General features: G+C 72.1%; 44 protein-coding genes and 1 pseudogene (1 of these 45 only partly in view). 18 read left to right on the top strand and 27 right to left on the bottom strand.

All coding sequences use genetic code 11. The features are described 5' to 3' along the window. A protein-coding gene (locus ACIGYR_RS28840; protein WP_399607109.1) for a GNAT family N-acetyltransferase crosses the window boundary here: on the top strand, positions 1–387 show its 3' portion. It extends 171 nt beyond the left edge of the window; only the last 387 of its 558 coding nucleotides appear in the window; the start codon falls outside the window, past its left edge; the stop codon is at positions 385–387. A gap of 12 nt (positions 388–399) precedes the next feature. Here ACIGYR_RS28840 and ACIGYR_RS28835 read toward each other — a convergent pair whose 3' ends face one another. Next, positions 400–1,713 carry a cytochrome P450 gene (locus ACIGYR_RS28835; RefSeq protein ID WP_399607106.1) on the bottom strand — a complete coding sequence of 438 codons (1,314 nt, stop codon included), beginning with the start codon at positions 1,711–1,713 and terminating at the stop codon, positions 400–402. Positions 1,714–2,298: 585 nt separating this feature from the next. Between ACIGYR_RS28835 and ACIGYR_RS28830 the strand changes: the two genes are divergently transcribed. Both ACIGYR_RS28830 and ACIGYR_RS28825 read left to right on the top strand, forming a co-directional pair. Next, positions 2,299–3,573, top strand: coding sequence for a M20 family metallopeptidase (locus ACIGYR_RS28830; RefSeq protein ID WP_399607103.1), 1,275 nt, complete (start codon positions 2,299–2,301; stop codon positions 3,571–3,573). Between the two features lie 8 nt (positions 3,574–3,581). Further along, positions 3,582–3,776, top strand: coding sequence for a hypothetical protein (locus ACIGYR_RS28825; protein ID WP_399607101.1), 195 nt, complete (start codon positions 3,582–3,584; stop codon positions 3,774–3,776). A 128-nt stretch (positions 3,777–3,904) separates the two neighbouring features. Here the strand turns inward: ACIGYR_RS28825 and ACIGYR_RS28820 are convergent, their stop codons facing one another. From ACIGYR_RS28820 to ACIGYR_RS28810, 3 genes are all read right to left on the bottom strand, one after another. After that, positions 3,905–4,237: a putative quinol monooxygenase gene (locus ACIGYR_RS28820; RefSeq protein ID WP_399607098.1), complete on the bottom strand. Its 333-nt coding sequence runs from the start codon at positions 4,235–4,237 to the stop codon at positions 3,905–3,907. A 1,422-nt stretch (positions 4,238–5,659) separates the two neighbouring features. Beyond that, positions 5,660–6,325, bottom strand: a complete 666-nt coding sequence (locus ACIGYR_RS28815; RefSeq protein WP_399607095.1) for a TetR/AcrR family transcriptional regulator — start codon at positions 6,323–6,325, stop codon at positions 5,660–5,662. After that, complete coding sequence (locus ACIGYR_RS28810; protein ID WP_399607093.1) at positions 6,322–7,617, bottom strand: PucR family transcriptional regulator; 1,296 nt, start codon at positions 7,615–7,617, stop codon at positions 6,322–6,324. Before ACIGYR_RS28810 ends, ACIGYR_RS28815 begins: the two co-directional genes overlap by 4 nt. Positions 7,618–7,805: 188 nt before the next feature. On the opposite strand from ACIGYR_RS28810, the gene ACIGYR_RS28805 reads away from it, so the two are divergent. The 6 genes from ACIGYR_RS28805 (at position 7,806) to ACIGYR_RS28780 (ending at position 15,676) form a co-directional block, all read left to right on the top strand. Continuing rightward, a complete protein-coding gene (locus ACIGYR_RS28805; protein ID WP_399607090.1) occupies positions 7,806–8,564 on the top strand; it encodes an ABC transporter ATP-binding protein in 759 nt (252 codons plus the stop codon). Continuing rightward, positions 8,561–9,367: an ABC transporter ATP-binding protein gene (locus ACIGYR_RS28800; RefSeq protein WP_391843816.1), complete on the top strand. Its 807-nt coding sequence runs from the start codon at positions 8,561–8,563 to the stop codon at positions 9,365–9,367. The genes ACIGYR_RS28805 and ACIGYR_RS28800 overlap by 4 nt, the downstream gene beginning before the upstream one ends. 5 nt (positions 9,368–9,372) lie before the next feature. After that, positions 9,373–10,254: a branched-chain amino acid ABC transporter permease gene (locus tag ACIGYR_RS28795; protein ID WP_399607086.1), complete on the top strand. Its 882-nt coding sequence runs from the start codon at positions 9,373–9,375 to the stop codon at positions 10,252–10,254. Next, positions 10,251–11,498, top strand: a complete 1,248-nt coding sequence (locus ACIGYR_RS28790) for a branched-chain amino acid ABC transporter permease (RefSeq protein WP_399607083.1) — start codon at positions 10,251–10,253, stop codon at positions 11,496–11,498. Before ACIGYR_RS28795 ends, ACIGYR_RS28790 begins: the two co-directional genes overlap by 4 nt. A gap of 5 nt (positions 11,499–11,503) precedes the next feature. Then, a complete protein-coding gene (locus ACIGYR_RS28785) occupies positions 11,504–12,781 on the top strand; it encodes an ABC transporter substrate-binding protein (protein WP_399607081.1) in 1,278 nt (425 codons plus the stop codon). Between the two features lie 474 nt (positions 12,782–13,255). After that, positions 13,256–15,676: a SpoIIE family protein phosphatase gene (locus ACIGYR_RS28780; RefSeq protein WP_399607079.1), complete on the top strand. Its 2,421-nt coding sequence runs from the start codon at positions 13,256–13,258 to the stop codon at positions 15,674–15,676. 88 nt (positions 15,677–15,764) lie between these two features. Here ACIGYR_RS28780 and ACIGYR_RS28775 read toward each other — a convergent pair whose 3' ends face one another. Beyond that, on the bottom strand, positions 15,765–17,381 hold the full coding sequence (locus tag ACIGYR_RS28775; protein ID WP_399607076.1) for a cation acetate symporter: 1,617 nt from the start codon (positions 17,379–17,381) through the stop codon (positions 15,765–15,767). After that, positions 17,378–17,923, bottom strand: a complete 546-nt coding sequence (locus ACIGYR_RS28770; protein ID WP_399607073.1) for a DUF485 domain-containing protein — start codon at positions 17,921–17,923, stop codon at positions 17,378–17,380. The genes ACIGYR_RS28775 and ACIGYR_RS28770 overlap by 4 nt, the downstream gene beginning before the upstream one ends. Positions 17,924–18,198: 275 nt before the next feature. Between ACIGYR_RS28770 and ACIGYR_RS28765 the strand changes: the two genes are divergently transcribed. Beyond that, on the top strand, positions 18,199–19,206 hold the full coding sequence (locus ACIGYR_RS28765; protein WP_399607070.1) for an NADP-dependent oxidoreductase: 1,008 nt from the start codon (positions 18,199–18,201) through the stop codon (positions 19,204–19,206). After that, positions 19,203–20,009 carry an SDR family oxidoreductase gene (locus ACIGYR_RS28760; protein WP_399607067.1) on the top strand — a complete coding sequence of 269 codons (807 nt, stop codon included), beginning with the start codon at positions 19,203–19,205 and terminating at the stop codon, positions 20,007–20,009. The genes ACIGYR_RS28765 and ACIGYR_RS28760 overlap by 4 nt, the downstream gene beginning before the upstream one ends. A 289-nt stretch (positions 20,010–20,298) precedes the next feature. On the opposite strand, the gene ACIGYR_RS28755 is transcribed toward ACIGYR_RS28760, so the two are convergent. Further along, entirely contained in the window at positions 20,299–21,870 is a 1,572-nt protein-coding gene (locus ACIGYR_RS28755) for an alpha-L-arabinofuranosidase B (protein ID WP_399607065.1), read from the bottom strand. Positions 21,871–22,451: 581 nt separating this feature from the next. Between ACIGYR_RS28755 and ACIGYR_RS28750 the strand changes: the two genes are divergently transcribed. Continuing rightward, positions 22,452–23,636: a type III polyketide synthase gene (locus ACIGYR_RS28750; RefSeq protein ID WP_399607062.1), complete on the top strand. Its 1,185-nt coding sequence runs from the start codon at positions 22,452–22,454 to the stop codon at positions 23,634–23,636. A gap of 200 nt (positions 23,637–23,836) precedes the next feature. Here ACIGYR_RS28750 and ACIGYR_RS28745 read toward each other — a convergent pair whose 3' ends face one another. The 3 genes from ACIGYR_RS28745 to ACIGYR_RS28735 form a co-directional block, all read right to left on the bottom strand. Beyond that, positions 23,837–25,999: a SpoIIE family protein phosphatase gene (locus ACIGYR_RS28745; RefSeq protein ID WP_399607059.1), complete on the bottom strand. Its 2,163-nt coding sequence runs from the start codon at positions 25,997–25,999 to the stop codon at positions 23,837–23,839. 360 nt (positions 26,000–26,359) lie between these two features. Further along, complete coding sequence (locus ACIGYR_RS28740; protein WP_399607057.1) at positions 26,360–28,381, bottom strand: non-reducing end alpha-L-arabinofuranosidase family hydrolase; 2,022 nt, start codon at positions 28,379–28,381, stop codon at positions 26,360–26,362. A 297-nt stretch (positions 28,382–28,678) separates the two neighbouring features. After that, positions 28,679–29,644 (bottom strand): alpha/beta hydrolase family protein, encoded by a 966-nt coding sequence (locus ACIGYR_RS28735; protein WP_399607055.1) that lies wholly within the window; start codon positions 29,642–29,644, stop codon positions 28,679–28,681. A 159-nt stretch (positions 29,645–29,803) separates the two neighbouring features. Between ACIGYR_RS28735 and ACIGYR_RS28730 the strand changes: the two genes are divergently transcribed. Further along, positions 29,804–30,400: a TetR/AcrR family transcriptional regulator gene (locus tag ACIGYR_RS28730; RefSeq protein ID WP_399607052.1), complete on the top strand. Its 597-nt coding sequence runs from the start codon at positions 29,804–29,806 to the stop codon at positions 30,398–30,400. A gap of 160 nt (positions 30,401–30,560) precedes the next feature. Further along, positions 30,561–30,889, top strand: a pseudogene (locus ACIGYR_RS28725) (hypothetical protein); the annotation flags it as partial. A gap of 172 nt (positions 30,890–31,061) precedes the next feature. Here the strand turns inward: ACIGYR_RS28725 and ACIGYR_RS28720 are convergent. Genes ACIGYR_RS28720 through ACIGYR_RS28685 form a run of 8 tightly spaced genes read right to left on the bottom strand, consistent with a single transcriptional unit; the run spans position 31,062 to position 40,017 of the window. Continuing rightward, the gene (locus ACIGYR_RS28720; protein WP_399607050.1) at positions 31,062–32,540 is read right to left on the bottom strand and encodes a hypothetical protein; all 1,479 of its coding nucleotides are present in this window, start codon (positions 32,538–32,540) and stop codon (positions 31,062–31,064) included. Between the two features lie 47 nt (positions 32,541–32,587). Further along, the gene (locus ACIGYR_RS28715) at positions 32,588–34,369 is read right to left on the bottom strand and encodes a carbamoyltransferase (protein ID WP_399607048.1); all 1,782 of its coding nucleotides are present in this window, start codon (positions 34,367–34,369) and stop codon (positions 32,588–32,590) included. Next, a complete protein-coding gene (locus tag ACIGYR_RS28710; protein ID WP_400014334.1) occupies positions 34,366–34,641 on the bottom strand; it encodes a hypothetical protein in 276 nt (91 codons plus the stop codon). Before ACIGYR_RS28710 ends, ACIGYR_RS28715 begins: the two co-directional genes overlap by 4 nt. Continuing rightward, positions 34,638–34,820 (bottom strand): hypothetical protein, encoded by a 183-nt coding sequence (locus ACIGYR_RS28705; RefSeq protein ID WP_391843844.1) that lies wholly within the window; start codon positions 34,818–34,820, stop codon positions 34,638–34,640. The genes ACIGYR_RS28710 and ACIGYR_RS28705 overlap by 4 nt, the downstream gene beginning before the upstream one ends. Beyond that, a complete protein-coding gene (locus tag ACIGYR_RS28700; RefSeq protein ID WP_399607042.1) occupies positions 34,817–35,632 on the bottom strand; it encodes a hypothetical protein in 816 nt (271 codons plus the stop codon). Before ACIGYR_RS28700 ends, ACIGYR_RS28705 begins: the two co-directional genes overlap by 4 nt. Next, positions 35,629–37,089 carry a histidine phosphatase family protein gene (locus ACIGYR_RS28695; RefSeq protein WP_399607040.1) on the bottom strand — a complete coding sequence of 487 codons (1,461 nt, stop codon included), beginning with the start codon at positions 37,087–37,089 and terminating at the stop codon, positions 35,629–35,631. The genes ACIGYR_RS28700 and ACIGYR_RS28695 overlap by 4 nt, the downstream gene beginning before the upstream one ends. A gap of 10 nt (positions 37,090–37,099) precedes the next feature. After that, on the bottom strand, positions 37,100–38,572 hold the full coding sequence (locus ACIGYR_RS28690; protein ID WP_399607038.1) for a B12-binding domain-containing radical SAM protein: 1,473 nt from the start codon (positions 38,570–38,572) through the stop codon (positions 37,100–37,102). A gap of 26 nt (positions 38,573–38,598) precedes the next feature. Then, complete coding sequence (locus ACIGYR_RS28685) at positions 38,599–40,017, bottom strand: radical SAM protein (RefSeq protein WP_391843852.1); 1,419 nt, start codon at positions 40,015–40,017, stop codon at positions 38,599–38,601. Between the two features lie 170 nt (positions 40,018–40,187). Between ACIGYR_RS28685 and ACIGYR_RS28680 the strand changes: the two genes are divergently transcribed. Together ACIGYR_RS28680 and ACIGYR_RS28675 are read left to right on the top strand one after the other, a co-directional pair. Then, the gene (locus ACIGYR_RS28680) at positions 40,188–41,267 is read left to right on the top strand and encodes a TauD/TfdA family dioxygenase (RefSeq protein WP_399607035.1); all 1,080 of its coding nucleotides are present in this window, start codon (positions 40,188–40,190) and stop codon (positions 41,265–41,267) included. Next, a complete protein-coding gene (locus ACIGYR_RS28675) occupies positions 41,260–41,919 on the top strand; it encodes a hypothetical protein (protein WP_399607033.1) in 660 nt (219 codons plus the stop codon). Before ACIGYR_RS28680 ends, ACIGYR_RS28675 begins: the two co-directional genes overlap by 8 nt. Here ACIGYR_RS28675 and ACIGYR_RS28670 read toward each other — a convergent pair. The 8 genes from ACIGYR_RS28670 to ACIGYR_RS28635 form a co-directional block, all read right to left on the bottom strand. Further along, positions 41,894–43,036 carry a hypothetical protein gene (locus ACIGYR_RS28670; protein ID WP_399607030.1) on the bottom strand — a complete coding sequence of 381 codons (1,143 nt, stop codon included), beginning with the start codon at positions 43,034–43,036 and terminating at the stop codon, positions 41,894–41,896. The genes ACIGYR_RS28675 and ACIGYR_RS28670 overlap by 26 nt on opposite strands. After that, positions 43,011–43,889 (bottom strand): hypothetical protein, encoded by an 879-nt coding sequence (locus tag ACIGYR_RS28665; RefSeq protein WP_399607027.1) that lies wholly within the window; start codon positions 43,887–43,889, stop codon positions 43,011–43,013. The genes ACIGYR_RS28670 and ACIGYR_RS28665 overlap by 26 nt, the downstream gene beginning before the upstream one ends. Then, complete coding sequence (locus ACIGYR_RS28660; protein ID WP_399607024.1) at positions 43,886–45,115, bottom strand: M16 family metallopeptidase; 1,230 nt, start codon at positions 45,113–45,115, stop codon at positions 43,886–43,888. The genes ACIGYR_RS28665 and ACIGYR_RS28660 overlap by 4 nt, the downstream gene beginning before the upstream one ends. 402 nt (positions 45,116–45,517) lie before the next feature. Continuing rightward, positions 45,518–46,327, bottom strand: coding sequence for an ABC transporter permease (locus ACIGYR_RS28655; RefSeq protein ID WP_399607022.1), 810 nt, complete (start codon positions 46,325–46,327; stop codon positions 45,518–45,520). After that, on the bottom strand, positions 46,324–47,088 hold the full coding sequence (locus tag ACIGYR_RS28650; RefSeq protein WP_399607019.1) for an ABC transporter permease: 765 nt from the start codon (positions 47,086–47,088) through the stop codon (positions 46,324–46,326). Before ACIGYR_RS28650 ends, ACIGYR_RS28655 begins: the two co-directional genes overlap by 4 nt. Further along, positions 47,085–48,041, bottom strand: a complete 957-nt coding sequence (locus tag ACIGYR_RS28645; protein WP_391843867.1) for an ABC transporter ATP-binding protein — start codon at positions 48,039–48,041, stop codon at positions 47,085–47,087. The genes ACIGYR_RS28650 and ACIGYR_RS28645 overlap by 4 nt, the downstream gene beginning before the upstream one ends. Further along, complete coding sequence (locus ACIGYR_RS28640) at positions 48,038–48,919, bottom strand: hypothetical protein (RefSeq protein ID WP_399607016.1); 882 nt, start codon at positions 48,917–48,919, stop codon at positions 48,038–48,040. The genes ACIGYR_RS28645 and ACIGYR_RS28640 overlap by 4 nt, the downstream gene beginning before the upstream one ends. Before the next feature lie 228 nt (positions 48,920–49,147). Beyond that, positions 49,148–50,494: a helix-turn-helix domain-containing protein gene (locus tag ACIGYR_RS28635; RefSeq protein WP_399607014.1), complete on the bottom strand. Its 1,347-nt coding sequence runs from the start codon at positions 50,492–50,494 to the stop codon at positions 49,148–49,150. Between the two features lie 477 nt (positions 50,495–50,971). On the opposite strand from ACIGYR_RS28635, the gene ACIGYR_RS28630 reads away from it, so the two are divergent. Together ACIGYR_RS28630 and ACIGYR_RS28625 are read left to right on the top strand one after the other, a co-directional pair. Then, positions 50,972–52,990: a hypothetical protein gene (locus ACIGYR_RS28630; protein WP_399607012.1), complete on the top strand. Its 2,019-nt coding sequence runs from the start codon at positions 50,972–50,974 to the stop codon at positions 52,988–52,990. A 120-nt stretch (positions 52,991–53,110) separates the two neighbouring features. Beyond that, complete coding sequence (locus ACIGYR_RS28625; RefSeq protein ID WP_399607010.1) at positions 53,111–53,350, top strand: hypothetical protein; 240 nt, start codon at positions 53,111–53,113, stop codon at positions 53,348–53,350. A gap of 185 nt (positions 53,351–53,535) precedes the next feature. Here the strand turns inward: ACIGYR_RS28625 and ACIGYR_RS28620 are convergent, their stop codons facing one another. Further along, positions 53,536–56,853: an AfsR/SARP family transcriptional regulator gene (locus ACIGYR_RS28620; protein ID WP_399607007.1), complete on the bottom strand. Its 3,318-nt coding sequence runs from the start codon at positions 56,851–56,853 to the stop codon at positions 53,536–53,538. Between the last annotated feature and the right edge of the window lie 618 nt (positions 56,854–57,471).

Below are 57,471 nucleotides of genomic sequence, written 5' to 3'. Positions count from 1 at the left end.
TGCGATGCCGACCGCTTCCGGTTGGCAGTCGAAACGGCGGCCGGGAAAGAGCTGGTCGGCACGATCGGCTCGCATCGCACCGGCCCTCGTTCGGGCTGGTTCGAATTCGATGTCACGATCGCTCCCGAGCACCGGGGCAGGGGCTACGCGACAGACGCCTTGGCACTGCTGCTGCGCTTCATGTTCGCCGAACGGCGCTATCACAAGTGCCTGGCAGTGATCTTCGCCCACAACGAGGCGTCGCTGGCACTCACACGTCGGCTCGGCTTCACCGAGGAGGGGCGCTTGCGGGAACACGTCTTCTTCGCCGGCCGGCACCACGACCTCATCATGATGGGCCTGCTCGCCGACGAGTTCGCCCGGCAGCACACGATCAGCGGACCATGATGAGCGAGCCAGTCACGGGAGACGGGACTGTCCCGGGCCGCGCGAGGTGGCACGCAGGCGCAGGCCGGCGGTCGCGAGACCTTCGAAGGTGGTGACCTGGTAGCCGGGTTCCGGTCCGGGTGGCTCGCTCAAGCGGTGGCAGCGGGCCGTGTGCGCGGTCAGGAGCGTCAGCATCGCCATGGCCAGAGCGGCTCCCTCGCAGCCGTGCGGCCCGGTGCCGAAGGAGAGGAAGGCTCCGGGGCTCGCCGGCGAGCCCGAACCGTTGAGCCAGCGTTCGGGCCGGAACTGGTCCGGCTCGGAGTATTCGCGTGCGTCTCGGTGTGCGGTGTAGGGGCAGACGAGAACGGTGGACCCGGCGTCGACGGTGTAGTCGGCGAGCTGAGTCTGCCGTAGGGCCCGCCGGGTCAGTAGCCAGCTCGGGGGGTACAGCCGGAGCACCTCGTGTACCAGTGCCTGGGTGTATCGCAGGTTGTCGACGTGGGTGCTGGTCGTCGCGGCCGGGTCCGCGGGCAGCGAAACGGCTTCGGCCGCGACCCGGTCCGCTGCCTGGGGGTGCCGGGCCAGATGGAGCAGGATCCATCCGGCCGCCCGGGTAGGTGCCTCGAAGGTGGCGACGGTGATTCCGGGGAGGGTGTCGAGAACGGCCTCTTCCGGCAGGGGGCCGTAGCGGGCGGATGGCGAGAGCATCTGCCCGAGGACGTCGTCGCCGAGCCGGCCCGATGAACGGCGCCGGCGGACGATGGGCCGCAAAGCGTCGGTGAAGGCGGCCTGCTGCCGGGTGCGGAACCTCCGTGCCGGTGTGGGGATCCACCGCGGCCATTCCCAGCGCGAGGGGCGTACGAGCACTTCCCGGGCGAGGAAGAGCTGCGCGGCGAAGGGCAGCAGCGTCCCGGCGTCCTCGGAGAAGAGGTAGCTGACGCCGATCTCTGCCAGGGCGTGCCGCACCGCGGGCAGGACGTCGACGTCCCGGTCCGTGGGCCACTGCTCGGCGAAGAGAGCGGCTCCGGGCGCGATCTCACCGACCCGGGCTGCGACCGACTGCGCGCGCAGTCCGCGCATCCGGGCGGCGTGAGCGTGCGTACGCTCCTGAGCCGTCGGCGCTCCGTTCGACCCCTTCAACGGCGGGAAGAGGGGCGACGGTGCCTTGGGGAAGTCCTGCGCGCGCTGCAGCACTGCCTCGCAGGGTCCGGCCGTGGCGGCTACGTAGACACCCGCCTCCAGCTGCCAGACGTCCCCGCACTCGTCAGCGCCCCGGCGTGCCACCGCCAGCCGGTCACGGCTCCAGGCTGCGAAGCTGCCTCCGGGCAACCGCGGCGGCTCATTCATCCGGCCCATGAGATCGTCCCCGACCTTCGTCCCTGTCCAGGCCGATGCCGGTCGGCAGCGCGGCTGGGATCTGCGGGCGCCCGGGGGCGCCCGCAGGGAGTTGCCGTCCAGCTCAGTCCTTGCCGGCGTACGCGTCCCACTCGTGGGCCCCGTACGCGCCGTAGCGGCGGGCGAAGGACAGCTTGCCGAGCAGCTTGGCGATCATGATGCGCTCCTCTCGCCTGTGGAAGCCCCTCCCGTCGCGGGTTGCGGTGGACCCACCCGCGCCTGATGCCACATACACCATTTTCTCACACATACCGCGTATGGCATATCTGGGGCACATAGCCGCAACCGCATGATCGAGCTCTCCGACCGCGGGCTACCGGAACGGTCCGCCCGGCGCACACCCCACCGCGGCCCCAGGTCAGCGGGCGGAATCCGCCCTCCTGTCAGTGGCCGGCCCTGTCCGAAACGGGTGCACCGCAGCCGCCGGGGTCTGTCCGGCCGGCACCGCGGGCCCTACGGTGGGAGGTACCGCCTCCTCGTGTGCCGCATCTGCGGGCCGCGCCGCCAAGGACCGGGCCCGGGAAGGAGAACGGCCGCATGACATCTTCGCCCGGGACCGACCACGGTGCGCCCGAAGGCGCCCCGTCACGTCCGGCGGCCGCCGCCTCCGCCGACCGGGCCCTGCTGGACGAGGCGCGCCGGCTGGCTCCCGAGGCGGTCGCGCTGCGTCGCGCCCTGCACCGCGTCCCGGAGCCGGGCCTGGACCTGCCGGCCACCCAGCGGCTGGTCCTGGACGCGCTCGACGGCCTCGGCCTGGAGATCGGCACCGGTCACGCGCTGTCCTCCGTGACCGCCACCCTCACCGGCGCTGCCGACGGCCCGACGATCCTGTTGCGCTCCGACATGGACGCGCTGCCGGTCACCGAGGACACCGGGCTGCCGTTCGCCTCAGGGACCCCCGGGCTGATGCACGCCTGCGGGCACGACGCCCACATGGCGATGCTGGTGGGCGCCGCGCGGCTGCTCGCCGGGCAACGCGACGCGCTCGCCGGACGCGTGGTGTTCATGTTCCAGCCGGGCGAGGAGGGCGACCACGGGGCCCGCCACATGATCGAGGAGGGGGTGCTGGAGGCGTCCGGCAACCGCGCCGACGCCGCCTTCGCCCTGCATGTGCACCCGAACCTGCCCGCCGGCACCGTATGGCTGCGCCCCGGCCCGCAGATGGCGGCCTCCGACCGGTTCCGCGTCGTCGTCCGGGGGCGCGGCGGGCACGCCTCGGCGCCGCACACCGCCTGCGACCCGGTGCCGGTGGCCTGCGAGATCGTGCTGGCCCTGCAGACGATGGTCACGCGCAGTCTGGCCGCCGACGACAGCGCCGTCCTCAGTGTGACCCGCCTGACCGCGGGCACCGCCACCGGCGTCATCCCGGACACCGCGGAACTGGGCGGCACCCTGCGGACGTTGACCGAGCCGACCCGGCGGCGGCTGCACGAGGCGATCGCCCGGGTCGCCATGGGGGTGGCCGCGGCGCACGGCGCGACGGCGGAGGCGACCGTCGAACCCGGCTACCCGGTCACCGTCAACGACACCGCCTTCACCGACTTCGTCCTGCGCACGGTCCGCGACGCGCTCGGCACCGACGCGGTGGACGTCCTGGCAGCCCCGCAGATGACGGCGGAGGACTTCTCCTACGTCCTGCGGGCCGTCCCCGGTGCCCTGGCCTTCCTCGGCGCCTGCCCGCCGGGGCGGGCACCGCACGAGGCCCCGTCGCTGCACTCCTCCCGCATGGCCATCGACGAGGACGTGATCGCCACGGGCATCGCCTGCGAAGCCGCCGTGGCTCTGGCCTTCCTCGCCGGCCAGGGACCGTAGCCGGTCCGGTGACCGCCCCCGGCATACGGCCCGCCCGACCCGGCGAACTGGAGCAGGTCGAGGCCCTCTGGCTGGAGGCGAGCCGCCGGCTGGCCGGCCGCGGCCTCGACCAATGGCTGAACTCGCCGCCCAACGCGGTCTGCCGCGCCCAAGCGATGCCGAGGTGCAGGAAGCGGTCGCACGAGCGGTCGCCGCACACCTGACCCGGCGCTGAGTCGCTACACACCTGACCCCGCGCTGAGGTGCCGCACACCTGACTCCGCGCTGAGAAGGGGGAGCAGGATGCGCACGCTGATCGCTGACGCCCCGTGAGGATGCTTTTGGACGGCCGCTACTCCTGTCCGGGGACCGCCATCTCCCCCAGGAGCGACCAGTCGTCCTGCGGAACGGTCGCGTTCACGATGCGCGGGGTCTCGACCAGATGGGGCGGCAGCGTCTGCTGCGCAGCCTTGAAGTGCGCGGACTGCACATGCGCGACCCCGGCCTCGTCGTCGCGGAAAGCCTCGATCAGGACGTACTCCGTCGGCTCCGCCACACTGCGCGACCAGTCGAACCACAGGCAACCGGGCTCGGCGCGCGTGGCCCGGGTGAAGTCGGCGGTGATCTCGGGCCAGCGGTCGGCGTCCTCGGGCCGGACCCGGAACTTGGCGGTGATGAAGATCATGGGATTCCTTCGGTGATGTCTGTGCCTCCTGCCTCAAGCAGGTGTTGCCTACGGCGCGGGCAGGGACGACGGGCCGGTCCACGGGCGGGCGGGGCTTCGCCCGGTTTCCGGCCGCGGCACCAGAACTCATGGCGGCACGATCGTACGATCTCGGCCTGCCGTCACCGGCATACGGCCTCCCCGGCACCGGACGCGTCGCGGTTCCGCCGCACGGCCCGCGCCCCCACCCGCCGGACGACGGGTTACCTACCCCACATGTCAGCCGGTGATTGAGCACTCGTGCGACACGCCCCGTTGACCCCGGTAACCGGTGACCCGCCGCAGACCGGGGAGTGAGGTGCGCGCACATCGAAGACACGTCCGAAAACACCAGGTGGTGTCTCCCCGCCACTGACTGCTGCCCCGCGCGGGTCAGTCTTTCCCTCCGTCAACTCAAGGACTGAGAACGGTCGCTTCATGGACTACTGCATTCCGTGCAACCGCACGCTCAACGGCGCCGTGACCTGCCCCGAATGCGGGGCGTACGACTCCGGCATGGCACAGCTGAGCGAGCGGAGAGACGGTGCTCCGGCCGTCGGCGCGGCGATGCCGGAGGTCCGCTTCAACGAGGGGCCGGGCTCCTCCGAGTCCCCCCTTCCCGGACCACCGACTCCCTCGCAGGACATGCCGGCGGACCGGCACGACCGTCCGTCGCGGCTGAAGAAGTATGCCGTCCAGTCTCTCGCCGCAGCCGCCTTCACCCTCCTCGGAGGCATGGCCACCGCATCGGTGCTTCTCCAGCCGGCAGACCCACCAGCAGCTTCGGCCCCGGAGCCGTCCCCCGCGGAGCCCGAGGTGCGCGTCACCGATTCACCGGCTTCACCGGCTTCACCGAAGCGCGTGCCCACGCACCCGGCGCGGCAAGGCGTTCGGGACCGAGACAGTGCCGGGAACCGGCGTCCTCCGCCGACGCCATCTCGCAGCGTGTCACCGGTCTCCCGGCCTTCCGCCACCACCAGTGCGTCTCCACCGGCGCAGGAGAAGCCGACCCCCCGACCCTCCAGCAGCCGCCGCCCCAGCCCGCCCTCGCGGACGGCGACCCCTTCCACGCGGCCCTCCGCCAGTCCTTCCGGCAGCATCAGCGCCTCCCCTACCAGTAGTGGCTCCCCGACCGGCACAGGGGAAACCGGTGGCTGAGTGACCCGGCAGGTGCGGCAGTAGGTGTGCCGGCGCTCCTCCCTCGAACGGCACCGGGGCAACGGACCGGAGCGGCGTGAACCGCCGGGCAGCGCCGAGCTGCTGGTCTCAGCCTTTCCCCGGCGGCCGCCGCGGTTTCGCGCCGGCGGCATCGCCCCCGGCACCGACCCGACGGTCTGCCGAGCCCCGCGCCGGTGGTTTCAGCCGGGCGGCGCCGACAGACGGATCGGCCCCGCGCCGGTGGTTTCAGCCGGGCGGCGCCGACAGATGGATCAGGATGCCGCACACCTCGTCCACGATCTCCCGGGCCTCCGCTTCGTCCCCGCAATCGGCCAGCTCGCGCGCCGCGCCTCCGATCACGGTGGTCAGCACGCTCACCCGGACCCGGCCGGCACGTCGCCGCTCGTCCACCTCCAGGAGCCGGGCGTTGCGCCGTACCCATGCGCGGTCCCACTGGCGGCGCAGCGCGTCGAAGCCCGTGGGGCCGTCGTCCTGCGCGAGGAGTCTGCCGAGCCGGCGGTTTTGCCAGGCACCCTCCAAGTACGCCCGGGCGCCCGCCACGAAGAGGGCAATGGGGTCGTCCACACCACGGCTGCGCTCGCCCGCCAGCGTGGCCGCGGTCCGGCGCTCCTGCTCCTCCCGGAACTCCTCCCACAGGGCGAGGTAGAGCCCTCCCTTTCCGCCGTAGTGCTGGAAGAGGCTGCCCACCGGGACACCGGAGCGCGCCGCGATCTCGGTGAGACCGGCGTCGGTGTAACCGCGCTCGGTGAACACCTCCAGCGCGGCGTCCAGCAGCGTGCGCCGGACCGTTCGGTCCTGCCCGCCGTGCTCCTCCGGCAGCCCGAAACCCCCCTGCCCGTCGGGCCGCTGACGTGCCGCCTCGGTCCCGGCGGACCCCACGATGCCGCTCACTGGCAATCCCCACCTTCCCCGGCCCCGTCGCGGATGGCGAGGGCGACCAGCAGTTCCAGGAGGTCGGCGATCCGTCGCGGATTGCGGCCGGTGCGTTCCTCGATCCGGCGCAACCGGTAGTGCGCCGTGTTGTGGTGCACCCGCAGCCGGACGGCGGCCAGCCGCAGATTGAGGTCCGCCTCCGCGAAGGCCCGAATGGTGGCGGCCAGTGTGTCGCCGCGTCCGCGGTCCTCCTCCAGCAGCCGACGCACCCGGGGATCGACCAACTGGCGGGCGAGGTCGTCGGCGCGCAGCGCCAGGTAGTCGAACGGGGACAGCCGTGGCAGCGCCGCCACCCCGCCCCCGCCCTGCACCAGATCGAGGGCGGCCCGCGCCTCCTCGTACGCACGCGGCAGTTCGGACGCGCCCCGGGCGACCGTGCTGATGCCCATGGAGAGCATGGTCCCCTCCCGCGCGAGCCGCCCCTGCACCGCCTCGAAATGAGCGCATATGTCCTCTGCGTCCATGCCGGCCCGGACCACGGGGACGGCCACCACCTCGCCGTGGCGCACGACGACCAGGGTCCTGCCGGCCCAGGGCCCGGCGACGCTGATCGACGCGCTGGTGGCGTATCCGTGCTCGGCCGTGGTGAGGTCCGCGGCGTGCGTGTCGCCGACGCACATCGCCACGACCGCCATCATCGGTGAGCGCGGTCCGATGCCGTACGCCTGGGCCGCGGCGAACAGCGGGCCGCTCGTCGGGGCCACGCCGGCCAGGAGCTGGTCCAGGAGATCCCGGCGCTCGCGGTCCGCGTCCGCCACCACGTGCTGCTGGAACTCGACGTATGCCTGCGCGGCGTGGGTGCTGGCGTAGTCGACGTACCGCATCAGCGGGGTGACGAGGGACAGCGCGGCCTGCTGGGCCTCGGCGGACGTGCCCGCGCAGTCCAGCAGCGCGTCCCACAGCACCTGCCGCCCGACCCGGAAGGCACTGATCCAGTCCTCCAGGGCGAATCCCGCGCGTGCCCTGCGCATGGCTGCCGCGCGGCTGAAGACCAGGTCCTCGGGGGCGATGTCCCGGTCGCCGGCCAGCGCCGCCAGCTGCATCCGGTAGTGCTCCAGCACCTGGTCCCGTACGTCCTCGAAGAACCGTTCGCCCTGCAGCGCGTACGACGGGATCTCCGCACGCATCACCTCGACCGCGGTCTGCGCCACTTCCTCGACCCGGTCGTGGACGGCGTGCAGGAGCCGCCGCCGCTCCCGGCGGAGCGGTTCGGGGAGCTGGGGGGTGCCCAGGGCGGGACCGCGAGGCATGGCGCCGATCGTCGCCGTCCGGCTCGTGCTCCGTCAACAGGCTCGGCGTGAGACATCTGCCGACACCTGTGCGCGGCGCACAGTTCGGCGACCGGGAAGTTGGGTGCTCACACCCAATGTGCGCCTGGAACGCCCCCACCTACTGTGACGCTCGCCCACCCCCCAGCACGTCGGAAGGGGCGTCACTCATGCTCGCGGTTGACGGTATCACCGTGCGCTTCGGCGGGATCACGGCACTGGACGGTGTCGCGTTCACCGTCGAGCCGGGCACCGCCGTGGGGCTCATCGGGCCGAACGGAGCCGGCAAGACCACCTTGTTCAACTGTCTCACCAGGCGCTGCACCCCCGACGGGGGAGAGGTGCGGTTCGAGGACGAGGACCTCCTCGCCCTCCCTCCGCACGCCGTGGCCGGGCGCGGCATCGCCCGCACCTTCCAGAACCTCGGCCTGTTCCCGCGGCTGACGGTCCGGGAGAACGTCATGGTCGGCGCCCACCGCCGGGGGCGCGCCGGCCACCTCGCCGCGGCGCTGAGGCTGCCCCGCGTCCGGCGGGAGGAGAGGGAACTACGTGAGCAGGCGGACCACTTGCTACGGCGGCTCGGCCTGACGGAGGTCGCCGGCCACCCCGCCTCCGGGCTGCCGTTCGGCACGCTCAAACGCGTCGAACTCGCCCGGGCGCTCGCGGTACGGCCCCGGCTGCTGTTGCTCGACGAACCCGTCAACGGGCTCAGCCACGGCGAGGTCGGCCAGTTCGGGGATCTGGTCCGCTCGTTGCGCGGGGAATTCGACCTCACGCTCGTGGTGGTCGAACACCACATGGGGTTCGTGATGGGCCTGTGCGACAAGATCGTGTGTCTCGACTTCGGGCGCAAGATCGCCGAGGGCTCGCCGGAGGAGATCCAGCGCGACCCGGCCGTCGTCGAGGCGTACCTGGGGGTGGCGGCATGAGCGAGGCCACCACCGACCGCACCGATGCCGTGGCGCGTGCGGAGCCGGACTTCCTGAAGGTGTCCGGCCTGCACGCCGGATACGGCCAGGCCCGCGTGCTCCAGGGCCTCGACCTCTCCGTCGCCCGCGGTGAGGTGTGCGCGATCCTCGGACCCAACGGGGCGGGCAAGACCACGGCGCTGCGGGCGCTGTGCGGCATGGTCCGCGGTCGCGGCTCGATCACCTTGAACGGTACGGACCTGCTGGGCCGCTCGCCCGAGCAGGCCGCGAGGCTCGGCGTGGCGCATGTCCCCGAAGGCCGGGGCACCTTCAACGACCTGACCGTCGAGGAGAACCTGCGCATCGGCGCCCACCTGCGCACCGGTCGCCGGCGCCGGGGCCGCGCCGAGCGCGCGGCCGTGGCGGCCGACCTGGAACGGATCCACGGCTACTTCCCCAAGCTGCGCCGGCGGCTCCGTCAGACCGCCGGCAGCCTCAGCGGCGGGGAGCAGCAGATGCTCGCCATCGGCAGGGCGCTGATGCTGCGGCCCGCGCTGCTGCTCCTGGACGAGCCGTCCCTCGGGCTCGCGCCGCTGGTCACCCGCGAGCTCTTCGAGATCGTCCGTGCCGTCAACGAGGAGGAACGCACCACCGTGGTCGTCGTCGAGCAGAACGCCCAGCTGGCGCTGGACATCGCGCACCGGGCGCACGTACTGGAGGCCGGCCGCCTGGTGCTGTCCGGACCGGCCGCACGGATCCGCGAGGACGGGCAGGTCGCCGAGGTGTACCTCGGTGTCTCCGTCCGCTCCCGGAAGGCCGGGTGAACACCGTGACCGATCTTCTCCAGCAACTGGTGGAGGGCATGGGCTCCGGCGCGGTGTACGCCAGCCTGGCGCTGGCCCTGGTGCTGATCCACCGGTTCACCGGGATCGTCAACTTCGCCCAGGGCGAGCTGGCCATGCTGTCCACGTACGTCGCGTGGCAGCTGGTGGCGTCCGGGATGCCGTTCTGGCTCGCGCTGCCCGTCACCCTCGCGGTGTCCTTCGCCGGCGGCATGCTGGTCGAGCGGGTCGTCATCCGCCCCGTGCAGGACGCACCCGAGCTGACGGTGGTCATCGTCACCGTCGGCCTGTTCATCTTCGTCAACGCGCTGGCCGGCCTGATCTGGTCGTTCACCGTCAAGGACTTCCCGCAGCCGTTCCCCGACGGCGGACTCGACCTGGCCGGGGTGCGCATGGACTGGTCGACGCTCGGGATCCTCGGCGTGGTGGCCGTCGTGATGGGCCTGCTGTATCTGCTGTTCCAGCACACCTCCGTCGGCCTGGTGATGCGGGCGGTCGCCTGCAACCGCTCCTCCGCCCGGCTGTCGGGCATCCGGGTGAGCCGGGTGCTGATGCTCGGCTGGGGGCTGGCCGCGACGGTCGGCGCGGTGTCGGGCGTGCTCGTCGCCCCGGTGCTGTTCCTGGAGCCCAACATGATGGGCGGAGTGCTGATCTACGCGTTCGCCGCGGCCACCCTCGGTGGCTTCGACAGCCCGGTCGGTGCGGTCGTCGGCGGCCTGTTCGTGGGCGTCGCCGAGACGCTGACCGGGGCGTACGTCGACGTCGTCGGTGCCGATCTGAAGGTGGGCGTACCCCTAGTGATCATTCTGGCGGTGCTGCTGGTACGGCCCCAGGGCCTGTTCGGACGAGCGGCGGTGGAACGCGCATGAGCACGATCACGACCGTACTCGGTGCGGCCCGCGCCCGGCGCCCACGGGCCGCGCTCACCGTGCTGCTCGTGACGGCGGTCGCCGTCGGCGCACCGTTCTACTTCGCCCCCTTCCAGGTCTTCCAGCTGACCATGGTGCTGCTGTACGCCGTGGCGCTGGCCGGGCTGAACCTGCTGGTCGGCTTCGGCGGGCAGATCTCGCTCGGGCACGGCGCGTTCTTCGCGGCGGGGGCCTACACGGCGGCAGTCATGCTCGACCGGTACGACACCGGCCACCTGGCCACTCTGCCGGCCGCGGCCGCCGGATGCTTCCTGCTGGGCCTCGGGTTCGGAGTGCCCGCGCTGCGGCTGCGTGGGCTGTACCTGGCCCTCGTCACCCTCTCGTCCGCGGTGTTCCTGCCGCCCTTGCTCAAGCGGCTCGAACCGGTGACGGGCGGCTCCATGGGCCTGACCGTGGACAAGCCGCAGCCGCCCGCGTGGAGCGGGCTGGCCGAGGACCAGTGGATGTACTTCGTGGTTCTCACCATTGCCGCGGTGGCCCTGCTGCTCGCCCGCAATCTGCTGCGGTCCCGGGTGGGCCGGGCACTGCTCGCCGTGCGGGACAACGAGAGCGCCGCCGAGGTCATGGGCGTGCGGCTGTCGCTGCACAAGACCCTCGCCTTCGCGTGGAGCGCGACGTTCGCGGGTGTCGCCGGATGCCTGTACACCTGGGTGATCGGCTTCGTCTCGCCCGACTCCTTCAGCTTCGTTCTGTCCATCACCCTGCTGGCCGGCCTGGTGGTCGGGGGGCTCGGCTCGCTGTACGGACCCCTGCTGGGCGGGGCGTTCATGATGTACGTGCCGAGCGTGTCCCAGGACGTCAGCGAGGCGGCACCGGGAGTGGTGTTCGGCCTGCTGATCATCGCGGTGATGTTCGTGGCCCCGACGGGACTGGCCGGTCTGCCGGGTCGGGTCCTGGGCGCGGTCGCCCGTCGCCTGCCCCCCGCCACAGCCGTGCCCGGCCGGACGCCCGAGGCCGAGTCCGCGCCCGATGCGGAGCCGAAGTCCCAGGCCGAGTCCGCGCCCGATGCGGAGCCGAAGTCCCAGGCCGTGTCCGCGCCGGATGCGGAGCCGAAGTCCCAGGCGTCCTCCGAACCCTCCGCGGCCGTGGCGTCCTGCGAACCCTCCGCGACCCTCGCCCCCGCGGACCAGGCACTTGCCGATGCCGAACCCGTGGGCGCACCGCCCCGCACGGAAAAGGAATGAATGACATGCGCAACACCACCGCTCTGCGGGCGGCCGCCGCCGTCACCGCCGCTCTGCTCACCGCGACCGCCTGCAGCAGCCGGCGAGGGCAGGACGCCCAGGACACCGCCGCCGGTGGCGCCTGCAAGGGCCAGCAGACCACCGGCATCACCGACAAGACCGTCAAGCTGGGCGGGATCTACCCACTGTCGGGACCTGCCTCCGCGTACGGCACGATCAGCAAGGGCGTGGCCGCCTACTTCAAGTACGTCAACGACAAGGGCGGCATAGACGGCCGCAAGGTCGAGTTCGTCGTCCGCGACGACGGCTACCAGCCGCCCAAGGCGGTCGAGGAGGCCCGCAGACTGGTCGAACAGGAGAAGGTCTTCGCCGTGTTCCAGACTCTGGGCACCCCGTCCACGGCGGCCGTGTGGGACTACCTCGACCAGCGGAAGGTGCCGCAGCCCTTCGTCGCCACGGGAGCCTCCCTCTGGGGCACGGACGACCAGCACCCCTGGACCATCGGGTGGCAGCCCAACTACGTGGCCGAGGCCCGGGTGTACGCCAAGTACCTCAAGGACGAGAAGCCGGACGCCGAGGTCGCGGTCCTCTACCAGAACGACGACTTCGGCAAGGACCTGCTCGGCGGGTTCAAGAAGGCCGTCGCCGGCAGCGGCGTCAAGGTGGTCGCCGCGGAGAGCTACGAGGTCACCGACCCCTCCGTGTCGGCACAGATGGCGAGCCTCGCCCGCTCCAGGGCGGACGTGCTGCTCGACATCACCACGCCCAAGTTCGGCAGCCAGGCCCTCGCCGCCGACGCCAGGAACACCAGGTGGAACCCGCTGCACATCGTGAACAACGTGGCCTCGTCCGCCGCCGTGCTCCGGCCCGTCGGCTTCAAGAACGTCCAGGGGGTGGTGTCGGCGACCTACTTCAAGGACCCTGCCGACCCGCAGTGGGCGGACGACCCCGAGGTGAGGACGTACACGAACGCTCTGCACAGGTACGCCCCCGGCGCCGACCCGGCCGACCAGTTCAACGCCTACGGCTGGGCCGTCGCCTCCAGTCTGCACCAGGCCCTGGACGCGATGAAGTGCCCGACCAGGGAAGGGCTGCGGGACGCGGTGCGCAATCTGAACGATGTGAAGGTGGGCATGCTGCTGCCCGGGGTCACCCTGTCCACGGGCCACGGCGACGACTTCCCGATCGAGACGATGCAGCTGATGCGGTTCAAGGGCGAGCGGTGGCAGTTGTTCGGCAAGCCGGTGGACACCCGCAAGGAGTTCGGCCCGCTCACGAAGTGAGCCGGCGGGGGGCGGTCCCCGCCGATGCCCTGACCCGGGACCGCCCTCGCACCGTCAACCGGCCTGGGACCCCAGTGATCGGACGGCGGTCAACCGTCCGTCCACTTCCCGGGCGGTGCCCTGGCGGCCGAGCGGTGTGCGGGTGGACGAGGTCGAACCCCACGCCCGCCCGGCCCGCCCGTACGCACGGTCTGCGCGGCGTGTACGACCTGAGCGACCTGTCCTGGCGGGTGGCGGTCGTCGCCGAAGGGGAACTCGCCGAGTTGCTGCTCGACCGCTATCCGCGCCCACTGGAGGCGGAAGCGCCGGCAGGACCTGCTCATGGCGCGATCTTGTGGTGGCGCCGTGCCTGCCGTCATCCCTCAGTTACGCCACGCCGTGCCGTGCGGCGGGCGAGGCCACGGCTCCCACCGGGGTTTCAATAGGCGATCGGTGGCCTTGTGCAAGGGCCGGTGTCCAGCGGTGGAGAAGCGGATGACGGAACTCAGCGAAGGCCACGACGATCCGTTCGCCCCGCACCTTGTCGCTTCGGCGGTGCTCGACGACGAGGGAGTCGTGGTCGGATGGAGCCGGCGGGCGCAGGAACTGCTCGGCCATCCGGACGCGGCCGTGGTCGGTCGCCGGGCATTCGAGGTCCTTGTCGATCCTCGCGATCTGCCGGCTGCCAGGGAGGCCGCGGCGACATGCCGGAGAGCCGGCGGCTGGTTCGGGGTGCTGAAGGTGCGGCACCGCGACGGGCGGCCGGTGGAGATGGGCGTCAGGGCCCATGCGCTCGCACGCGACGACCGGGTCCGTGAGTGGATCCTCACCGGCGCACCGGCGGCTGACGTCCTGGAGTGGCAAAGAGACCGCGCGATTCTCGACGGGTTGTGCCGCCGCAGCCCGGTCGGCCTGGTCGTCCACAGCCCCGACCTGCGCCTTCTCCGGGTCAACCGGGCCATCGAACGCGTCACCGGCGTCCCGGCAGCAGACTTCCGCGGGCTGCCCACCGGCTGTTTCCTCGTCCCCGATGACGCACGCAAGGCCGTGGAACGTGTGCGCCAGGTGCTGGAGACCGGAAGACCGCTGGTCTACTCGGAGCAGTTCGTTCGCCTGGAGCGGGATCCGAGACGGGAGCGGGTCGCGATGGTCTCGTCCTTCCGGATGGAGGACCCCTCCGGCCGCGTCCTGGGTGTGGCGGAGTTGATCGAGGACATCACCGAACGCCATCGGGCCCAGCGTCGGCTCGCGCTGCTCGACCAGGCCGGCAGTCATGTCGGCACCACCCTCGACGTGGCGGAGACCGCCCGGGAACTCGCAGAGGTGATGGTGCCTCACCTCGCCGACCATGCGTCGGTGGACCTGCTTCAGCCGGTGACGCGCGGTGAGGAACTGACGCGGGCCCTGGCAGGACCTTTGGGACGAGTGGGGGCCTGCAGCGTCGGTGCCCGGCAACTCAGCCCGCCCCACCCCCAGGGCGAGCCGGTGGAGTTCGGGTCCGACACACCCCAGGCCACATGCCTGGCCGAAGGGCGGCCCGTCCTGGAACCGGTTCTCCCGCCCGACTGGTTCTCCACGGAAGGCCGCCAGGGGACCCACGCTCCGGACCTGGGCGCCCACTCGCTGATCGTGGTACCTCTTGCCGCACGTGGCCTGGTGCTGGGCGTGATGACGCTGTGGCGTTCGCGCCGCCCCGATCCCTTCGAGGCGGACGATCTCACCCTCGCCCAGGAGCTCGCCTCGCGCGCTGCCGTGGCCATCGACAACGCCCGGCGCTTCACCCAGCAGCAGCAGACCGCGTTCACCTTGCAGAGCAGCCTTCTGCCCCGGGCGGTTCCGGACCAGTCGGCCGTCGAGGTGGCCCTGCGGTACCTGCCGGCCAGCGCCGCTCCGGGCCTGGGCGGCGACTGGTTCGACGTCATTCCCCTGTCCGGCGCCCGGGTCGCCCTCGTCGTCGGGGACGTGGTGGGACGCGGCATCCATGCTGCCGCCACCATGGGCCGGCTGCGTACCGCCGTACACACGCTCGCCAGTCTCGACCTGGAACCGGACGAGGTTCTCTCCCGTCTCGACGACCTGGTCAGCCTCCTGGCGGCCGAACAGGAAGCAGCCGGCGAACGGCCCGTGGGCGAGCAGGTCGTGGGCGCCACCTGCCTGTACGCCGTGTACGACCCGGTCTGCGGGCGCTGCTCCGTGGCCCGCGCCGGTCACCCGCTGCCGGTGGTGACCGCCCCGGACGGACAGGTGGCTCCGCTGGATCTGCCCGCCGGCCCGCCCCTGGGCCTGGGCGGCCTGCCGTTCGAGGCCCGGGAGATCGAACTGGCCGAGGGAAGCGTGTTGTGCATGTACACCAACGGACTCATCGGCGAACGCCACGTCGATGTCGACACCGCCCTGACCAAACTGTGTGCAGCGCTCACCCGCCCTGCGGACGCTCTCGAACGGACATGCCAAGCGGTGGTCGACTCGCTCGTGCCATCGCGCCCCAGTGACGACGTCGCGCTGCTGATCGCCCGCACCCGCATGCTGCCACCGGACGATGTCGCTTCCTGGCGTCTGCCGCTGGAGCCTGCCAGCGCGGCCCGGGCTCGGGCATTGACCACGGCCAAGCTGACCGAATGGGGTCTGGAGCACTTGGCGTTCACCACCGAGTTGATCGCCAGCGAACTGATCACGAACGTCTACCGGTACGCGGGCGGCCCCGCGACCCTGCGGCTGATCCGTGAACGGAGCCTGGTGTGCGAGGTCAGCGACACCAGCCACACCGCACCACATCTGCGCCGCGCCCGCACCACCGACGAGGGTGGGCGTGGCCTGTTCCTGGTGGCCCAGATGGCCGAACGCTGGGGTACCCGCTACACCCGCGACGGCAAGACGGTGTGGACCGAACAATCACTGACCGGCACACTCGCCTGACGTCCGTGCCGTGCATCAGGATCCGGGGCCCTGGCGGGCTGCAGGGGCGGCGCCATGGCCGCTCGAGCAGCCCGCCCCGCTGCCGTCCTCACTCGGCTGCGGCGAGCAGCCTTGCCTCGCTCTCCTCGTACAGCCGCCGGTTCTCGCGACTCTCGGCGCCGCGGCGTCGGTGGTCCAGACGGCTGCCCAGCCAGCCCGCCAGATACCCGAACGGGATGGAGACCAGGCCGGTGGACTGCAGGGGGAACCAGTCGAAGTCCGCGTTCGGGAAGACGGCGGACGGCGTGCCCGAGACCGCCTTGGAGAAGACCATCAGCACCAGCGCGCAGACCGTGCCCCCGTACAGGCCGGCGAGCAGGCCGGTGCGGGTGAACCCCCGCCAGAACAGGGAGTACGTCAACGCGGGAGCAACGGCCGATGCCCCGATGCAGATCGCCAGCGTGGTCAGGACACCGACGTCCCAGTTCTGGACCAGGACGGAGAGCAGGACGGCGACGGTCCCCACCGCCACGCTCGTCCACGCCGCCACCGTCATCTCCGTACGCGGCGCCGCCCGGTCCCGCCGCAGCGCATGGGCGAACAGATCGTGGGCGAGTGACGAGGCCGCGGCCAGGGTCATCCCCGCCACCGAGGACAGCAGGGTGATGAACACCGTGCCCGCCATGGCCGCGTAGAGAACCGTCGTGCCCGCGGAGCCGGCGCCGCCGCCGAGCGCACGGGACAGCATGAGCACCGACGTCCTGCCGTGCGGATCGGCCGCGGTGATGTACTGCGATCCCACCAGGGCCGCCGCGCCCGTACCCATGATGATCACGAGCAGGCAGAACGTGGTGACCGTACCGACCGCCCACGACATGGAGCGGCGCACGGCGGGCACGTCCCGCGCGGAGTACAGCCGCATCGTGATGTGCGGCAGGCAGGCCGCGCCGAGGATCACGGTGATCTGAAGACTGGCGAAGTCAAGCCGTTGAGCTGCCGATGTACCCAGCTGGAGGCCCTGCTTGAGGAAGGCCGGGCCCGTTCCGCTGCCGCGCTCGGCGGCCCGGAGCAGCTCGCCGGGGCTCCAGTCGAAGCGGTTGAGGACCAGGGCGGCGACGGTGATGCTGGTGCCGAGCAGGAGCACGATCTTGATCATCTGGACGAGCGCGGTGCCCCGCATGCCCCCGATCGCCGCATAGATGATCATCAGACTGCCGACGAGGACGATGCATGCGGTCCTGGCGCCGGCCTCGTGCGACATGCCCAGGATGAAGGTGAGCAGCGACCCGGCCCCCGAGAGCTGGACGACCAGGAAGGGGAGCGTTGCCGAGAGCGTCACCACGCAGGAGGCGATGCGGACGGCCCGCCCGGGCATGTTGCGGGCCAGGACGTCGCCCATGGTGAAGCTGCCGGCGTTGCGCAGTGGCTCGGCCAGCAGGAACATCAGCAGCACCAGTGCCAGGGCGGTGCTGACCGCCAGGACGTAACCGTCGTATCCGGCGAGCGCGATGATGCCGGTGGTGCTCAGCACCGTGGCCGCGGAGATGTAATCGCCCGCGATCGCCAGGCCGTTCTTGAGAGGGGTGAGCGAGCGGTAGCCGGTGTAGAAGTTCGTCAGGTCGTCGCGGTCCGGCCCCGCCATCACACACATCAGCAGCGTGAGGGTCACCAGGGCGCTGAACAGCACCAGGACGACTGCCTGCGTCCCTGAGCCGTAGTCGTTCATCCCGCCACCCCGGCATCCCGGCCCGGCCGGAACGTCCGCTCCCTGACGGCCCGCGCCAGCGGGTCCACGGAGTGCCGTGCGCTGCGTCCGTACCAGAAGACCGCCGCGAAGGTGACGAAGAGCTGGAGGATCCCCAGGGCCATTCCCAGGCTCAGCTCCCCGGCGATCTGAGAGCCCATCAGGTCCGGCGCACAGCAGGACAGCACCACGTACACCACGAAAGAGCCGAGCGCGGTGAGCGTGGAGACCCGGCGGAGCACTCGGTAGGCCGAGCGGAGGGCGGCGAGGTCGGCACCGTGCGGGTGGGGGGCGTGCGGGTGCGGGGAGTCCTGCCCGGCCTGCCCGAACGAGTCGTACGAGGGGGCGTCGTACCCGTACGAGGTGTCCGAGGTGTCCTGCGGGACGTCGTGTCCGTACGACGCCTGCCATGGATCGCGCCCGTACGGCCCGCGCCGAGGGGCGTGGCCAGGGGGCTCGCTCCACGGCTGCGTCCATCCCGGCGGTGCTGGCGGCGGGTACCGGTGGTCGTCGGGGTGTGTCATCGCATGGCCTTCCGGTGCGGCTCGGTTCCGTGGGAGGTGGCGGTGAGGCATCGGTGTGACGGCGCACGATACCGACTGGTTGGAATGCGGGATAAGCCCGCCGAGAGTCACGGTTTCGGCTCGATGCGCACTCGGTCGACGGGCGGAGGGAGCCGGTGGTCGCTCCCCGGGACCCTAGGTCCCTGAACGCATGGATGATCTGTGGGGAACATCACTGCCACAGGCGTACCTACTGGTCGGTATGGTCGCGGGAAGCCATAACGACAGGAGGCGTGATGTCCACGTCCAACCGCCAGATCCGTCTGGCAGCCCGCCCCGTGGGCGAAGTGAAACCCGAGGACTGGGAGCACCGTTCCGAACCGCTCGTGGAACCGGGCCCGGGCCGGTTCGCGGGCCGGACGCGCGTCATCTCCCTGGATCCGGCCATGCGGGGCTGGCTGGACGACCGTCCTTCCTACCTGCCGCCCGTGGGCATCGGAGAGGTGATGCGCGCCGGATCGGTCATCGAGGTCACCGCGTCGAACCACCCGGGCTTCCGGCCCGGCGACCACGTGGTCGGCACGTTCGGTGTCCAGGAGTACGTGGTCTCCGACGGCCGGGGCGCCATGAGGATCGACACCTCCCTCGCCCCGCCCTCGACGTACCTGGGAGCGCTGGGCATGCCCGGCATGACCGCCTACTTCGGCCTGCTGGACGTCGGCGCGCTGCAGGAGGGCGAGACCGTCGTGGTGTCCGGGGCCGCCGGCGCGGTCGGCACCATCGCGGGCCAGATCGCCAAGGCCAAGGGCTGCCGCGTCGTGGGCATCGCCGGCGGGCCGGAGAAGTGCGCCATGCTCACCGGCGAACTCGGCTTCGACGCGGCGATCGACTACCGGGCCGAAGACGTCAAGAAGGGACTGCGCGAGCATGCCCCCGACGGCATCGACGTCTACTTCGACAACGTCGGAGGGGACATCCTCGACATCGCCCTGACCCGGCTGGCGATGCACGCGCGCGTCGTGGTCTGCGGCGCGATCAGCCAGTACAACAACGCCACGCCGGTCAAGGGCCCCTCCAACTACCTCTCGCTTCTGGTGCGTCGCGCCCGCATGGAGGGCTTCGTCGTCTTCGACTACGCCAAGCGCTACGCGGAGGCCGCGCAGGAGATCTCGGCCTGGATCAGCGCCGGCCGCATCAAGGTCAAGGAACATGTGGTGAGGGGCACCGTCGACGACTTCCCCGCGACCTTGCGGATGCTCTTCCACGGCGAGAACGTCGGCAAGCTCGTGCTGGAGCTGGCATGACCGCCGGGCGGAGCGGGGCCGTCGCCGTGCGGGAGGAGCACAGGGACGGCGTCCCGCTCCAGGGAAAGGTGGCGATCGTCACCGGCGCTGCCGGCGGACTGGGCCGGGCCTCGGCGCTGGCACTGGCGAGGGCGGGCGCGCGCGTGGTCGTCGCCGACCTCGACGCGCAGGGCGGGCGGGAGGTGGCCGACATGGTCGGGGGCCACTTCCGCGCCTGTGACGTCTCCGACCTCGACGCCAACCGCGCTCTGGTGGAGTTCACCCAGGAGCGGTACGGCGGTGTGGACATCGCGCTGCTCAATGCGGGGGTGGCGACCGGATGCGGCGTCGGCGAGGACTTCGACCCGGCACGCTACCGCCGGGCGATGGGCGCGAACCTCGACGGCGTGGTCTTCGGCACCCACGCGGTGCTGCCCGCGCTGCGGGCCCGCGGCGGTGGGTCGATCGTGGCGACCGCTTCCCTGGCGGGCCTGGCGGCGGTGCCACTCGATCCGCTGTACGCGGCCAACAAGCACGCGGTCGTGGGACTCGCACGCTCCCTGGGGCCGGCCCTCGCGCCGGAGAACGTGCGCTTCAACGCGGTCTGCCCGGGGTTCGCCGAGTCGCGCATCATCGACCACCTGCGCGGCATGCTCTCCGAGCAGGGTCTGCCGGTCATCCCGGCCGAGGCCGTCGCGGACACGGTGCTGCGGATCGTGACCGGCGACGGTACCGGGGAGTGCTGGTTCGTCCAGGCCGGCCGCGAACCGGAGCCGTTCCGCTTCCGTAACGTCCCCGGCCCGGCCAGGGCCGCCGGCGCCTGAGGTGTTTTCGGGGGCGGGTCCTCGCGAACGACCGGACCCGCCCCCGCCGGCATGCGGAACCGGCGCGCGACGTTCTCCGGCCATGTGGGTGACCTGGGCGCCGTGGTCGGCGATGTCGTCGAGGTCGTCGAAGCCGGGCTTGGCGTTCGCCGCCTGCTCTGCTTCGAGCGCGGCCTCGATCAACTCCACCGCCCACCACGGCATGCTCGACCGGCGTGCCGCCTCATCGGCATGCGTCGCCTGCGAGCCTCATCGTGAAACGATCAGTACGGCTGTCGCGTCGCGGGTGTCAGGACCAGGGGGCGGTCGCGACCCAACTTGTGTCATCGGCCCAGGCGGTGGCGCTGTCCCAGGTGTGGGAGCCGCCGTGGCTCGCGACGTAGGCACCGTAGTCGTAGTGGCGTACGAAGTCGCTGGGGTAGTTGGCGGACCGGAGCGCGAGACCTTGGCCGTTGTGGCCGGACTGCGGGCAGAAGGTGGCGTCCTGGGCGAACAGTCCGCTGCCGTCGTTGCTGTCGATGCGCAACCGGAAGTCGTAGTGGCGCAGGTACTGCCCCGGTTTGTCGGCGGACTCCAGGGAGACGCAGGAGGCGTCGCCCAGGCCCGCGCGCACGATCCAGGTGGCGGCGGCCTTGTCCGCGGACGTGCTGGAGGAGGAGACCGTCGCGATGGCGGCGTTGCTGTCGGCGCTGTCGTGCCGGAGGTACTGCGTGGTGCAACAGGCGGTGGTGGCCCGCAGCGAGACGCGGGAGCCCACGGTGAGTCCGCTCGCCGCGGAGGACGTCGCGTAGCCGGCCGCGTTGATGTTGGCCTGCACGGCGTTCTCGGTGGTGTCCGACGGGTAGCCGGACGTCATCACGCCTTCGTAGAAGGTGCCGGCGGAGCTGTTGCTGTTGTCACCGCCTATACCGAGGATGATGGCCCCTTCCTTGTGCATGGGGTGGTAGCCGGAGTCGTTGGGGCGCGCTCCGCTGTAGTAGGTGGACAGGCCGCCGGACTGGGCGTTGCCGGCCCGGATGGACCAGTGGTTGGGTTCGCCCTTGACGATGGCGGTGAGGAACCGGTGGCTGACGCTGGGGTCGTTGGCGTTGTAGCCGCGGTTGACGCCGGAGAACAGGCCGTTCTCGAGGTCGGCCATGACCCAGGGGCCGTTGCCCGTTCCGTAGCCCCACACTTTGATGTGGCCGAAGTAGATGGTCTCCATGTGGCCGTTGCCGGTATCCAGGCTGTTGGTCTCGGCGTTGCCGTAGTCGAAGCAGCAGCCGCCGTTGTGGTGGCTGCCGTCGAGGATGGCGTACATGCCTTCCGGCTGGTCTCCCGTCGCGATGCCGTTGGTGTTGTTGTCGCGGTATCCGGTACCGGGGGCGATGAAGACGCCGTACGCCTTGTGGCCGCCCACGGTGACCGGCGCGGCTGACGCTTCCGCGAGGTTGTCGTATCCACCCGCGGCAGGGCCCTGGAATCCACCGGGCGGCGCCTGGGTGAGGTGGTTGCCGCGGCCGGACTGGTCGTAGAGGACGGTGATGAGGCAGCTCGTGGCGGCGCAGAAGGAGTCCTGCGCGGCGGCGTCGGCGTAACCGCCCGCGCCGAGCACGCCGATGTCCCGGGTGGCGCCGTCCGAGGCGCGTTTGACCTGGTAGAGGCGGCCGTTGTAGGCGGAGTACAGCGCCCGTGTCGTGCTGTGCGCGGCCACGCACGGCGTGCCGCCGGCGGCGTACAGGTCACAGGGCAGCGAGGCGGTGGCCACGGCGCTGCTGCCGGCGGACGCCTGGCCGCCGAGCACGGCCGTGGCCAGGGCCAGCACGAGTGCCAGTAGAACCAGCAGTCTGGCCCGACGTGAACGGGCCGATGGCAGAGACATGAGTGCTCTCCTGGGGATGAGTGGGCCGGCGGCGTCCCACCGCCGGACGATTAAGACATGTACATGTCATGGCCGAGGTTGTCGGGTGGGCTGAGGGGCTGTGCTCGTCCGGGGTCGTCGGGAGATGCCGACGTTCGTTATTTCGAACGGCGATCGCAGTGACGGACAGATTGATAATAGGAAGAGCTTGAAAGGTGTCAACACACTGCGCACGTTCGATACTTCGCCCAGCAAAACTCCAGTTCAGCGCAGCGGATGGCGCGTTGGGGCGATCGGCGCCGGGCCGCTGACGCGCCTGTGCGCGAGGTGCGGCGCTTGACCCTGGGGGGCCGTTCACGGCGGCTGGCACTCCCCGTCCTGCGGAGCCCTTTTGAGGGCTGTTGCGACGGTGTGTGCCGTATCACGCCCCCAGAGGGCGCCCAAGTTGTCTGCATCACAGCGGAAATGTCCCTTTGGTGGCCATGCTCGACAGGGACAGCGACCCGCGAAGCGGAGCCCATCGGCATGGGCACGCCGCTCCGGAGTCGCGCATGAGCAGCCCTCGTCAAGTTCCCCCTCGTTCCCCTGGAAAGGTGCGCATCATGGCCGCTTACCTCTGCCCTCCTGCCGTGATACACGGCGAGCACGCCGTGGAGACCAGCCAGATCGTGGCGGAGGTGCGCGAGCGCCACCCGCACGCGGCGTGGGCGCCGCGCATCGACGGCATCGCGGCCGCCACGGGCATCGAGACCCGCGGCTGGATGCTGCCGCTGGAGGCCGCCGTCGCGCCGGGCGACGGCAGCGGCCTGCGGGGTGTCGGCACCGGAGCCGTTCAAGAGGCGCTGGCACGCGACGGGTTCACCCCACAGGACGTGGACCGCGTGATCACCGCGCTCGAGGCGATACCCGCGCCCCAGACCGTTCAGGAGCGCACCGCGCCGGCCTGGGAGGCCGTGCAGTCCTACGGGGAGCGTGCTGCGCGCGGTGCCCTGCAGATCGCCGGGCTGGACGCCGCGGACATCGACTGTCTGATCACCAGTCACTCCACCACCCCGGCACTGCCGGGCCTGGACATCGCCCTGGCCAACAAGCTTCCGCTCCGCGACGACGTGATGCTGCTGCCGGCCACGCAGTGGGCCTGTGTCGCGGGGACGCGCTCCCTGGCCCTGGCGGCGGAACTCGTGGCCGCGGACCCCGACCGGGTGGTCCTGGTCGTGATCGCGGAGGCGCTGAGCACGACCTATCAGCCCGCGGACGACACCCTCGAGTCCCTGATCGTCCGGTTGTTGTTCGCGGACACGGCGGTCGCCGCGGTGGTCACGGGTCGCCCGCGGCGCGAGTCGGCGCTGCGGCTGGACGCCGCCTGGCACCACACCCTGCCCGGCACCCAAGACCTGCACCGCCTGGTCACGCGGGCGGACGGCACCCACTTCGTGATGGACCGGCGCGGGCCGCGCGCCGTACAGGAGACGGTCACCGCCATGTGGGAGTGGCTGCGCGTCCGTTACCAGGACGACCCCGACTCCTGGCACCCGGATGTGCTGCTCGCGCACCCCGGCGGGACCCGGGTGCTGGAGTACATGGAGCAGACGATGCCCGACGCGTGGCCGTCGGGACTGCTGGACCACAGCCGGGACAGTTACGCCAGCGGCAACCGCGGAGGCGCCGCCGTGTTCGACATCCTCAGGCGGGCGCACGACGCCGGGCAGAGGTCCGGTGACCGGGCCGTCCTGTACGCGGCGGCACCGGGCCTCACCGCCACCGCGCTGGAAGGGCAGTGGCTGTAGTGAGAGCCCCTGCCACCCGCACCGGCGAACAGGCGGCCCGCATCACCGGACACGCCACCGGTTGCGCTGAGGGCGCCGCCCGTGCCGTCGAGGTCATCGGCTGACGCGTACGCCGGCCGCACCCCGCGCGCGCTCGCCCGACGCCGGCCGCACCCCGTGCGCGCTTGCCTATGCCGGCCGCACCCCGCCCCGCAGCCGCGTCACCGCGCGACTTCCGCCCAGATCACCTTGCCGGTGTCCGTCCATCGCACCCCCCACCGGGTGGTGAGCCTGTGCACGACGCGCAGGCCCCGACCGCCGTCGTCGAGGAGGCCGCCCCGGCTCAGACGTGGCCTGCCGTTGCCGGTGTCGCCGACCTCGCACAGCAGGCCGTGACCGGACCTGATCAGCCGTACCGTGATGGGACCGGTCGCGAAGCGCACCGCGTTGGTGACCAGCTCGCTGACGAGCAGCAGCGTGTTGTCCCGGGTGTCGTCCCTGGTGTGCCATCGCCGCAGCAGCGCGGAGACCTGGGCGCGGGCACGGGCAGGGGCGTCGTCGCGGGCGGGCAGCCGCCAGGTCACGGTGTCGCCCTTGCGGTAACCGATCATCCGCGCGAGCAGCAGGGTCACGTCGTCGCGCTGGCGCACGGGTGCCAGCGTGGAGACGACGTGCCGTGCGGCCTGCTGCAGGGCGTCCCAGGGGTGCACCGCGGACACGGCGTCCGCCAGCCTGGCGATGCCCTCGTCGATCGACACGGCCGGATCCTCCACCAGGCCGTCGGTGTAGAGGGCGAGCAAGGAGCCCGGAGGCGCGCCGAACACGTGCACGTCGAACGGCTCCCGCAGCGCGAACTCGGCGCCCAGGCCAGGATGAGGGCGGACCGCGAGCGGGCCGGCGTGCCCGTCCGGGGAAACCAGGACCGGGGGCAGGTGGCCGGCGCTGGACAGGGCCACGTGGTGGCTGACCGGGTCGTACAGGGCGATGCAGCAGGTCGACCCGAGGGCGCTGTAGCCGGCCGCCAGCCCGGACTCCGCGTCGTCCAGCAGCGTCACGGTCTCGTCCAGGTGCTCCAGCACCTCATCGGGTGCCAACCCCGCGGACAGCAGCGCGCGGGCCTCCATGCTCAGCTGGCCCATGGTCGCCGCGGCGCCCAGGCCGTGCCCGACGACGTCACCGACCACCAGCGCGGTACGGCCGTCCGGCAGCGGAAAGCTGTTCACCCAGTCGCCGCCGACGCCCGCGCTGTCGGGGGTGGCGGGTTGGTAGACGCTGGCGATCTCGATGGTGTGGCCGCCGGTCCGGGGCAGCAGCCGGCGCTGCAGCGCCAGCACCTGGGTGTGCTCGCGCTGGTGCTGACGGGCCAGGTCCACGTGATGGGCGGTCCTGGCCACCAGTTCCTGCAGGTCGAACAGCTCGCTGTCACGGAAGGGGCAGTCCGCCCGCCGCCAGACCTCCGCCACGCCCAGTACGACCGGCGGCGAACCCTCCAGGACCAGGGGTATGCACGCCACACCCGCCGACCGGTCACCGGGCACCAGGGCACGTATCACTCGCGGGCTGCCGAGGACCCGCTCGACCGCCTCCCGGTCCGGTATGACGATGGCCTGCGGGGCATCGTCACGCCGTACCGCCTGCGCCAGCAGGCGACTCGCGTCGCCGGGAAGATCGTCGCCCGGAGTCACGTAGCCGTCGGGCCACGCCCGGTCCGGCACCAGAGCCGCCCGCCGCAGCCGGATGCGCCCCTGCGCCTGCCCGGTGACTCCCTCGCCCGTCCACACGGCGAAGTCGAGGTCGACGGCGGCCACGTCTCCCCAAGCCAGCAGGGACTCCGCCAGCGACTGCGCGGTTTCGCCGATGTCCAGCGAGGTGCCGATCGCGGTCTCGGCGGCGTACAGGTGCAGCCTCCTGGCCATGGCGATCAGGGAGACGGTCAGGCCCTCCTGAGGCGCCGCGGCCGGCAGGATGCTCATCGAGACCACCAGCTCCGACCCGTCACCACGCCGCAGGCGCTGGATCCGGGCGACGTGTGCCTCACCCATCTCCAGGACCTGCCGCAGCCGGCGTGTGACCGTCGGCACGTCCCCAGGGGGCAGGAGATCGGCGAAAGAACTCCCGGCCATGGCGTTGAGACCCGCGAACACGGGGGCGTCCAGATTGCAGCGGGTGACCCGCAGCTCCCTGTCCAGGTTGACCACGCCGAGAATCTGGTCCTGACGGTCGGCTGCCGGGTTGTCGGGTACGCGCTGGCGGGCGGTGCGATCGCCGGGCGTGTCGGCGGCAGAACCGTCCGCCGCCGCTCCGCCGCGCGGGATGTAACGCCCCAGGGCGCCGCTGACCAGGTCGAACGGCGAAGAAGGCGAGGGGGAGGGGGTGGAGTCCATGCGGCTCTCCCGGCAATCCCCGGCGCAGCGCCGGGGCCGTACTCGGACCCGTGCGACGGGGCCCCGAGATCCCTGACCGCACACCTCATTGAATAACAAAGGGGGTCGCTTCGACCACATCGCCGGGTCGCGCGGTGAACGCTGCCAGGGGCGATAAGCCGGGTCGCTCCGGCCTGCTCTCGCCGCGGGACCCGGGACCACCCCGCCACGGGGCCGGTGCGCTACGCCGAGTGACCCCTGTCGGTGCCACTCGGCAGGTCCGCCGGCAGTCAGGTCGGGCACCGCTCACGTACCCCGATCAGGACCTCCCCGCCGGTTTCCGAGGGGCGGGCCCCCGGCCTGAGCCGGGGGCCCGGTCGGTCAGCAGGTCGAGTCGGTCTGGGTGAGGAGGCCGAGCCGCCACGGGAGGAGGTTGTAGTCCCCGCCCGCGCCTGGGTCCATGCCCTGGTAGAGGTACTGGAGTCGGCAGGCGGGAATGGTGAGTGTCTGGTCGTAACCGGCCCGGATCATCTCGCCGTGGCTGATGTCCCGCGTCCAGGCGCCCGTGGGGAAGGTGACGTTGCCTGCTCGTGCGAACGGGTTGCTCTCGGACGCGGCCAGGGGCGTCCAGGAACCGGCGAGGCTGCCTGAGGTCCAGGAGCGGAAGTAGCGCCTGCCGTCCGATCCGATGGCCTCGACGAGGAGCAGGTACTGGTTGCTGCCCTGCACCTTGTAGACGTTGCTCGCTTCGAACAGGGCGTGTCTGTCGGAGTCCTGCGCCGCGATGACGGTGTTGGTGAACCCGTTCGGGAACTGGCCGACGGTGGTCTGCGAGCGGTAGAGGTGTCCGTTGTCGTCGGAGGAGAACAGGTAGCAGTTGGCGCTGTCGCAGATCACCCACATGTCGACCCAGTAGCCGCTGCCGATGTTCTGCCGGATGATGTCGGGCATCGACGAGTAGAAATCGCGGGGCGCGCTCCACCCGTTCGGGTTGCTGATGTCGGTGTTGGTGGAGTACGACGCGTTGCCGGTCTGGTAGACGAGGTACCACAGCTTCTGCGGCGCGTAGAAGAACACCTGGGGCGCGGCCCGGTATCCGCTGCCGATGGCCGTGCGGTCCAGATAGTGGTGCGTGGCCGAACCCGCCTGCGACCAGTTGCTGAAGCTCAGGTACACCAGGTTGTAGCCGGAGGAACTGGCGACGCTGGCGAACACGTGGTACTTGCCGTTGTAGTACACGACCGAGGGGTCTTTGATTCCGGCGATGTGGTGGGTCGCGTCCGGCTTCGGTGAGATCAGCGCGCCGCTGGAACTCCAGGAGAAGCGGGCGGGCAGTGCGGCGGCGGGCCGGGCGGAAAGGGCGTCGGCCTGCCGCGTCGCGGCCGAGCCGCCCAGCGCGGTGAGCACAGACTGGTACGCCGGTTTCTTGTTGCCGTTGCGGTCGAACAGCAGGGGGTTCTCGCCGCTGCGCCAGGAGTCGCTGTCGCGGATGCCCCAGACGGTGATGCCGGTGCAGCGCGCGACGTTCATGCATGCCTTGACCGTGTTCGCGTACGCGGCCGGCGACGCCTGGGCGATGTCCAGCTCGGTGATCTGGACGTCCACGCCGAGGGCGGCGAAGTTCGACAGCGTCGTCCGGAAGCCGGCGGGCGGGCCGCCGGTGCCGAAGTGGGCCTGGAAGCCGACGCAGTCGATGGGCACGCCGCGTGCCTTGAAGTCGCGCACCATGCGGTAGACACCCTGCGTCTTCGCGGCGTTCCAGTCCTCGATGCCGTAGTCGTTGTAGCAGAGCCTGGCCGACGGATCGGCCGCCCGGGCCGTGCGGAACGCCTGCTCGATGAAGCCGTCGCCCAGCAGGTTCTGGAACACCGAGGGGCGGTGCCGGCCGCTGCCGTCGTCGGCGAAGGCCTCGTTGACCACGTCCCAGGAGTGGATCCGGCCCCTGTAGTGGTTCATCAGGGTGGTGATGTGGTTGCTCATCACGCTGCGCAGTGTGCCTGCGTCCGTGATGGAGCCGACCCAGCCGGGCAGTTGGGAGTGCCAGACCAGGGTGTGGCCGCGTACGCGCTGACCGCGGGACGTCGCCCGGTTGACGATCTGGTCGGCGGGGCCGAAGTTGAACGAGCCGCGGGACGGCTCGGTCGTGTCCCACTTCATCTCGTTCTCGGGTGTGACCGAGTTGAACTCACGGTCCAGGACGCTGGTGTACGTGCCGTCGCCGAGCCTGCCGGCGGCCACGGCGGCTCCGAAGTACCGTCCGGACTGGGCCGCTTGAGTGCCCAGAGTGGATGCCTGGACGGCGTCGGTCGAGCCGGTCGCGGTCCCTGGCGTCATCAGGACGGTCGCCGCCAGCAAGCCCAGGACCGGGGCTCGGCGACCGCTGAGCCGTTTCAGCCAGTTCATGGTTCTCCTCGGTGGGGAGTCGGGGTGTGCGTCCGACGGGCCGGTTCAGGGCGTGGACAGCTCGAACCGCGTGACGTGGACCGCGCCGCCGAGTGCCTGCGTGGCGTGACGGATGAGGGCGAACCGGCAGCCCGGTGTGCGAAATATCGAACTCAGGTCGACCAATCGAGCATCTTGGATGATAGGGGGTGGCCGACCAGCGTCAATCCCTCTCGCAGGATTCGCCTTTCACTTCGAAACATTCGAAATGGACGGACGCTGAGTCAGTGCACGTCAGGAAGACGGTCCTTGCCCGGCTTACTTGGATTCGACTCGGGCGAGCGGGACGGGACCGGCCGTCACCGCGTCACGCGCCGCCTGCCAGGCGGGGTCCGCGGGGTACAGCTGGGTGCGGAGGTAGGCCGAGGTGAGCCGCGCCACCACGGCCACCCGCTCGGGGTTCTCGTCCGTGGTCTCGGCGACGTCGTATCCGGAGATCCCGCCGAGCCCGTGCCCGGCGTCGAACAGGGTGAGCAGGGTCTTGGGGCCGGGGGCGAGGGTGTAGGGGTCGGCGTGCCAGTCTGGACCCATGTCCGTGAAGTGCCGGGAGTCGTCCTTGTCACCGGCGACGACCAGCGCGGGTGTGGTCATCGTGGAGAAATCCGTGGTCCGGAAGAACGGCACGTTCGCCGCCCATGGCCCGTTCAGCGCATCGCCGCCCCTGCCGGGTGCGGCCAGCAGTACGCCGGCCTTGATCCGGGGCTCGATGAGGTTCACTTCCTGCCCGTCGTCGGGGTCGGTGAGCCGGGCGCCCAGCAGGAGGGCGGCGGTGTGGCCGCCCATCGAGTGTCCGGCGACGGCGACCTTGCCGTGGTCGATGCGCCCGGCGAGTTGCGGCACGGCGGCCTCGATCGCGTCGAGCCGGTCGATGAGGTGCGTCATGTCCTCGGCGCGTGAGCGCCAGAACAGGGACGCTCCGGGCGCGGTGTCGGTGTGCAGGTGGCTCAGTGTCCTGGAGCTGAGGTGTGTGGGCTGGATGACGACGAAGCCGTGCGCCGCCCAGAAGTCGGCGAGCGGTGCGTAGCCGTTCAGTGAGGAGAGATTGTTCGAGGGGCCTTGGCCGTGGGAGAGAAGGATGACGGGCAGGCCGTCTCCGGTCACGGGTGCGGAAACACGCGCCCGGAGGTCCACGGGACGTCCGGGCACGGGCAGCACCAGTGGGCTGTACGAGAGGACGGGCGTGGGTGAGCTGAATGCGTCGGACATGGAGGCTGATCCACTCATGGTTGCTGCTGTCCTTTCGACGGCGCGCCCGCTGTCGGCCGGGGACGGGGAGACGCGCGGGAGTGTCCGGCTTCCGCTAGGGTGGGAACCGGATCACTGTTCCACTTATTTATACGGAACGCTGTTCCGTTTCGTCAACGCCATCGGAAGGAGAGCGCGGTGCCCACTGAAGGCCACTCCGGGCGGGTGCCGGCCCGAAGCAGGCGGGCCGACGCGGTGCGCAACCAGCAGACGTTGCTCGCCGCCGCCGCCGAGGTGTTCGTGACCTCGGGCGTCAACGCGCCGATCCGTGAGATCGCGGCCCGGGCGGGCGTCGGGCTGGGCACGATCTACCGCCACTTCCCGACCCGGGCGGACCTCGTCGTCGCCGTCTACCGCCACCAGGTCGAGGCATGTGCCGAGGCCGGACCGAGCCTGCTGGCCCGCACGGACTCCCCGCTCTCCGCGCTGCGCCAGTGGATCGACCTCTTCGTGGACTTCCTGGTCACCAAGCACGGACTCGCGAACACGCCGCAGTCGGACAGCAGTGGCTTCACCGCGCTGCACACCTACTTCGTCGACCGCCTGGAGCCCGTCTGCGCACAGCTGCTCGACGCCGCGGTCGAGGCCGGGGAAATCAGGCCGGGCACGCAGCCCTATGAGCTGATGCGCGGCATCGGCAACCTGTGCATCGGGCATGACGGCGACCCTCGCTTCGACCCCCGCCGCCTGATCGACCTGCTCCTGGCGGGACTGCAGCGACCGCAGCCATCCTGATGCCGACGCCATCGAAGCGACCCGCGGCATCGACCGCTCGGAGAAACCGGGGTGGCGGGTCGTCCGGTGACCCGTCCCGTCCGGTCACCCGTCATCACTGCCGGCCCTGGCCGACGACGGCTCGCAGCCGGACCACGCCGCGGGGCGCACCGTGCCCGGGACGGTCATGACCGTGGGGATCGGGGTGCTCGTCCGCTACGGGGGCTTGCCCGTCATCAACTGGGTGTGGGCGCTGTTCATCCTCAACGACCGGGTGTTCGCCTCCCGCACACGAACCCCGCCGCATGCCACGGAGTACGGGACGTTGTCCCGGCTCGTCGCTTCGGTCGCCACCGTGGGCGGCGCGCTGGGAGCAGGCTTGGAGAGCGACGAGGCGATCCGGGCGGCCGCCTACTCCAGGCGGCGATCCGGGCGGCCGCCTACTCCAGGCGCGAACAGGAACGTCGCCACCTGCTTCAGGACGACCACGGCGACCAGCCCCCGGAGTGAACCGATACCGGCGCACACGGCTCCCGGCCGCGCGTGCCGGGCTCACCGCTCACCGCCTGACCTCCGCCGGACGTGGCCGGAGTGCCGGCGCCACCAGTGGCCCGACGCCGCCCCTCCCGCGCCATGCCGCCCGCGGCAGCCCGGGGCCAGGCGCAGACCACGTAGGCCCTCTTCACCTCCCCCGTGCTGACTCGGTGCTGACCGCCGGCTGCCGCAGCGCCCTCGCGAGGGCGTCGGCGAGTACGGACGCGCCGTGTGCGGACGGATGGACTCCGTCGAGGAAACAGGGGGCCTCCTCGTCCGCGCAGGCTGTGGACAGGTCCAGGAAGGTCGCGGTCGGGAACCGCGTGGACAACTCGGCCAGACCCTGCCGGTAGACCTGGTAGACGGAGGCGATCGAGTCGGCGTAGGCGTCGAAGAGTTCGGCGCGGCCGGGCTGTCCGGCCCGGCCGGTGAAGGCGAAGTCGTAGTGCGAGGTGACCCAGTCCCGGGTGAACGCGGTGCCCAGCGCCGGCTGGAGCAGCGAGTGCGGTTGCAGCGCACACACGAAGTGGATGCCCTGTTGCTCGCAGACGGTCGCCATCAGAGCCTGGTTGTCCAGCCACAGGGAAGCGCGCAGCCGTGCCCCCGAGCGCGGGAAGACGGCGGAGTCCAGATGCGGCAGGCTTCGGACGACCGAGGGTCTGCGGGCGAAGGGGACGTGCGTCTCGTCGATCTCGTGCGGGGCGTGGATCCTCAGGTAATGGTGGTAGTCGGAGAAGGTCCAGTTCAGCACCTGCGCCCCTGGTCCATTGACCAGGTCCATGGCGAACAGGGTGTTGAAGTCGTTCCATCCGGAGAGCGTCACCACGCTGTCGGGCCGGGCGTAACGCAGCCGGTAGAGAAGCATCGCGGACTCGCCGCGCGACCACCCTCCCGGCACGGCGAAACTGAGCACCTCCAGCCCGTCGTCCGCGCCACCGAGGCGTCGGTGGAGGCGCGCGGGGACGGTGGCGGCGTTGTCCGGCAGGCCGAGCCCGTACAGCGCGCTGCCACCCAGCATGATCACCCGGCGCCGGGTGGACGGTTCCAGATCGGCGGGCTCCGCCATCCCGGGTACGCGCAGGAAGCCCAGCGGGCTCACCTCCAGCGCGCCCCGTGCGTCGACACCGGCGAAGTCGCCGCCCCTGGGCAGGTGGCGGCCGGCCACCGGATCGAACAGCTCCGCCGGCGGGGCGGTCTCCCGGCGGCCGTGTCCCGTCCCGCGGTCGCGGAACAGGGCGGCCAGCAGGGCCGCCCGCCCGTACCGGGTCACCTCACCGCGTCCGTGCATGAGCAGCAGCTCGCGCACCGGGACCGAGAGGGCCAACCGGACCGCCGCCCCGCGGTCGACCGTTCCGCCGTCGTTACGGAAGACCAGCAGACCGGTCACTCCCGCAGCGCGTACCGCTCGCCTGCTCTCCCGGGTGAGCAGGCCGGCGCCGATCTCCGTCTGGGGAAGGACCAGGACCGGCAGCCGGAGCCGGCCGAGGGCGTGTTCCGCCCGCTCCCGGTCGCCCGCCACCGTGTCCGGCAGGATGAGCAGCGCAGGGCGTCGCCCGTCACGTTCGAGCCGTTCCAGCGCCACCTCGATCCCGCGGGGCCAGCCGGTGCACAGCAGCGCGGTGGTCATCAGTAGTCCTTCTCCTCCTGCGGCGGACGGCGTCCGGTCCGGTCGGGTCAGTCGAGCGGCAGGCTGTCGTGGGCCAGTTCGGCCGACTGGTCGGCCTGACGGAACAGGTGGTCGCCGATGACCAGCAGATCCATACCCGTGCGCAGGAAGCACCGGTAGGCGTCGTCGGCGGTGGCGACCACCGGCTCGCCCCGGACGTTGAAGCTGGTGTTCACCAGGGCGGCACAGCCGGTGCGGGCGCGGAAGGTGTCGATCAGCCGCCAGAAGCGGGGGTTGTCCGCCGCCTCGACGGTGTGGTGCCGGGCGGTGCCGTCGACATGTGTGGCGGCGGGGATGGGCGAGCCGTCGTCGCCCTGGCGGACCCGGGTGGTCAGCAGCATGTAGCGGGAGGGCACGGCGGGCTCCAGGTACTCGTCCGCCGCCTCCGCCAGGAGCGAGGGCGCGAACGGGCGGAAGTCCTCCCTGGCCTTGATCCTGGAGTTCAGCCAGGACTTGGCGTCGGCGTTGCGCGGATCGGCCAGGATGCTGCGGTTGCCCAGCGCCCGGGGACCGAACTCCATCCGCCCCTGGACCCAGCCGACCACCTTCCCCTCGGCCAGCTCCCCGGCCACCTCCTCGGCCAGTTTGCCGAAGTCGTCGTACGACGTGCAGTGCGCGCCGTACCGGTGCACCAGGTCGGCGACGGCGCCGTCGGGTATGTCCGGGCCCAGGTGGGCGGCCTTCATCCCGTCCGGAACGGGGGCGGACGGCCGCGGTCCGCGCAGTGCCAGATGGTGGGCGGCGAGGGCGGCGCCCACCGCGCCGCCGGCGTCTCCGGCGGCGGGCTGGATCCACACCCGGTCGAACCCGGCCTCGTGCAGCACCCGTGAATTGGCCACGCAGTTGAGCGCGACACCGCCGGCCAGGCACAGTGCGTCGGCGCCGGTGCGCTCCCGCGCGTGGCGTGCGAGACGCACCATCACCTCCTCGGTGACCTGCTGCACGGCGAGCGCGAGGTTGGCGTACCGCTCCGCACCGCCGGTCTCCGGCTTGCGGCGCTCCATCCCGAACAGCCGCTCCCAGCGCCGTACGTCGATGATGGTGCCGCCACGGTGGAAGGAGAAGTACCGCATGTCGAGGACGAACGAGCCGTCCTCGCGCACGTCGACGAGCCGTTGCAGGATCAGTTCCCGCAGGGCGTGGGTCTGCGCGGAACCGGGGTCGCCGTAGGCCGCCAGGCCCATCAGCTTGTACTCGCCGCTGTCCACCCTGAACCCGCAGAAATGGGTCACCGCCGAGTACAGCAGGCCGAGGGAGTGCGGGAAGACCTGCTCGGCCAGGGCGGTGATGCGCGCTCCCTCGCCGAGGAAGATGCCGGTGGTCGCCCACTCGCCCACCCCGTCGACGGTGAGGACGGCGGCACGCTCGAACGGGGAGGGGTAGTACGCGCTCGCCGCGTGCGAGAGGTGGTGCCTCGACCACAGGATAGGCAGATCCGCGGGCAGTCCGGCGGAGTGCAGCCCCGCGCGGATCCGCCGCTCCGTGCCGTCGGGACGCGCGATGCCGCCGCGTACGGCGAGCCGGAACGCCTCGGCCCCGCCCGGCGCGGCGCCGAGCAGACTCCAGCGGACACGGTGGCGCTTGAGCCAGGGGGACTCGTAGTAGGCGACCGCGTCCACCGCGCCGGGTGCCTGGTCGAGCAGATAGGTCAGGGCACGCCGGGGGAAGGCGGGGTCGTGCTTGCGCCGTGAGAAGCGCTCCTCCTGCGCGGCGGCGACGAGTTCGCCGTCGACGACCAGCGCCGCGGCGCTGTCGTGGTAGAAGGCCGAGATACCCACGATGGCGGTCATGGCCGGACCCGTCCCTTCGGCCTGCGATGGCGGTGGCAGGAGCGTTCGCCGGGTGAGGTCCCCGCCCGACCGGACAGGAAGTCGTTCGGTCCGTACTCCCGGTCCAGTCGGCGCAGGGCCGAGCCGGGACCGGCGCGGAAGGCCCGCAGGGCGAGTGGGTCGCGTGCGCCGCCGAGACGCCGGAGAAACGACAACGGGGTGATCACGGTGTAGTACGCGGCACAGGTCAGGGCGTACGGCACGGTGGACGCGGCCCGGTCGGCGCGGCTCACCACAGCGGGTAGCTGTCGCCGCTGCGGTTGCGCGCCCGCCGGAACCGGATCAGATCCGACTCCGCGCGTTCCCGGGCGGACGCGCGTGCTCCGGGGACGATCCGTCTGGCCGCCGCCGAAAGCGCGCGGAAGCAGAGGTCCGACGCTGCGCGGACGCTCCTGCCCAGCATGCTGTTCATCGTGTGCCACTCCTTGCCACTCGTTGCGAACGGTCCGTCCCGGCTGCGGGCGTGGCCAGCAGGCCGAAGTCGGTCACCTGGCCGGCGAGCGCCTCCGCCCGGGCGGTGGTGGGGGCCTCGAGGGGAAGGCCGTCGCGGTCGTAGAGGGCGGCCAGCGTCGCCCGTACGGCGAATCCCGGATCGTCCCGGCCGGCGAGCCGGGCCAGGAAGACCGCGATGTCGTCGAAGGCGATGACCCAGCGGCGCGGCACGGCCACCCGGACCACCCGTCCGGCCGAGGGCTCCAGCGGCGACCAGTGGGTGGGCCTGCGGGTGCCCATCGCCGCGGCATCCGCGGCCCACACGTCGAGCGCCGTCTCGATGCGCTGCCGGCTCCAGCCGTGCCACGGCCCGGGACCGGGCGTGAACACGGCGTGGGGGCCGCGTCCGGCGAGCACGAGCAGCTGGGAGGCGGCCTGGTCGGGGGTGTCGGGGCTGTGCGCGAGGTTGCCGTACAGGACGTCGCTGTGGGCGCGGCGCAGCGTGGTCTTGACCTCCACCACGCGTGCGCAGGCGTCCCGGCCGCTCACCCGCACGTACTCGGCGGGCCTGCCGATCAGGTAGCGACGGATGATGCCGGCGGTGAGCGGACGTCGCTCCGGATCGACCTGCGGGTAGATCCCGGCCACCTGGCTTTCCGTCAGCCGGACGGGCACGCGGCTCGTCACGGTGAGGCCGGCACGCCGCACGGCGTCGACGGCGTGGTCGGCCAGTCCTCTCTCCAGCGCGTCGGGCTTGAGGAGCAGGAACGAGTCCTCGGTGGGTGGGGTCATCGGGTACGACTGCCTTTCTCCTGGTCGAGCGCCGTCAGCCCGGTCAGGGCCGCGCGGTAGAGCGCGGCGTGCCGTTCGCTGCCCTCGGTGCCGGCGGCTTTGGGGGCGGCGAGGAAGAACCACAGGCCCAGCAGGAGCCGGACCCGGACGAGGTGCCGCAGCTCCCGGGCGTGGTCCGAGTCGCCTCCGAGCAACCGGGCGTGGGGTCTTTCGTGCGGTGCCGCCCACTGCCCGGCGGCGTAGAGCGCGGAGGCGCCGACCAGGGCGCAGGCCGGCCCGAGCAGCCGGGGACCCGGGCAGAGCGAGTCCAGGTCGATCCGCACCAGCTGCCCCGCCTCCGTGCGTACGGTGTTGTCGCGGTGGAGGTCGAAGTCCGCTACGCGGGAACGCTCGTGGAGCAGCTTCCGCAGCCTGCCGTCGCTGGTGAGGGCGCGCAGCTGCCGCACCGCCTCGTTGTCCGGTCCGCGCAGCGCGATGTCGATGCGGTCGCCGAGCGACCGGACCCCGGTGAACGCCTCGGTGCCCACCGCTGTCGCGAGCCGTTCGTTGAACTGCTGGTAGAAATTCAGGAGTTCCCACTCCTCGTCGTGCCCCAGGCGGTGGCCGACGGTGGCACCGGGCACGAACCGGCGCACGGTGATGGCCGAGCCGTCACCGCGGGCAGCTGCCGCCAGCAGTGGGGGAGTGCCGGTCGCGGTGCTCACGGCGTGCTGGACGGCGCGGTAACGGCCCAGCCGTCCCTCGGCTCCGAGGCCGGGAACCAGCTTGACCACGAACTCCGGGGCCGGGCCGGCGCCGTCGTCGGGACCCGGAGTGACCCGGTGGGCCGCGGGCCGCCACGGCTGGTTCAGCCGCTCCGGCCGAAGAGCCGTCCAGGGGTCGGTCAGCAGATGGGTGTCCCCGTGGCCGATCGCCACGGGGGTGGTGCGCGGCCGCCGCCGCGCGGTGTTCACCAGGCTGCGCAGGAACGCGGCGTGCGTCACCACGAGTTGGGTACGGCCGTACAGATCCGCTCCGCCGGGGCCCGTCGCGGCCGCGAGGAAGGCGATGGCCCTGGCCTGGAGCCGGTCGCCCGGCTCGGCCCCGGGGATGGCATCCAGGTCGCCGCGTGCCTTCCACACCCGGTGGTGCTCGGGGACGAGCCGCGCGGCCTCGGCGTGGGTGAGCCCCTCCAGCACCCCGGCGCCCGCTTCCGCGAGCAGTTCCGTGCTCGTCACGGGAAGACCCAGCCGGCGTCCGGCCGCGGCCGCGGTCGACCGGGCGCGCACCGCGTCGCTGCTCCAGATCGTGCGGATCCCGGCGTCGTCCGCGAGGTCCGCGGCCCAGCGGCCGGCCTCGGCGGCTCCGGCCGTGGTCAGCGGCGGCGAGGCGATGTCGCCCTGGATCCTGCCCTGTGCGTTCCACACCGACTCGGCGTGCCGGCGCACCATCAGCTGTACCGGGGTGTGTGCTGCCACGACCGTCCCCTCAGCCGGCGGCGGCCGTGACGGCGCCGACACCGTACGCGGCCCAGGCGGCCCGCCCCGCGTCCTGGCCCATGCGCAGGAAGGTCGAGCGGGCCTCCCGCGCGGCGGGGTCGGACAGGATCCGGCCGACCTGGGCGTCGAGTTCGCTGAACGGGGCGTCGAACACCCCCTGTTCGCGCAGGTGTGCGTGCAGGGAGGTGACGGCGCCCGCGTAGATGAGCATGTCCCGCAGTTCGCGTTCGTCGTAGCTGCTGGCCGAGACCACGCGCAGCTTCTCGTCCGCCTTGATCCAGATCTCGTCGTCGGTGCGGTCGAGCAGTTCGAACAGCTTGGTCTCCGGAATGGCCGTCAGATGGTAGGAGTGCACCGACCAGGGGCGCAGCTCCTCCACGGTGAACCGCAGTGACTCCCGCAGGCCCGCCATGTCGTCCCCGGGCAGCCCGACGATCAGCTCGGCGCGCCAGGGGATGCCCCGGGCGGTCAGGTGCGGGACGTACTTCATGATCTTCCCGAAGTGGTTGCCGCGCACGTGCTTGGGCACGCTCGGGTTGGTCGTCTGAAGCCCCATCAGCAGCTCTTCGATGTTGGACTCGACGAGGACGTCGACGAACTCGTCGTCGAGGAACTCCGGTCGCATGTAGGCGTTGATGGCGATGTCCGGGGCGAGGTCCCGGAACAGACGCAGGATCTCCTTGCCCCGGGCGGCCTTGCCGCCGAGGATCGGGTCGATCAGGAAGATGCGGCGGATCCCCCGGGCGCGCATGTTGACGATCTCGGTGCGCACGAAGTCGGTGTCGAAGGTGGCGAAGAACGGCAGGGTGTTGTGACCGCAGAAGCTGCAGTCGTAGATGCAGCCCCGCGCGGTCTCGTACCAGGTGAAGTCGGTCTCCACCGGATCACCCGCCAGGAGCGCCTCGAACTCCGGGCCGAACAGCTCGATGCCGTGCGGGAGCCGCCGGTCGCGCCGGTCGGGTACCGCGTGCCGGTAGGCGTCCCGGCGCTCCCGGCGAGCCGAGTACAGCGGTTGGGCCAGTCCGTTCTCCAGGTTGAGCCCAGTGAAGCCGGGGTCCGCGGCCCGCTGTTCACAGAGCCAGGTGAGCGGCTCCTCGCCCTGGCCCATGGCGAACACCGTTGCCTCGGGCCAGTCGGCGTGGGGCATGGCCCTCGTCTCCGGCCCCCCGCAGACCACCAGCGGGGCCTGGGGGGCGTTCGACAGCTCCACGGTCAGCTGCCGGGTCCGCTCCAGGGTCCAGATGTAGGCGGGGACGCCCACCACGTCGAACCCCTCGGCCAGCAGCGAGGCCCCGGCCGCCTGTGCCGACCAGCCCTGCTCGTCGAACGCCCGCAGCCGGATCTCCCACTCGGGGTGCTGACGGCTCAGGTAGGCGCCGAGTCGCATGGAGCTGAGCGCGTGGGTGATGGGGAACTCGGCGAAGCGCTGCGAGTCGTAGAAACTGACGAGCGCGACTCTCATGGGGGCTCCTCGGAGGGCAGGGGAGTTCACAGCGAGTGGCGTACGGCTATCTCGCGGAAGTGCCGCAGAGCCGTCGGGTCCTCCGGCGGTTCGGGCAGCTTCTTCTCGGGATGCCGGGCGAGGTAGTCCCGGGTGCACAGCGGGTCCTTGACCGCGCTGAAGTCTCCGGTGGTGCGCTCCGGGTCGAAGCGGCCGATCTGGACGATGCGGCGCGTGGTGCTGCCGGAGCGGCAGGAGCTGTAGATGTCGCAGCCGGAGCAGCCCTCGGGCTTCTCCAGAGCCTTCCAGAAGTCGGTGAGCTGCGTCGATCCGTTCCAGAAGTCCCGCAGACCGGTGAACTGGTCGTCGATGTTGCCGAGTTTGCGCGGGTGCATCAGGCACGGCGTGACGCTGCCGTCGGGGTTGAGCGCGATCAGCTCCTGACCGCCGATGCAACCGGACAGGCCCGGGATCCCGATGTCACCGCAACCGGCCATCGGATTGCTGACGTTGGTGATCGAGATCTGCGAGCCGTACGCCTTCTGCAACTGGCCGATGAACTCGATGGCCGCGTAGTACTCGTCCACCTGCTGGGAGTAGAAGCCCTGCTCGTGGTGGAGGCAGCGCTCCGGGTTGGCGAACTTCACCACGTCCGCGCCGGCGTCGATGCTCAGCTCGACCAGTGCTTCCAGCTCGGAGTAGGGCGTGGCCGGCGTGTACGTCGGCTTGACGCACACGCGCATGCCGGAGCCGGTCTCCTGCTTGCGGCGCACGGTGTGGCGCAGCGCGGCGACGACCTTGTCGAAGAGACCGGGGCCGCGCACCGCGCCGAACGTCTCCTCCGACGCGCCGTCGATGCTGAAGCTGACGGACTTGAGCCCGTTGCGGAGGATGATGTCCAGCGTCTCGTCGTCGATGAGGAGACCGTTGGTCGCCATCGACGTGTAGAGCCCCTGCTCACTTGCGCTGTCCAGGTAGTTCGCCAGGGCGCGTTTGTTGATGGTCGGCTCACCGCCCGCCAGATGGACGCGCATGACGCCCCACTGTGCGAGTTCGGCCATGAGTTCGCGTACGCGTTGTTCGCGCATCGTGGTCGGTCCGAGAAACTCGGCCGCGTAGCAGAACGAGTCCTGGCCGCATTTGTGCCGGGCGAGATTACACAGCCAGGTGTAGTCGAAGTAGATTTCCAGCGGTCCGCTGAGCCGGTCCTGGTAGGGGGATCGGATCTCCCTGACCCGGCCGTCCAGGCCCAGTTCGCGCAGGTCGTGCGCGAGGCTGTCGGGAAGTGACCCGTCGTCCCAGTCCTGGCCCGACCGCTTGCGTTCGACGGCTCGCGTGACGAGGGAGTTCTCGCCGCTCTCCCGAGGCAGGAAGAACGCGTGGCGGCGGTTGCTCCACAGCAGCGGTCCGCAGAATTCGTGACGTACGACGACGTCCACGGGCTCCAGTGGCTCGATGGTGGTCACGGGGGACCGGCGGACGACGGGATCCGCGAGAGGTATATGAGCGTTCACTTTGCTCCTGAGTGGCGTCGGGGCGGCCATCATGACAGAGCATCAGGCCAGCCATCAAGGTCTTGTGACACCAGAGTCACAATTACTTGTCACAAACCGGCGCCGACGGCTAGCGTCGACTTATGAAACCCGACCTCACGGCAGGCCCGGTCCTGCGTGCTCCGCTCGACTCCCCGGCCGCCTGGCATGGGGACCGCATGGCCTCCCGCCCCGGCGACTGGCAGGTCCGCCTCACCGACCAGGACGTGGACGAACTCACCGCTCTGGCCGCCCGGTCGGCCGCCGGGTCCCGCCCGCTGCACCACATCCCCGCCGAGGACCTGCGCCTGCCCCGCCTCGCGGCGAAGGCCGCGGACTGGCGACGCCACCTGGAGGACGGCCCCGGGGTGCTGCTCGTGCGCGGCATGCCGGTGGCCGGCCAGTCACAGGAGCGGCTCGCCCTCATGTACTGGGCGCTGTCCTGCGCCATCGGCGTCCCGACCCCGCAGGACAAACGGGAGTTGTACCTGGCCCACGTCCGTGAGGACGGCCCCGCGCGCCCCGACCGGTTCGCCTACCAGACCAACGTGGAACTGCCCTTCCACACCGACTGGTGCGACATCGTGTCCCTGCTGTGCGTCGGCCGGTCCCGCACGGGAGGCGCCTCGCGCGTGGCGAGTTCGGTCACCGTCTACAACGAACTGCTGCGCCGCCGGCCGGACCTCGTCGACGGCCTCTACGAACCGTTCTGGATGAACAACAAGGACGAGACCGACGGCGACCGCGTCCCCTACTACGCGGCCTCGCACATCTCCTGGCTGGACGGCAAACTGTCCTTCCGCCGCCGGCCGTCCTGGCGCCGCAGGGCAGCCGCCAACGGGCAGTCCGCCTACCTCCAGCCGGCCGGCGACCAGGCACCCCCCGAGCCGAGCCGACAGCAGCTGGACGCACTGGAACTGATGGACGCCATCGCCGGCGAGCCCGGGATCGCCCTGTCCATGGACCTCGTGCCGGGTGACGTCCAATACGTCAACAACCACACCGTCCTGCACGCCCGGGACGGCTTCGAGAACGGCACCGGGCCCGACGAGCAGCGCCACCTGATGCGGATGTGGCTCACCGTTCCGGACGGCCGCCGGCTGAGCGACGCCTACGCCCGGGGCATCGCCCGGCAGTACACCCTGCCGCAGCCGCAGCCCGCCGGTCCGCACGCCCATGCCTGAGCCGCGCCTGTCCGAGGTCGACTGGCGCGACGCGGCGTGGACCGCCCGAGCCCTCGAGGACGCCCTGCGCCGGTTCGCCCGCCCGGACCGGCTGGCCGGACTGCTGCGCTCCGCACGGACCGACCCGCGGCTGCTCGGCCTCTCCGAGGTCAGGCCCTGGGGCAACCGCATGGTGCTCTACGAGGACCCGTCCTCGGGGGCGCGGCTGCGTCTGCAGCACTGGGCGGGCGGCGACAAGGACCCACACGGCCGGCCGCACAACCATCGCTGGGCCTTCGCCTCCACCATCCTGCACGGCAGCTACGTCCACCGGCTCTACGGCGAGGTGGCCGACGTGGAGCGGCGGCTGGCCGAGGAGGGCGGCCCGGCACGGCCGTTGCTGGAGCGCACCGAGTCGGCGGGCAGCTCCTACGTCCTGCCCCCGCAGACCGTGCACTCCGCGACCGCGGCGGCCGGAACCGTGTCACTGCTGCTCAGGGGACCGGCCGTCGGGGAGTACGCGGTGCGTCTCAACCGTGACCTCACCGCGTTCGCGGAACGCAAGGGCGGCGTCGCCTCGGAAGGACGGACGGAGCGTCCCGAGCGGCCGTTCGGCACGGCCGACGCGGACTGCCTGGGGACACTGCTCAGTTCACTGGGGCTGCTGGACTGACCGCCAGAGCGCTCGTCGCCGCGTCGTACAACGCCGGATCGACCAGGGCCCCGGTCACCAGCAGGAAGTCGGCGACCGGGGTCAGCAGCAGGGTGCCGCCGTCGAAGGGACGCAGCGTGGCGGCATCCGTGGCGCGGTGCGGGCGGGGGCCGGGTTCGACGGGGGTGAGCCGCATGCCGTGGCGCAGTGCGCCCCGATCCGGTGCGTCCGCCGTCCCTCGCCCCTGCCGCCATTCCTCGCGTCGCCGCAGCTCGCGCGCGGACGCCTCGGCGAGCGCCGTGAGCAGCGTGCCGAGACCGGACGGCGCTCGCCCCGCGTCGGGGACCGTGCCGGCGAACAGCTCCAGGAGTTCGCTGAGTTCGGGAGCGAGGTGGTACTCGTCGGCGGTGCGTGCGAGCAGCGGCAGCTCCCGCTCGTGTCCGGAGGCCAGCGCCATCATGACGTCGACCACGTCCTTGCCGTTGAACGGTCGTTGGAAGCGCTCCTCGGCGACGGCCAGGAGACCCGCGGCGAGCGGGTCGTGCGGCAGCCTCGGCCGCAGCGGTACCGCACCCTGGTCGCCGGTCAGCGCACAGGTCAGGATCTCCACGCGGGTCTCGTAGTCCAGCAGCGGGTCCGCGCCCGGCCAGGAGAGGGCCACCACGAGGTGCCGGGCCTCGCCGTCGAGAACCGTCAGGTCCATCTCCCGGGGCGCGTACTCGGCCACGAGGGTGGTGACGACCCGCCACAGGGCGGCCGTGTCCGGTACGACCAGATCGAGGTCGTTCATCGGCCTGGGCAGGTCGTCCGGGTACCACGCGGCGAGCGAGAGCCCCTTGAGGGGGCGGGCGCCCAGCGGTTCGCAGCGGCGCTGCACCCGGGCGTAGAAGGCGGTGCGCTCCGCCCGGCGCCGCAACTCGTCCGCGGAGCCGGTGCCGATGACACCCTCCCGGGCCGCCGCCGTCATCACCAGGGCCCGGAATGCCTGCGAGACGCGGCCGGCCCCCGTCACCACCTCATAGGGCGTGGCGTCCTCCGGCAGGTCCAGGAGGCGGCGGAAGAAGGCCAGATCCGGCACCGGGCGGGGATCACGGTGGGGAGCGGGACGGGAGTCATCGCGGTGGTCGCGGGCGGTCACATCGATTCCCTGAGGGGTCGGTCGGGTTCGGGGCGTGCCAGTAGACGTGCTCGGTGCGCCAGCCCCGCCGGTGCAGCGAGGCGACGATGCGGGCGCCGTGCTCCGGGGCGCCGGTCGCGCCGCCGTGCACCACGTTGCCCAGCAGGGGAACGCCGGCGCGGGCGGCCCGGGCGAGCGCGGCCTCGACCAGGAGCCCGGTGACGGCGCCGATGTCGAAGGGGGCGGCGACCAGGGTGTCGATGAGTTCGAGATAGGCGGTGCCGGTCACCTCGTCGGTGAACGGCAGGAGCGTCGCGTGGCCGGCGGGTTCGCGGCCGGCCACGGCGACGAGGCTGAACCGCCCGGGCGCGGCCATGATCGCGTCGGCCTGCGCCTCCGCCTCCTCGCGCCGCACCGGCGCGTCCTGGTGGGCCGCGCCGGCTTCGAAGGCGTCCGCGATCCAGGCGCGGATCCGCTCGCCGTGCTCCGGGGCCGCCGGACCGACCGTGACACCGCAAGCGGCACCGGACACCGTGTCGCCGCCGGTGGCGTGATCCGGCGGGTCGTGGCGCAGGTAGGTCAGGTGCGGGGTCCAGGGCGCGCACAGCCGGACGTCGGGGGCGGTGCGCAGCAGCACTCCGCAGGTGCCGGGATGGACGGCCGCGGCACGCCTGCGCAGCGCCTCGGCCGCCTGCGACGACGCGGGAGCCGGGTGGGCGTACTCGACGAGGCAGTAGTCCCGGCCGCTCAGCGGATCCCGGGTCGTCCCGAGCACGCAGTGCCCCGCTCCGATGTCCACGAGCAGGCCGGCGTCCCGGCAGGCCGCCAGGTAGGCGGGGTCGGCGTCCCCGGGGCCGGGGCCCGCCGGGATCATGCCGGCTCCGGCCGTACGACGGTGAGTTGACGCCCGGTCACGGCCGTGGCCGCCAGACGTACCTCTTCCGCCGTCACCCGTTGCAGAGCGCGGATGCCGTCCTCGAGGGACCACGGCCGGGCGCCCAGCCCGGTCTCCTGGCTCAGGGCCATCGCATGGTCCCAGGGACGCTCGGCCGTGGTCACCAGGTCCGTCACCGCCTGACGCCGGGCCACGGCGAGGTCCTCCGGATCGGGACCATGCCCGGCGACCTCCAGCAGCACCTCGCGGACGACTTCCTGCGCGCGCCGAAGATTACGGTTCTCGACCCCGGCCATGACGCGCCAGGCTCCGGTCTCCGTGTAGCCGCGCGACCAGGTGAAGAAGGCGTAGACCAGACCCTCCTGGCCCCGCAGCCTGCGGTAGAGCAGCGAGGCGGGGGAGGGCCCGAGCAGGTGGGCGAGGACGGTGAAGGCATGGCGCCGGGGATCGCCCGTGGACGGGGCACGGCTCCCGGTCGCGAACCAGGAGAACCCGTCCGGATCGGCACCCGCGCCCTGGGGGGCCCAGGGCCGCGCCGCGAGATCGGCCACCGGTTCCGCCGCGGTCGACGGGCCGGCCGCGGGGGGCCGGGCGAAGGGAGTGCCGGCGAGGTGCTCCGCGACCTCGCCGGGCGCGGTTCCTCCCGTACAGACCAAGGTCATGCGCCGGCGGAGAAGGACGTCCCGGTGCACGCCGAGCACGTCCGCCGACTCCAGTGCGTGCACGGCCTCGTCGGTTCCGCCGACCGGGCGGCCCAGCGGATGGCCGGGGAAGCAGGCAGCGAGGAAGGCGTCCTGCACCGTGTCGCTGGGGTCGGCGGCCGCGGCGGCCAACTCCTGCAGCACCGCCTGGCGCTCGGTCTCCAGCACGGCTTCGTCGAGCCGCGGGTCCAGCACGGCCCGGGTGAGGAGGCGGGCCACCTCCGGAACATGGTCGCCCAGCACCTGGGCCTGGAAGAACATGCGGTCGAGGCCGGTGGTGGCGTTCGCCTGGCCGCCGAGCCGCTCGACGCGTTCGCTGAGCGAGCGGCCACCGTCGACGGGCGCCGACATCAGCACGTGCTCCAGCAGATGGGCTGTGCCGCCCCGGCCGGGCGGATCGTCACGGGAACCGAAGTCGACGGCCAGGCAGAGCGTCGTGGTTCGCCAACGCCCGTCGCTCTCGCCGATCACCGCAACCGGCAGGTCACTGATCATCGTGCTCATACACCCTCGCTCAGCGGATCGCGGCATGGTCCGCCGGGCGCACGGCGGACCATGCCGGTGGACGGACAGACGCTGCCGGGAAGCACGGCGGCTTCCCGGCAGCGGGGCATTACTTGACGGGCTTCACCTTGATCTTGTCCAGGCGGGGACGAAGAAGGGTGACGTGGTTGCGCTCCATGGTGCACCTCCTCTCTCGGGGTCGGGGCCGGGGGACGATGGCCTGCCGGGCGAAAGCCTTCGGCCGGCCGCCGGTGCTCGCACCGTGGGCGCGGTACCGGTGGTTCGAAGGTCCATGCGCCGCTCAGGGGCACATGGAGCGGGCTCGCGGGTGGGGCATGAGCCGTTGCGGCCGTGTGCGCGCGAGCCGCGTGTCCGGTGGTCGAGCGCACCGTGGCCGGGTGGTCATGTGCCGAACTCGATGGTTCCGGTGCGCCGTCCGCGCTGTGCCACCCGGCCGAAGGCGAGGACGGCGACGGCCAGCCAGCCGGCCCCGATGGCCGCGCCGAGAGAGGCATGCCGCAGCACCCGCACGGCCGGAGCGTCGTCGAGAAGGGCACGCAGCGCGGCGAGTTCGTGGGTCAACGGCAGTGCCTGGGCCACCGCTTGGACGGGGCCGGGCCAGTAGCCGGTCGGAACCTGTACCCCGCAGACCGCCATCATGCCGAGGTAGGCGGTGTTGGCGACGACGTTGCGCAGGGTCGGCCGGTCGGCCACGAGGGCGGCCAGCGTGAGCCCGAAGCAGTAGGTTCCGAGTGCCGTCAGCACGATCAGCACCCACGCCACCGGCACGGTGCCCGGGGTCCAGCGCAGCCCGAAGGCGGGCCCGAGGACGAACAGCGCGACCGACGAGGTGGCCGTACCGCTGACGATCCACTGAAGACTGCGCACGACGAAGGTCCAGGCGAGTTGCGAGGGTGCCGCGACCAGCAGCGGAAGGGTGCCGAGCGAGCGTTCCCAGGCACTCGAGGCGACGACCATGGTGGCCTCGATGGCGCAGACCATCAGGGCGTTGCCGATGACCAGGAACTTCTCGTCGCCGCCGGCGCCGGTCAGCCGTCCGGCGAGGGTGAAGAACACCACCTGGCTGAGCATCCGGACCAGCCAGCCGAACAGCCAGGTCCGCCAGGTGTGGACGGCGGCCAGTTCGGCCAGGGCGATCGCGCTGCCGTGCCGCAGGATGGTGAGCGCCTTGTGGCGCGGGCGGGGTGTCATGCGTGCCCCAGGGTGCCGAGGACCCGCACGCGGACGAGCACACGGCGCAGCAGCAGGGTGGCGCCGCCCAGACCGGCCGCCGCGAGCAGGCCCAGCGCCAGCAGTTGCACGGGCAGTTGCCCGGGCTCGTCCGGCTGGAAGGCGGACCGCAGCAGATCGGCCGACCAGGACAGATAGATCAGGCGGCTGACCGGACGCAACCAGTCGGGGAGCACACCGACGGGTACGACGATGCCGGACAGCAGATAGAAGGGGAAACTCAGCGAGTTCTGGTAGGGCCGCCCGCGCCGGGTGAGCACCAGCACCGCTGCGATCATCGCCGCGGTGCACGCCGTGGTGAGACAGGACGCGAGGATGCCGGCGACCAGCGCGAGCGGGTGGTGCAGCGTCAGGCGGACTCCGAAGCACAGGCCCACGGCCCATGCCTCGGCGAAGGCGAGCAGACCCGCCGTGGTCACGGCGCAGATGCGTCCGCCGACGACCAGGGCCAGCGGCGCGGGGGCCGCCACCGTGGGTTCCAGGGTGCCGCTGTAGCGGTCCCGGTCGATCAGATCCCCCGCGGTGAACAGCCCCAACGACCACAGCGCCATCAGCGTGGGGGCGATGACCGCGTTGGCGCCGATGCCGGGCCGGGCGGGGTCGTCGGTCATCGCCAGCAGGATCAGGGTGTACAACGGCACGGTCGCCAGCGTGTGCAGTTCGCCGGGGGAGCGGCGCAGCAGGGCGGCCTGCAGGCTCAGGCCGGCCAGGAAGGGTCTCATCGGAGGACCTCCATGCCGCGCTCGCCGATCAGTGCCAGATAGACCTCTTCGAGTCCTGGGCGCGAGGTGGCCAGTTCGGTGACACCGGCGTCCACCAGGAGCCGAAGGACGGGTGCGAGCGCCTGACGGTCGCTCACCTCGATCAGGGTGGTGCCGCGTGGACCGGTGCCGGCCGTGAGCACGCCGGGACGGGCCCGGAGCTGCCCGACGAGTTCCTCCGGGACACCGGCCGCCTCGATGCGTTCGTGCCGGGACAGGAGCGAGCCGAGTTCACGGGGGGTCGCCGTACGCAGGACGCGCCCGCCGTCGATGAGTGTGGCCCGGTCGCAGACGGCCTCGGCCTCCGCCATGTCGTGGGTGGTGAGCAGGACGGATCGCCCTTCCTGGCGCAGCTCGCCGATCAGCGCACGGAAGTCGCGGGCCGCGACGGGGTCCATTCCCGTGGTCGGCTCGTCGAGCAGCAGGACACGTGGGCCGTGCATGAGTCCGCGGGCGAGGTGGAGGCGCTGCTTCATGCCACGCGAGAAGGTCTCCACACGCTCGTCGGCGTGCGCCAGGAGGCCGAAGCGGTCCAGGAGTTCCGCGGCGCGCCGCCGGATCTCGCGGCCGGGTACGCCGTACAGGGCGCCCCAGTAGTGCAGGTTGCGCCGGGCGGAGAGCCTGCCGTACAGACCCCGGTCGCCGCCGAAGACGCATCCGATCAGCGGGCGGACCGCGGCGAGTTCGCGCACCACGTCGTGTCCGAGGATCCGCGCACTGCCCGCGCTGGGCACCAGAACGGTGGCGAGGATCTTGCAGAGAGTCGTCTTGCCCGCTCCGTTGGGGCCGAGCAGCGCGTGCACCTCGCCCTCGCCGACCGCCAGGTCGATGCCGTCCAGGGCGATGCGCGCGGTTCCCCCGCCGCGCGACGGCGGAAAACTCCGGTGCAGCCCGAGGACCTCGACGGCGTTCATCGCAGCGCCTCCACGGGGCCGGTGCCGACCAGGGGCGCTGCGCCGAGCAGACGCATCAGCCCCGACTCGCCCACGCACGCGGCGCGGTACTCGCACATGAGGTCGATCTTCTCCGGTGAGCCGTCGTACCCGATGGGGGGTGGTGCGTCGGTGATCCGTGCGAGCACGGGCAGGCCCGTGGCACGCGTGAGCCGACCGGCCGCGGCGTCGGCGGCCGGGCGGTCGCTCACCCGGTTGAGCACGAAGCCGAGCAGGAGAGCGCGCAGAGCCGGGGTCAGCCGATCCGCGAGCCGGGAGGCGTCATCGGGATCCGGGTGCCGGGAGCTGGTGACGACGACCACCGGCAGCCCCGCCCGCTCGGGAAGGATCTGGTTCGCCAGGTCGGCGTCCGCAGGCAGGTCGCCCACCCCCGCGGCGCCCTCGACGAGGAGCCACGGCACCTGGGCGGCGAGACGCTGGAAGCCCTCCTCGACCGCCTCCTGGCAACGACGGCGCAGCAGGTCCGGGAGGGAGCCGAGATCGAGGCGGTCCGCCCCGGTCACCGGGACCCGCCCCACACGCCGGCCGCGCACATAGAGATCACCCTCGGGGGCGTGCGGGGCGGAGAGGTCCACCAGCACGGGGTTGTGCCACCAGTGGGGGGCCACTCCGGCGGCCGCGCAGCTCTGGACCACGCCCCGCCGCCAGGGCGGCAGCGACCGCCCCGCGTACTCGTCGGGTGTGACGACGGCGACCGCCTTGAACGGAGCGCATCGGGTGCCCCGACGAGAGAGATTGCGCAGAATGCCGATCGAGACGCCGGTCTTGCCGACTCCCGCGGACATTCCGAGGACCGTGACGCCCTGTCGGACGGAAGGGGTGGGTTCCGCTTTTTTCATCGCGAGCACCGCCCTTTCCCGGTCGTTGTCCGGCTGCGTCGTCCCAACCATGGTCACATGACCGTGACTGCGTAGTCAATATAGGCAGTCACAAACAAAGGGATGCCGATGCCCGCCGCCTCGGTCATGGCGGTGATCCGCCGGGGCGTCCGACCGGAACGGGGGAGGGCAGGAAAGAAGCCCGTGGACCACGGGTGGTCCACGGGCGGGGCGGGGCGCGCGAGAGCGTCAGCCGCCGGCGGCGGGAGTCGGTTCGACGGCGGAAACGGTGCTGGAGCGGTACCCGAGGCAGCGCAGACTCTCCCGATAGGCCGCGAGGCTGCCCCGTTCGTCCCCGGACTCCTGCTGGATCTCGGCCAGCTCGGCCCAGGCGAAGCCGGCCTGGCGGGTGGCCTCGGACGCCTCCAGGGAGAGGGCGGCCCGCTCGCAGGCCGCCCGGGCCCGCTCGGGGTGGCCCTGCCGCAGCTCGGCCCTGGCCAGCACCAGAAGCGCCCGGGCGCTTTGCAGACGGTGCCCGGTGCCCAGCAGGGTCAGTGCGGACCGGGCCCGGTCCGCGGCGCCCGCGGAGTCGTCCAGGGCCAGGTCGGCACGGGCCATGGCCGTCTGGCAGTAAGCCTGGTCGACGGTGCTGCCGTGCCGGTCCAGTTCCTGCTCCGCGAGGGTCAGCTGCTGCTTCGCGGCGGACGCGTCCGGTGTCTCGGCGTCCAGCAGTACCACCGCGTAGGCGTTGCGCAGCCGGGCCATGGCCCGCTGGTCCTCGCCCTCCGCGTAGAGGGCCAGGGCCTTGCGGATGAACGTCAGGGCGTCCGCCGCCCGGCCGTTGCGGTGGGCGACGAGGCTGGCGTTCCAGTACGCGGCACCCCGGGCGCGGTTGTCGGTGAGCTGTTCGGCCTCCTCGATGGCGCGCGAGGCCAGGTATCCGGCGCGGTGCAGGTCGCCGCGCTCGGTGTGCAGCCCCACCAGCGTCGACATCAGTTCGATCGCGGTGACGGACGGCGGGATGTCCAGTCGCTGGAGGTCGGCCAGCTTCGACTCGGCCAGCTCCACGGCGTGCGCGAGGTCGCCCAGTTCCCGGTAGCAGCGGCACAGTGCGATGACCACGGTCAGGTCCGCCCCGGCGCTCGGCGGCTGCGCCTGGTTCTCCGTGTCGGCCTCGCGCAGCCGCTCGTACTCGACCAGTGCCTCCTCGAGGCGGCCGAGCGCCTCGAGCGATCGCGCCACACCGAAGCCCACGGTGGACCGGACGTCGGCCGGTCCACCGTCGCCGGCTCGCTCCCGGACGCGGAGGAAGGTGTGCAGCGCCGCCTCGGGCTCGCCGTTCGCCAGGGACATCTCCGCGTAGGAGAGCTCCACCTCGAGATTGCCGGCGGGTTCGGGAACGAGACACTCGAGCAGGTACCCGGGCTCGCATTCCAGGCGCGCGGCAATGCGGCGCAGCACCTCTTCCGAAGGGGTGCGCTTTCCGCTCTCCAGGAGCGAGATATAGCTGTGCGAGAGATCGCTGCCCGCGAGATCGGTTTGCGACATGCGCCTCAATCGGCGCTGGCGACGGATCCGCGACCCCAATTCCGCCATGTCGGACACTGGACTCAACCTTCCGGATATGTTACCGAAAAGTTAACCAGATGGTTCAACACGCAGTCAAGTCGCTCAGCAGCATGGTGGGAAATCGGTTTCCCACGAGGTGACCTGGAGCGACGCCGGCGCTGAGACCTGGGCCCGGGGGCCTGGTCCGACCCCGGTCGGTGCCCCGCCCCCGAGCGCCGGCAGGCACACCAGCGTCAGGAGGACGACGACCGCGGCGGCCGACGTGCGCCGCCGTGACATTCCGGGTGCGGGGGACATGCGGGAGGTGATCATGGGGGAGTCTCCTCGTGCTCGTGCGCTTCAGGGAGCCCGGGTCCGCGGCCCGAGCGGACCGGCGCACCCTTGCCGTGAAGCGACCTTGAGGCATCCCGGTCTACGCTCGCTCTCCGCACGCTGTACGGGCGTGCGGGCAACGACGGACGCCCGTAGAGGCGCCGTTGATCACCCGCCGACAGAATCCGCTCCATGGAACTCGTCACGGCCCGTCGGCTCCTGGCGGCATACGCGATGCTCGACGGCCACGACCGCCTCCGCATCCCGCGCGGCAGCTCCCTGACGCCGGGAGAGACGCGGGAGGTGGCAGCCGGTCCGGCGGGAGAGACGCGGGAGCTGACAGCCGGTCCGGTGGGAGAGACGCAGCAGGTGGCAGCCGGTCCGGTGGGGGAGCCGGGCGCGGCCGCGGGCCCCGAACACGTCCTCCGCGAGGTCACCGGACTCCTCTTCCGCCTCACGGCTCTGACGGCCGCTCACGGGCCGGACATCCCCGCGACGCTGCTGGACACGCTCGCCTCGTCGTCCGGCGCCCCGCTCGCCGATGGCGCCGTACAGACCGTCCTGTCGTTCCTGGAGACCGGACGGCGACCCGGCGAAGCCGCGCACACGGGCGACGTCCTGCGTGCGCTGCGCCGCCGAGCGAACGGCTCGCAGAGCCCCGCGCGCCGCCCGGACGACGACCTGTGCTGTGCCACCCGCGACCGGGACCTGCCGCCCGGGGCGGCGGGCACGCCGTCCGGCCCGGATCCCCTCCCGCCCTCCCTGAAGGCGCTCGCCGCGTCGCTCTCCACGATCCGCTCCCGCCTGCCCCGCGAACCCCCCTTACCCGGGCCCGTCATCGCGGGCCCTCGCATCGACCGACAGGTGGACCGCGCGACCGTTCTGATCAGCCCGCCCGATCGCGGCTATGCCCTGCTCGTGGCCGGTGAACGGCTCCGGTCCGCCCGCCGGATCGCCGCCCTGCTGCACGACCTGCGTCCCTGCCTCGCCCCCTCGGACGCGGCCTGGGTGCTGTGGGCCCACGTCCACCAGGAGCAACCGGGTGAGGCACTCGACTTCCTGCTGGTGACCCACGACGGCGCTCCGCAGACGGTGCGGTGGGCCTACCGGCCGTGGCCGCACCAGGGACGCGATCCGATACGGCTGTGCCGTGACCGGCTCCCCTCGGTGGACCCCGTCCCCGCACACGGGCAGATCCTGGTGGCCGGAGCGGGCGATCCGGTGACCGTCCGGGCGCTCGCCCGGGGAATCGTCGAGGTGGTCGCCGAGCGCGCCACCGCGGCTCCGGCGCGGGCACTGGTGTACTCCCCGGCCTCCGCGCAGCCGCCGGGTCTGAGCCGGTCGGCGCGGCGTGCCGCGGACCTCGTCGCCGCCCGCCTCGTCGGCGCCTTTCGCGGATGGGCCGTTGCCAGTGTCGCGTCCGGCCACGTGCGTCTGGACCGTGCGCTGGGTCCGGAGCAGGAAACCGCCACCGCCATCGGCGGCGCCGTCCTGCGCCGACTCCTCGACGGGGCGCCGTCGGTGCCCTTGGCAGCGGCGCAGATGGACGACGACGGCCCGCTCGTACGGCTGTCGCCCAGGGACTACCGGGCCTATCTGCGGCTCCGGCTGCCCCCGTCACCGCTCGCCTTGGTCCCCGGGTCCAGCCCGCTCGTCCGGTCGATCGCGGCCGTCCTGTACGACCGGTTGCTCACCCTGGACGTGGGGCACAGAGTGCAGCGGCACGGCGCCGGTCTGTTCATCGATCTGGGCGACGGCTGCTTCCGGGAACTGGTGGCCGACGCCCGGCCGGCGCGAAGCACCGGCGGCCTGCTGCTGGAGGCGGCCCTGCTCACCTACCGCACCGATCCCGCCCGTTTCGACGCCTACTTCCAGGACCGCTTCGGGCTGCCCGGTGACCCGCATCGAGCCATCGCCGACATCCTGGACGCCGGGTGGGACCACCAGGAGACCGCACGCCGACTGGCCGACCTGGAACGGACGTTCGCCCCCGTCACAGGATGGGAGTCCGCCGATCCCGGCGTCCTCGCCCTCGTGCGGGACGTGCTCGCGGAGGCGGGTCCCGGCGTGATCCACATCAACGTCCTGGACGACTTCTACGCGGCCCAGCAGGAGCGGGTGCGGGCACTGGCCCTGCTGCTCCGGCTGCCCTTCCGCCTGCTGTCGCTGCACTACTCGATCGCGAGGGGGGACGTCTTCCTGCACGACTGACGGCCGGATCCCCTTGTCCGGCCGTGGATGGGGCGCCGTAGATCGGATGTAGATCGGAGCCTGCGACGGTGGTGCTGCCTTCGCACCGGCGAGGCAGCACGGAAGAGCAGGAGATGCGGCATGCACAGTTCCCATGAGGCCGTCCGGCGACCGGACGGACGCCCCGTACGAGCGGTGGCACGCGCCAGGGCCGCCGTCGGCCTGGTCGCAGCCGCGCTCCTGTCCGCGGCGGCGTCCGCCGTCGTGGCCCACGCCATGACGGAGTACCGGCACGGCGACGGGCCGGCCGGGGTCCACGTCTTCGCCGGGGGTCCGGAGGACTGGAACAACACCGTTTCGCAGCCCCCGCCCAGGAGCTGAACGGACGAAGAGGCCGAGCCCGGGCCACTGTCACGCGGTCAGGGCTTCCGGTAGCGCTTCGGGCCACTGTCACGCGGTCAGGGCATCCGGTAGTGCTTCCGCCCGCTGTCGCGCGGTCAGAGCTTCCGTAGGGGATTGCGCCCGCTGTCGCGCGGTCAGGGCTTCCGCAGGGCTTGCGCCCGCTGTCACGTGGTCAGGGCTTCCCGCAGTGCTGTCGCGTGCGCCGCGTCCGGGAGCCCGAGCCGGGTGAAGACCGCGGCGGCCTCGAGGAGCCGGGCCGCCGCTTCCGCGGTCCGGCCGAGGTCGGCGAGTGCCCGGCCGAGCGCGACCAGCGCGTGCCCGCGGTCGCGCTCGGAACGGCCGTCCGCGCAACGGGTGACCGCCTGCCCGGCCGCGGCCGCCGCCTCCGCCGGGCGGCCCATGGCCCGGAGGGTGTCGGCCAGCCGGTAGTGGGCCTGCGCCTCCCGGCCGTGCAGTTCCATCGCCCGGCACACGCTCAGGCACTCCGTGTAGCGGGCCACCGCCTCGTCGTACTGCCCGAGTTCGTGCATGCACAGTCCCAGGACGGACAGCGCGTAGGCCACGCCCTGATGGTCCGCGGCGGCCCGTAGCTCGGCCAGCGCGCTCTCGCACGCCCGCCGGGCCTCCTCGGCGCGCCCGCAGCGCAGCCTGGCCAGGGCCGCGTTCACCGTCGTCGCCAGTTCGCCGGACCGCTGGCCGAGTTCACGGGCGAGCCGGACCGCTTCGTCCAGGCGTTCCACGGCCTCCTCGTGGTCATGCTGGAGGAGCGCGACCAGTCCGAGGTCGTTGAGGATCTGACAGAGGATGGGCGCATCGCCGTTCTCCCGGCAGTGGGTCTCGGCCACCCGCAGATGCTCCCTGGCCCCGGCCAGCCGGGTGCCCTGCACCGCGATGTTGCCGCACAGGAAGCGGGCACGGCCCACGGTGCGGCCATCGCCGTGTTCCTCGGCCGCCTCGGCCACCGCCATGGCGGCCCGGACCAGTTGCTCGCGCTGCACGTAGGGTCCGAAGGCCGTCAGGGCGATCAGCAGGTCCACGGCGACGCGCAACAGGGGCGCACCGTCCGCGGCCCGGGGCTCCGCCCCCCAGGCGCCCACGCCGGCCGACCGTGCCTCACGGGCGACGGCCAGGACGGCGGAGAAGGCCGCTTCCGACTCGGCGGCGGCCCAGGCCCGGGCCGCCCGCACATCGGCGAACCGCAGCCCCGGCGAGCGGCTGGGGCTCAGCGTGGCGGCGACCGCGTCGCCGGGCACCACCCGCTGGAAGGCCCCGGCCGAGGTGGCCAGCAGGAAGTCGAGCAGCCGGTCCAGCGCGAGCAGGCGTTCTTCCGCCGTCGCCTGCTGCTGCCCGAACACACGGAGCAGGTCGTGGAGCCGGTACCGTCCCGGGCGGGAGGTGTCCAGCAGCGAGGCGTCCACCAGGGATTCGAGCTGCTCCTCGGCGTCGTCCTCGTCGAGCCCGAGCACGACGGACGCGGCCGGGGTGCCGATCTCCGCGTCGCAGACCGCCGCGATCAGCCGGAACGCCCTGGCCTGGGTCTCGCTCAGCTGGCGGTATCCCATCTCGAAGACCGCCGCCACGGTGAGGTCGCCGGCCCGCAGCTCGGCCATCCGGCGTCGCTCGTCGGCCAGTCGTACGGCCAGCGACTGTGCCCCCCAAGCGGGTCGCGACGCCAGCCGGGAGGCGGCGATCCGTACGGCCAGCGGGAGCAGACCACAGCTGTGCACCAGCTCGCGTGCCGCCGCCGGGTCCTCGGCCACCCGCGCGGAACCGGCGATGCGCCCCAGCAGCGACACCGCCTCGTCCGCCTCGAAGGCCGCCAGGTCGACCCGGGCCGCGGTGGGCAGGCCCCACAGCCTCGACCTGCTCGTGATGAGCACCGCACAACTCGCCGATCCGGGGAGCAGCGGCGAGATCTGGGCGGCGTCCCGCACGTCGTCCAGGAGGATCAGCACGCGCCGGCCGTTCAGCAGGGAGCGCAGGAACCCGGCGCGGTCGTCCAGGCTCTCCGGTACGAACTGCGCCGCGACGCCCAGTGCGGTGATGAAGCTGGCGAGCACCACGCCGGCGTCGGCGGGGACGTGCCGGTTGCCGCGCATGTCGGCGTACAGCTGGCCGTCCGGGAACCGGGCGCTGACAGCGTGCGCCGCCCGTACCGCCAAAGCGGACTTGCCGACCCCGCCCATGCCCGTGATCACGACGACCGGCGGTGCGTCGCCGTGCTCCGCGGCCAGCGCCTGCGTCAGTCGTTCGAGTGCGGGCGAGCGGCCCGTGAAGTCCACGGTGCCGGCCGGCAGCTGCGCCGGGACGGGAGGAGAGCCGACGAAGATCCCGCCGGGGCCGCCGGGGCCGCCGGGGCCGCCGGGGCCGCCGGGGCCGCCGGGGCCGCCGGAAGGCAGGGCGGTGGCCGCGGGCGCCGGAGGGGCCGGGACGGTGTCCTCACCGGTGCGTGGGAGGCTCGCCGGGTCTAACGCGGCGGCCCGATCCACCGCGGCGGCCCGATTCACCGCGCCGGCCACATCCACCGCGCCGGCCACATCCACCGCGTCGGCCCGATCGGCCGCGTCGGCCCGATTTTCTGCGCCGGGCGCGCCCGCCGCCCCGCTGCCGGCCGGGTCCTCCTCGCCGCCGCCGTCGGTCGTGCGTGGTGCCGGGCGCCGGAGAGCCCCGGCAGAGGCCCGCACCGAGGGGCGGGCCCGGGTCTCCTCCACGGCGGGAGCCGAGGCGGACGCGTCGTCGGCGAGCAGCCGTTGGTAGAGAGCGCGCAGCTCCCGGCTCGGTTCGACGCCCAGGTCGTCGGCCAGCCGAGTGCGCAACCTGTGGTAGGCGGCCAGCGCGTCGGCCTGTCTCCCGGCGTGCTGGAGCGCCCGTATGTAGAGCGCGTGGAAGCTCTCGCGCAGCGGATGGGCGCTGACCAGAGCACCCAGCTCGGGCACCGCCAGCAGCGGGGAACCCTGGCCGATCAGCAGGTCGAAGTGCTCTTCGAGCAGTGTCAACCGGACCTCTTCCAGCCGGGTTCGCTGCTGCTCCGCGTGGGGTCCGGGAACACCGGCCAGCGGCTCTCCCCGCCAGAGTGCGAGCGCCTGCCCGATCTGCTCGGCGGCCTTTGCCGGCCGCCCGGCCGAGCGGTGCCCGGCCGCCTGCGCGGCGAGCTGCTCGGCCCGCACCGCGTCGACATCGCCGGGATCCAGGACCAAGCGGTAGCCGTCCCCCACGGAGACCAGGGTTCTCGGCCGGGTGGAGGACTCGTCGAGGGCCCTGCGCAGGCGCCAGGCGTAGGTCCGCATCATGGCCGCCGCCGAGTGCGGCGGCTCGTCGCCCCACACCCCGTCGATGAGCTCCGGCATCGAGGCGGCCCGTCCGGAACGCAACAGCAACACCGCCAGCATCGCCTGTTGTTGCGGCGAACCGACGTGGACGGTGCGCTCCGCGCGGGTGGCCCGCAGCTGGCCGAGGACGGCGAACCGGATGCTGTGCGACATACCGGCCTCCGTACGGTGGCCCGCCCCGGGGCGCAGTGCGGGCGGCGACTGCGCATCACGCCGACGAGGCTCGTCCAAGATCTCCTCCAGTCCCACGACAGACCCTTTCAGCCCCAGGTCCTTCTCACCTGTGCGACTCCCAGGTCCTTCTCCCCGGGGCGACGCCACAAGGACGAGAAGCCGGCCCGAGTGACGCCTACGCTATGAACGATTGCCTGAGGACGTCCAAGGTTCCCGTCGGCCGCGAGTCACAGACGGCGGAGTGGTGAGCGGAGGTGACCAGGCCGCCGGTCACCCAGGGACCTACGGCGACGTGTACGACGCCGACACCCGTGCGGTCCGGACCCGGACGCCCCTCGCGGAGCTGACCGAGCCAGGCACCCGTTCCGACGCTGCGGCCCGGCACCGGTTCCGACGCTGCGGCCCCGACCCCCGGCCACCCGCCAGGTCGTGCTGGACGCCGTACGACCGCCGGCCGACCGGGTACTCGGTCGCCGACCGCGTGCTCCAGCCGCACGGGGGGGGGGGAGCGCGGCCTGTGCGCGGGCGGTGACATCCGCGCCGTGCACGACGACGCTCGCGACGGTGACGGCACCGCCTCCGCCGCGTTCTGGCGCG

It is taken from the genome of Streptomyces sp. NPDC053076, from assembly GCF_044546845.1.
Lineage (GTDB): Bacteria > Actinomycetota > Actinomycetes > Streptomycetales > Streptomycetaceae > Streptomyces.
Note: the sequence above shows the minus strand (reverse complement) of the source record. Positions and strands in the feature narration are given on the sequence as shown.

Coding starts and splice junctions, on each gene's coding strand:
- ACIGYR_RS28835 (WP_399607106.1), bottom strand. CDS start 1,713: ATGAATGAGCCGCCGCGGTTGCCCGGAGGCAGCTTCGCAGCCTGGAGC.
- ACIGYR_RS28660 (WP_399607024.1), bottom strand. CDS start 45,115: ATGAGCACGATGATCAGTGACCTGCCGGTTGCGGTGATCGGCGAGAGC.
- ACIGYR_RS28625 (WP_399607010.1), top strand. CDS start 53,111: ATGCACAGTTCCCATGAGGCCGTCCGGCGACCGGACGGACGCCCCGTA.
- ACIGYR_RS28780 (WP_399607079.1), top strand. CDS start 13,256: ATGACGGAACTCAGCGAAGGCCACGACGATCCGTTCGCCCCGCACCTT.
- ACIGYR_RS28705 (WP_391843844.1), bottom strand. CDS start 34,820: ATGAACAGCATGCTGGGCAGGAGCGTCCGCGCAGCGTCGGACCTCTGC.
- ACIGYR_RS28640 (WP_399607016.1), bottom strand. CDS start 48,919: ATGAAAAAAGCGGAACCCACCCCTTCCGTCCGACAGGGCGTCACGGTC.
- ACIGYR_RS28620 (WP_399607007.1), bottom strand. CDS start 56,853: ATGTCGCACAGCATCCGGTTCGCCGTCCTCGGCCAGCTGCGGGCCACC.
- ACIGYR_RS28715 (WP_399607048.1), bottom strand. CDS start 34,369: ATGACCGCCATCGTGGGTATCTCGGCCTTCTACCACGACAGCGCCGCG.
- ACIGYR_RS28630 (WP_399607012.1), top strand. CDS start 50,972: ATGGAACTCGTCACGGCCCGTCGGCTCCTGGCGGCATACGCGATGCTC.
- ACIGYR_RS28735 (WP_399607055.1), bottom strand. CDS start 29,644: ATGAGTGGATCAGCCTCCATGTCCGACGCATTCAGCTCACCCACGCCC.
- ACIGYR_RS28700 (WP_399607042.1), bottom strand. CDS start 35,632: ATGACCCCACCCACCGAGGACTCGTTCCTGCTCCTCAAGCCCGACGCG.
- ACIGYR_RS28760 (WP_399607067.1), top strand. CDS start 19,203: ATGACCGCCGGGCGGAGCGGGGCCGTCGCCGTGCGGGAGGAGCACAGG.
- ACIGYR_RS28765 (WP_399607070.1), top strand. CDS start 18,199: ATGTCCACGTCCAACCGCCAGATCCGTCTGGCAGCCCGCCCCGTGGGC.
- ACIGYR_RS28690 (WP_399607038.1), bottom strand. CDS start 38,572: ATGAGAGTCGCGCTCGTCAGTTTCTACGACTCGCAGCGCTTCGCCGAG.
- ACIGYR_RS28755 (WP_399607065.1), bottom strand. CDS start 21,870: ATGTCTCTGCCATCGGCCCGTTCACGTCGGGCCAGACTGCTGGTTCTA.
- ACIGYR_RS28665 (WP_399607027.1), bottom strand. CDS start 43,889: ATGATCCCGGCGGGCCCCGGCCCCGGGGACGCCGACCCCGCCTACCTG.
- ACIGYR_RS28740 (WP_399607057.1), bottom strand. CDS start 28,381: ATGAACTGGCTGAAACGGCTCAGCGGTCGCCGAGCCCCGGTCCTGGGC.
- ACIGYR_RS28805 (WP_399607090.1), top strand. CDS start 7,806: ATGCTCGCGGTTGACGGTATCACCGTGCGCTTCGGCGGGATCACGGCA.
- ACIGYR_RS28775 (WP_399607076.1), bottom strand. CDS start 17,381: ATGAACGACTACGGCTCAGGGACGCAGGCAGTCGTCCTGGTGCTGTTC.
- ACIGYR_RS28720 (WP_399607050.1), bottom strand. CDS start 32,540: ATGACCACCGCGCTGCTGTGCACCGGCTGGCCCCGCGGGATCGAGGTG.
- ACIGYR_RS28830 (WP_399607103.1), top strand. CDS start 2,299: ATGACATCTTCGCCCGGGACCGACCACGGTGCGCCCGAAGGCGCCCCG.
- ACIGYR_RS28770 (WP_399607073.1), bottom strand. CDS start 17,923: ATGACACACCCCGACGACCACCGGTACCCGCCGCCAGCACCGCCGGGA.
- ACIGYR_RS28635 (WP_399607014.1), bottom strand. CDS start 50,494: ATGGCGGAATTGGGGTCGCGGATCCGTCGCCAGCGCCGATTGAGGCGC.
- ACIGYR_RS28785 (WP_399607081.1), top strand. CDS start 11,504: ATGCGCAACACCACCGCTCTGCGGGCGGCCGCCGCCGTCACCGCCGCT.
- ACIGYR_RS28745 (WP_399607059.1), bottom strand. CDS start 25,999: ATGGACTCCACCCCCTCCCCCTCGCCTTCTTCGCCGTTCGACCTGGTC.
- ACIGYR_RS28750 (WP_399607062.1), top strand. CDS start 22,452: ATGGCCGCTTACCTCTGCCCTCCTGCCGTGATACACGGCGAGCACGCC.
- ACIGYR_RS28810 (WP_399607093.1), bottom strand. CDS start 7,617: ATGCCTCGCGGTCCCGCCCTGGGCACCCCCCAGCTCCCCGAACCGCTC.
- ACIGYR_RS28645 (WP_391843867.1), bottom strand. CDS start 48,041: ATGAACGCCGTCGAGGTCCTCGGGCTGCACCGGAGTTTTCCGCCGTCG.
- ACIGYR_RS28650 (WP_399607019.1), bottom strand. CDS start 47,088: ATGAGACCCTTCCTGGCCGGCCTGAGCCTGCAGGCCGCCCTGCTGCGC.
- ACIGYR_RS28800 (WP_391843816.1), top strand. CDS start 8,561: ATGAGCGAGGCCACCACCGACCGCACCGATGCCGTGGCGCGTGCGGAG.
- ACIGYR_RS28680 (WP_399607035.1), top strand. CDS start 40,188: ATGAAACCCGACCTCACGGCAGGCCCGGTCCTGCGTGCTCCGCTCGAC.
- ACIGYR_RS28675 (WP_399607033.1), top strand. CDS start 41,260: ATGCCTGAGCCGCGCCTGTCCGAGGTCGACTGGCGCGACGCGGCGTGG.
- ACIGYR_RS28790 (WP_399607083.1), top strand. CDS start 10,251: ATGAGCACGATCACGACCGTACTCGGTGCGGCCCGCGCCCGGCGCCCA.
- ACIGYR_RS28655 (WP_399607022.1), bottom strand. CDS start 46,327: ATGACACCCCGCCCGCGCCACAAGGCGCTCACCATCCTGCGGCACGGC.
- ACIGYR_RS28820 (WP_399607098.1), bottom strand. CDS start 4,237: ATGATCTTCATCACCGCCAAGTTCCGGGTCCGGCCCGAGGACGCCGAC.